Source organism: Micromonospora sp. WMMD737 (assembly GCF_049179055.1).
Classification (GTDB): Bacteria; Actinomycetota; Actinomycetes; order Mycobacteriales; family Micromonosporaceae; genus Micromonospora; species Micromonospora reichwaldensis.
This window is the reverse complement of record NZ_JBMHMH010000001.1, coordinates 5046997-5103499: the sequence shown is the minus strand read 5'-3', so window position 1 is coordinate 5103499 and position 56503 is coordinate 5046997. Positions and strand designations below refer to the sequence as shown.

At 72.3% G+C, this 56503-nt stretch carries 47 protein-coding genes, 2 tRNA genes, 1 pseudogene and 1 riboswitch (1 of these 51 cut by a window edge); of the genes and pseudogenes, 19 read left to right on the top strand and 31 right to left on the bottom strand.

The window, feature by feature from the left end; translation table 11 throughout:
* Positions 1-405: 405 nt before the first annotated feature.
* Positions 406-954, top strand: a complete 549-nt coding sequence (locus ACN27A_RS22460; RefSeq protein ID WP_421456629.1) for a DUF1062 domain-containing protein — start codon at positions 406-408, stop codon at positions 952-954.
* Positions 955-1523: 569 nt separating this feature from the next.
* The gene (locus ACN27A_RS22455; RefSeq protein ID WP_421456627.1) at positions 1524-2252 is read left to right on the top strand and encodes an LPXTG cell wall anchor domain-containing protein; all 729 of its coding nucleotides are present in this window, start codon (positions 1524-1526) and stop codon (positions 2250-2252) included.
* 100 nt (positions 2253-2352) lie between these two features.
* On the opposite strand, the gene ACN27A_RS22450 is transcribed toward ACN27A_RS22455, so the two are convergent.
* Positions 2353-2426, bottom strand: a tRNA-Gly gene (locus ACN27A_RS22450).
* A 359-nt stretch (positions 2427-2785) separates the two neighbouring features.
* Here ACN27A_RS22450 and ACN27A_RS22445 point away from each other — a divergent pair.
* Entirely contained in the window at positions 2786-3772 is a 987-nt protein-coding gene (locus ACN27A_RS22445) for a zinc metalloprotease (protein WP_151454352.1), read from the top strand.
* A gap of 140 nt (positions 3773-3912) precedes the next feature.
* On the opposite strand, the gene ACN27A_RS22440 is transcribed toward ACN27A_RS22445, so the two are convergent.
* Positions 3913-4464, bottom strand: coding sequence for a pyridoxamine 5'-phosphate oxidase family protein (locus ACN27A_RS22440; protein WP_421456624.1), 552 nt, complete (start codon positions 4462-4464; stop codon positions 3913-3915).
* A 78-nt stretch (positions 4465-4542) separates the two neighbouring features.
* Here ACN27A_RS22440 and dcd point away from each other — a divergent pair, with 78 nt between their 5' ends.
* On the top strand, positions 4543-5121 hold the full coding sequence (gene dcd, locus ACN27A_RS22435; RefSeq protein WP_121397319.1) for a dCTP deaminase: 579 nt from the start codon (positions 4543-4545) through the stop codon (positions 5119-5121).
* 83 nt (positions 5122-5204) lie between these two features.
* Here the strand turns inward: dcd and ACN27A_RS22430 are convergent, their stop codons facing one another.
* Complete coding sequence (locus ACN27A_RS22430; protein WP_421456623.1) at positions 5205-6245, bottom strand: NlpC/P60 family protein; 1041 nt, start codon at positions 6243-6245, stop codon at positions 5205-5207.
* Positions 6246-6257: 12 nt separating this feature from the next.
* Positions 6258-6392: riboswitch (cyclic di-AMP (ydaO/yuaA leader) on the bottom strand.
* A gap of 238 nt (positions 6393-6630) precedes the next feature.
* Between ACN27A_RS22430 and ACN27A_RS22425 the strand changes: the two genes are divergently transcribed.
* On the top strand, positions 6631-8655 hold the full coding sequence (locus tag ACN27A_RS22425) for an N-acetylmuramoyl-L-alanine amidase (protein ID WP_421456621.1): 2025 nt from the start codon (positions 6631-6633) through the stop codon (positions 8653-8655).
* Positions 8656-8718: 63 nt separating this feature from the next.
* Here ACN27A_RS22425 and ACN27A_RS22420 read toward each other — a convergent pair whose 3' ends face one another.
* The 3 genes from ACN27A_RS22420 to ACN27A_RS22410 all read right to left on the bottom strand — a co-directional run bounded on the left by ACN27A_RS22420 (position 8719) and on the right by ACN27A_RS22410 (position 12211).
* Entirely contained in the window at positions 8719-9717 is a 999-nt protein-coding gene (locus ACN27A_RS22420) for an NlpC/P60 family protein (protein ID WP_421456619.1), read from the bottom strand.
* 144 nt (positions 9718-9861) lie between these two features.
* The gene (locus ACN27A_RS22415; protein ID WP_421456617.1) at positions 9862-10905 is read right to left on the bottom strand and encodes a hemolysin family protein; all 1044 of its coding nucleotides are present in this window, start codon (positions 10903-10905) and stop codon (positions 9862-9864) included.
* Positions 10898-12211, bottom strand: coding sequence for a hemolysin family protein (locus ACN27A_RS22410; protein ID WP_421458564.1), 1314 nt, complete (start codon positions 12209-12211; stop codon positions 10898-10900). Before ACN27A_RS22410 ends, ACN27A_RS22415 begins: the two co-directional genes overlap by 8 nt.
* A gap of 123 nt (positions 12212-12334) precedes the next feature.
* Between ACN27A_RS22410 and ACN27A_RS22405 the strand changes: the two genes are divergently transcribed.
* A complete protein-coding gene (locus ACN27A_RS22405) occupies positions 12335-13012 on the top strand; it encodes a GOLPH3/VPS74 family protein (RefSeq protein WP_421456616.1) in 678 nt (225 codons plus the stop codon).
* Positions 13013-13074: 62 nt separating this feature from the next.
* Here ACN27A_RS22405 and ACN27A_RS22400 read toward each other — a convergent pair whose 3' ends face one another.
* Together ACN27A_RS22400 and ACN27A_RS22395 are read right to left on the bottom strand one after the other, a co-directional pair.
* Positions 13075-15294, bottom strand: coding sequence for a (Fe-S)-binding protein (locus ACN27A_RS22400; RefSeq protein WP_421458563.1), 2220 nt, complete (start codon positions 15292-15294; stop codon positions 13075-13077).
* Positions 15295-15677: 383 nt separating this feature from the next.
* On the bottom strand, positions 15678-15941 hold the full coding sequence (locus ACN27A_RS22395) for a cell division protein CrgA (protein WP_151454344.1): 264 nt from the start codon (positions 15939-15941) through the stop codon (positions 15678-15680).
* 227 nt (positions 15942-16168) lie between these two features.
* Here ACN27A_RS22395 and ACN27A_RS22390 point away from each other — a divergent pair, with 227 nt between their 5' ends.
* The 4 genes from ACN27A_RS22390 to ACN27A_RS22375 all read left to right on the top strand — a co-directional run bounded on the left by ACN27A_RS22390 (position 16169) and on the right by ACN27A_RS22375 (position 20167).
* Positions 16169-16975 (top strand): DUF881 domain-containing protein, encoded by an 807-nt coding sequence (locus ACN27A_RS22390; protein ID WP_421456614.1) that lies wholly within the window; start codon positions 16169-16171, stop codon positions 16973-16975.
* A gap of 659 nt (positions 16976-17634) precedes the next feature.
* Positions 17635-19218: a class E sortase gene (locus ACN27A_RS22385; RefSeq protein ID WP_421456612.1), complete on the top strand. Its 1584-nt coding sequence runs from the start codon at positions 17635-17637 to the stop codon at positions 19216-19218.
* Positions 19219-19220: 2 nt separating this feature from the next.
* Complete coding sequence (locus tag ACN27A_RS22380; protein ID WP_421456611.1) at positions 19221-19508, top strand: hypothetical protein; 288 nt, start codon at positions 19221-19223, stop codon at positions 19506-19508.
* Positions 19509-19516: 8 nt separating this feature from the next.
* Positions 19517-20167, top strand: coding sequence for an aminodeoxychorismate/anthranilate synthase component II (locus ACN27A_RS22375; protein WP_421456609.1), 651 nt, complete (start codon positions 19517-19519; stop codon positions 20165-20167).
* Between the two features lie 407 nt (positions 20168-20574).
* Here the strand turns inward: ACN27A_RS22375 and ACN27A_RS22370 are convergent, their stop codons facing one another.
* Genes ACN27A_RS22370 through ACN27A_RS22335 form a run of 8 tightly spaced genes read right to left on the bottom strand, consistent with a single transcriptional unit; the run spans position 20575 to position 30385 of the window.
* Positions 20575-21417, bottom strand: coding sequence for a SanA/YdcF family protein (locus tag ACN27A_RS22370; protein WP_421456607.1), 843 nt, complete (start codon positions 21415-21417; stop codon positions 20575-20577).
* A gap of 8 nt (positions 21418-21425) precedes the next feature.
* Positions 21426-23231 carry a Stk1 family PASTA domain-containing Ser/Thr kinase gene (pknB, locus tag ACN27A_RS22365; RefSeq protein WP_421456605.1) on the bottom strand — a complete coding sequence of 602 codons (1806 nt, stop codon included), beginning with the start codon at positions 23229-23231 and terminating at the stop codon, positions 21426-21428.
* Positions 23228-24646, bottom strand: coding sequence for a protein kinase domain-containing protein (locus ACN27A_RS22360; protein ID WP_421456603.1), 1419 nt, complete (start codon positions 24644-24646; stop codon positions 23228-23230). The genes pknB and ACN27A_RS22360 overlap by 4 nt, the downstream gene beginning before the upstream one ends.
* A 1-nt stretch (position 24647) precedes the next feature.
* Positions 24648-26153 (bottom strand): peptidoglycan D,D-transpeptidase FtsI family protein, encoded by a 1506-nt coding sequence (locus ACN27A_RS22355; RefSeq protein ID WP_421456601.1) that lies wholly within the window; start codon positions 26151-26153, stop codon positions 24648-24650.
* On the bottom strand, positions 26150-27640 hold the full coding sequence (locus tag ACN27A_RS22350; RefSeq protein WP_421456599.1) for an FtsW/RodA/SpoVE family cell cycle protein: 1491 nt from the start codon (positions 27638-27640) through the stop codon (positions 26150-26152). The genes ACN27A_RS22355 and ACN27A_RS22350 overlap by 4 nt, the downstream gene beginning before the upstream one ends.
* Positions 27641-27665: 25 nt before the next feature.
* A complete protein-coding gene (locus ACN27A_RS22345) occupies positions 27666-29108 on the bottom strand; it encodes a BofC C-terminal domain-containing protein (protein ID WP_421456597.1) in 1443 nt (480 codons plus the stop codon).
* Positions 29105-29590 carry an FHA domain-containing protein FhaB/FipA gene (locus ACN27A_RS22340; protein ID WP_121397334.1) on the bottom strand — a complete coding sequence of 162 codons (486 nt, stop codon included), beginning with the start codon at positions 29588-29590 and terminating at the stop codon, positions 29105-29107. Before ACN27A_RS22340 ends, ACN27A_RS22345 begins: the two co-directional genes overlap by 4 nt.
* A gap of 6 nt (positions 29591-29596) precedes the next feature.
* Positions 29597-30385, bottom strand: coding sequence for an FhaA domain-containing protein (locus tag ACN27A_RS22335; RefSeq protein WP_088996759.1), 789 nt, complete (start codon positions 30383-30385; stop codon positions 29597-29599).
* A 226-nt stretch (positions 30386-30611) separates the two neighbouring features.
* Between ACN27A_RS22335 and ACN27A_RS22330 the strand changes: the two genes are divergently transcribed.
* The 3 genes from ACN27A_RS22330 to ACN27A_RS22320 all read left to right on the top strand — a co-directional run bounded on the left by ACN27A_RS22330 (position 30612) and on the right by ACN27A_RS22320 (position 32682).
* Positions 30612-30697 (top strand) — tRNA-Leu (locus ACN27A_RS22330).
* Positions 30698-30763: 66 nt separating this feature from the next.
* On the top strand, positions 30764-31879 hold the full coding sequence (locus tag ACN27A_RS22325) for an NAD-dependent epimerase/dehydratase family protein (RefSeq protein ID WP_421456594.1): 1116 nt from the start codon (positions 30764-30766) through the stop codon (positions 31877-31879).
* Positions 31876-32682, top strand: coding sequence for a WecB/TagA/CpsF family glycosyltransferase (locus ACN27A_RS22320; protein WP_311410021.1), 807 nt, complete (start codon positions 31876-31878; stop codon positions 32680-32682). Before ACN27A_RS22325 ends, ACN27A_RS22320 begins: the two co-directional genes overlap by 4 nt.
* A 136-nt stretch (positions 32683-32818) precedes the next feature.
* Here ACN27A_RS22320 and ACN27A_RS22315 read toward each other — a convergent pair whose 3' ends face one another.
* Positions 32819-34417 (bottom strand): peptidase, encoded by a 1599-nt coding sequence (locus ACN27A_RS22315; protein WP_421456592.1) that lies wholly within the window; start codon positions 34415-34417, stop codon positions 32819-32821.
* Positions 34418-34623: 206 nt separating this feature from the next.
* Complete coding sequence (locus tag ACN27A_RS22310) at positions 34624-36483, bottom strand: S8 family peptidase (RefSeq protein ID WP_421456590.1); 1860 nt, start codon at positions 36481-36483, stop codon at positions 34624-34626.
* Positions 36484-36701: 218 nt separating this feature from the next.
* On the opposite strand from ACN27A_RS22310, the gene ACN27A_RS22305 reads away from it, so the two are divergent.
* The gene (locus ACN27A_RS22305) at positions 36702-37301 is read left to right on the top strand and encodes a hypothetical protein (RefSeq protein ID WP_421456588.1); all 600 of its coding nucleotides are present in this window, start codon (positions 36702-36704) and stop codon (positions 37299-37301) included.
* On the opposite strand, the gene ACN27A_RS22300 is transcribed toward ACN27A_RS22305, so the two are convergent.
* From ACN27A_RS22300 to ACN27A_RS22290, 3 genes are all read right to left on the bottom strand, one after another.
* Positions 37269-37676, bottom strand: a complete 408-nt coding sequence (locus tag ACN27A_RS22300; protein ID WP_311410018.1) for a hypothetical protein — start codon at positions 37674-37676, stop codon at positions 37269-37271. The genes ACN27A_RS22305 and ACN27A_RS22300 overlap by 33 nt on opposite strands.
* Positions 37677-37876: 200 nt before the next feature.
* Positions 37877-38098, bottom strand: coding sequence for a DUF397 domain-containing protein (locus tag ACN27A_RS22295; RefSeq protein ID WP_132235357.1), 222 nt, complete (start codon positions 38096-38098; stop codon positions 37877-37879).
* A complete protein-coding gene (locus ACN27A_RS22290) occupies positions 38068-38949 on the bottom strand; it encodes a helix-turn-helix domain-containing protein (protein WP_132235359.1) in 882 nt (293 codons plus the stop codon). Before ACN27A_RS22290 ends, ACN27A_RS22295 begins: the two co-directional genes overlap by 31 nt.
* A gap of 625 nt (positions 38950-39574) precedes the next feature.
* Here ACN27A_RS22290 and ACN27A_RS22285 point away from each other — a divergent pair.
* Both ACN27A_RS22285 and ACN27A_RS22280 read left to right on the top strand, forming a co-directional pair.
* The gene (locus ACN27A_RS22285) at positions 39575-39862 is read left to right on the top strand and encodes a hypothetical protein (protein ID WP_421456585.1); all 288 of its coding nucleotides are present in this window, start codon (positions 39575-39577) and stop codon (positions 39860-39862) included.
* 100 nt (positions 39863-39962) lie between these two features.
* On the top strand, positions 39963-40415 hold the full coding sequence (locus ACN27A_RS22280) for a hypothetical protein (RefSeq protein WP_421456583.1): 453 nt from the start codon (positions 39963-39965) through the stop codon (positions 40413-40415).
* A gap of 22 nt (positions 40416-40437) precedes the next feature.
* Here the strand turns inward: ACN27A_RS22280 and ACN27A_RS22275 are convergent, their stop codons facing one another.
* Positions 40438-41226 carry a PASTA domain-containing protein gene (locus ACN27A_RS22275; RefSeq protein WP_421456581.1) on the bottom strand — a complete coding sequence of 263 codons (789 nt, stop codon included), beginning with the start codon at positions 41224-41226 and terminating at the stop codon, positions 40438-40440.
* Between the two features lie 421 nt (positions 41227-41647).
* Positions 41648-42322 (bottom strand): PASTA domain-containing protein, encoded by a 675-nt coding sequence (locus tag ACN27A_RS22270; protein ID WP_421456579.1) that lies wholly within the window; start codon positions 42320-42322, stop codon positions 41648-41650.
* A gap of 124 nt (positions 42323-42446) precedes the next feature.
* Here ACN27A_RS22270 and ACN27A_RS22265 point away from each other — a divergent pair, with 124 nt between their 5' ends.
* Positions 42447-43895 carry a hypothetical protein gene (locus ACN27A_RS22265; protein ID WP_421456577.1) on the top strand — a complete coding sequence of 483 codons (1449 nt, stop codon included), beginning with the start codon at positions 42447-42449 and terminating at the stop codon, positions 43893-43895.
* 76 nt (positions 43896-43971) lie between these two features.
* Here the strand turns inward: ACN27A_RS22265 and ACN27A_RS22260 are convergent, their stop codons facing one another.
* Positions 43972-45450 (bottom strand): glutamate--cysteine ligase, encoded by a 1479-nt coding sequence (locus ACN27A_RS22260; RefSeq protein WP_311410012.1) that lies wholly within the window; start codon positions 45448-45450, stop codon positions 43972-43974.
* Between the two features lie 306 nt (positions 45451-45756).
* Positions 45757-46338, bottom strand: coding sequence for a YceI family protein (locus ACN27A_RS22255; RefSeq protein ID WP_311410011.1), 582 nt, complete (start codon positions 46336-46338; stop codon positions 45757-45759).
* A gap of 103 nt (positions 46339-46441) precedes the next feature.
* On the opposite strand from ACN27A_RS22255, the gene ACN27A_RS22250 reads away from it, so the two are divergent.
* A complete protein-coding gene (locus ACN27A_RS22250; protein WP_421456575.1) occupies positions 46442-46951 on the top strand; it encodes a MarR family winged helix-turn-helix transcriptional regulator in 510 nt (169 codons plus the stop codon).
* 302 nt (positions 46952-47253) lie between these two features.
* Here ACN27A_RS22250 and ACN27A_RS22245 read toward each other — a convergent pair.
* From ACN27A_RS22245 to ACN27A_RS22235, 3 genes and pseudogenes are all read right to left on the bottom strand, one after another.
* Positions 47254-49848 (bottom strand): annotated as a pseudogene (locus ACN27A_RS22245) (ATP-binding protein); the annotation flags it as partial.
* A gap of 151 nt (positions 49849-49999) precedes the next feature.
* On the bottom strand, positions 50000-51154 hold the full coding sequence (locus ACN27A_RS22240) for an acyl-CoA dehydrogenase family protein (RefSeq protein ID WP_121397345.1): 1155 nt from the start codon (positions 51152-51154) through the stop codon (positions 50000-50002).
* A 106-nt stretch (positions 51155-51260) separates the two neighbouring features.
* The gene (locus tag ACN27A_RS22235; protein WP_421456573.1) at positions 51261-52793 is read right to left on the bottom strand and encodes an acyl-CoA carboxylase subunit beta; all 1533 of its coding nucleotides are present in this window, start codon (positions 52791-52793) and stop codon (positions 51261-51263) included.
* A 207-nt stretch (positions 52794-53000) separates the two neighbouring features.
* On the opposite strand from ACN27A_RS22235, the gene ACN27A_RS22230 reads away from it, so the two are divergent.
* Entirely contained in the window at positions 53001-53561 is a 561-nt protein-coding gene (locus tag ACN27A_RS22230; protein ID WP_421456572.1) for a snapalysin family zinc-dependent metalloprotease, read from the top strand.
* Between the two features lie 53 nt (positions 53562-53614).
* Here the strand turns inward: ACN27A_RS22230 and ACN27A_RS22225 are convergent, their stop codons facing one another.
* The 3 genes from ACN27A_RS22225 to ACN27A_RS22215 form a co-directional block, all read right to left on the bottom strand.
* Entirely contained in the window at positions 53615-54535 is a 921-nt protein-coding gene (locus tag ACN27A_RS22225) for a hydroxymethylglutaryl-CoA lyase (RefSeq protein WP_421456570.1), read from the bottom strand.
* A gap of 162 nt (positions 54536-54697) precedes the next feature.
* The gene (locus ACN27A_RS22220) at positions 54698-56065 is read right to left on the bottom strand and encodes an acetyl-CoA carboxylase biotin carboxylase subunit (RefSeq protein ID WP_421456568.1); all 1368 of its coding nucleotides are present in this window, start codon (positions 56063-56065) and stop codon (positions 54698-54700) included.
* 82 nt (positions 56066-56147) lie between these two features.
* A protein-coding gene (locus ACN27A_RS22215; RefSeq protein ID WP_421456567.1) for a TetR/AcrR family transcriptional regulator crosses the window boundary here: on the bottom strand, positions 56148-56503 show its 3' portion. It continues 268 nt past the right edge of the window; the window shows 356 of its 624 coding nt (coding positions 269-624); its start codon lies off the right edge, out of view; it ends in the stop codon at positions 56148-56150.

Below are 56503 nucleotides of genomic sequence, written 5' to 3'. Positions count from 1 at the left end.
GGACGCTGGCGGGGGGAGCTAGCGGATCTTCTCGCCGGGCAGTCGTGGACCGTCCGATGCCGACCGGAGGTCGCCGGTGCCGGCAATGCCCGGGCTGACGGCGGCGGACCGCTGATAGGACATCTCCCGCAGGCGGATCGCGCTTCGAGCCGGAAAACCGTTTGAGCCCTACTTCCGCGTTCCCGTAGGTTGCCGATGCCCCGTCGCAGCGAGGACAGAGGACAACCGCGTGACCCCGCCCGCTCTTTAGACCTGACGCCTTCTTCCGCGCATCTGCAGGCCGACCCTCTCGTCGGTTCTGTCGGGCTGCCCGCGTGCGCCCGTTCATGCAGCGTTTGAGGCCGCGCGTAATCGGCCTCGTGTCAGGTCTTCAGAGAGATCGTCATGTCTTCACAACCTCATATTGTGCTGCCCTGGATCGTTCGCCGGACCAGGCTTCCTCTGCTGTCGTTGCGGTGCGTGGACTGCCGGTCGGAGTCGGCCACCACCGGCGAGGGCAGGTTCCGCGTCAACGCCAACGGCAAGTTGCTGGACGTGTGGCTGCTGGTCCGTTGCGTGTCCTGCAATCGGACGAGCAAACTCACCGTGCACGAGCGAGCGTCGGTCAGATCCCTCGACCCGGCGTTACTCGACGGCTATCACGCCAACGATCCGGAACTCGTGGCGGCCACGCTGCTGGATCCCCTGCTCGCCCGGCGCAACCGTTACACCCTGGACTGGCAGGGGGCCTGGCAGCTGGACACCCCGCCGGCACAGGTCGACAAGGCGTGGCCCCTGCAGGTGGAGGTCGACTTCCAGGATCCGGTGCCGGTCCGCCCGGAGCGGCTCATCGCGCAAGGGCTCCGCCTCAGCAGAAACGAGGTACTGCGCCGGATCAAATGTGACATTTCCCTGCGTCGTCCGACGAGCACCGGGTTCACTTTTGTCGTGATGATGAGGAACTCTATGAACTGAGTTGCACTCCCAGCGGTGCGAGTCACGGCCGCTACCACGCCACATTCGCGTACAGGGGAATCAGAAGTGGGGACATGGGCCGACTCACCCACGTCCCCACTTCTGGCAGCATCCGTTCGTCGCCGTCCATCGCATCCTGGCGGCCACCGGCAACTTCATCGGTGCTGCTATCGGCTCCGCCGCCGCGACCACGCTCTGGTCCGCAGGCGGCTGGACAGCGGTCACGATCGCGGGAGCGGTGCTCTGCTGCTTCGCGCTCACCGTGTGGGCGCTGGGACGTCGGGGCCCACTCGTGATCGCTCCGTTGCCGGCGGGCACTTCCAGGAACTGACCGCCGTTGACCCTCGGCTCCCGCTCGAACGGGAACGCAACGCACGGCGGGAACTATCTGGCGCTGGTCGTACAGGCGCTCATTGCACAGTCCAGGATGTCAGCCGTCCTCGGGCGTCGAGGCCTCATCCGATCGGAAGCCCTGGGGCACCATCGACGACATCAATCCCTTCTTGCTTTTCCGCCCACTGACGGTAATATCTCCATGTTTTGGCCTGAAGCGGGGGAGGAAGACCCACTTGAAATGGAAGATACCGGCCGGCGCCCTAATGGCGCTGGCCTTTCTGATTCCGGCGGCGCCGGCGGTGGCTCAAACCGAATCGCCCGGTCTGAACGAGGCTTGCCAGACGGTCGAGCGCAAGGTGTACAAGGATATCCGCGAGCTTGTCACCATCGACCTCGATACCGCCACCGATGTAGAGGTGCGGGTCTTGGCCAACCAGATCCTGGCCGCAGCTAACGCCGATTCGTTGCCCGTTCTGCCTCGGGTGATGCAGGAACGGCTGGACGGCACCGCAGATGATCTGCGTGCATTCCTCAAGGCGGACGTGCAGAACGCCTGGTCAACGAGTCTGCGGATCACGGTGGTCCGGACGTTGACGGGCACTGGTGCCAACGTGAGGGCGGCCGCGCAGAAGGTGCTCGACGACGGGTCCGTCGATGCCTACCTGGCTTACCTGAACAACGGCCTGTACGCCGCACGTGCGATTGACTGCGCGCCTCAGCCCACACCGACAGCAACGGCTCAGCCCACACCGGCACCGAGCGCCACGCCCAGTGCCACGACGACCGTTGCACCGACCCCTGCCCCCTCCTCCAGCCTGGGCGCCCCCGGCGGCGAGGGCGGTGGGCTGCCCGTGACCGGTGCCGACACCGCGACCGTGGCCGGCATTGGCGGTGCGCTCCTGCTCCTCGGCGGCGCTGGCTACCTGATCGGCCGCCGACGCCGTTCCCGCTTCGCGGCATAGCTCGCTCGACGCGCCCAGCTCGATGCTTCGTCGGGTTGGGCGCGCAGGAAAACGTCGAAGGCCCTGGTCGGGATCTGCATCCTGACCAGGGCCTTCGTGCTGGAGCGGGTGACGGGAATCGAACCCGCACTGTCAGCTTGGGAAGCTGATGTTCTGCCATTGAACTACACCCGCAGGCGGCACCACTGTACCTGAGTCGTCACGACGCTGCACCCAGGTACCCCTCCGACACCACCCGGTGCCGCGATCTTGGCAGCCAACGGCCCCCACAGGGGCCTGAACTCGCCAAGATCGCGCCGCGCCACCGCCCGCCACGCCGCACCACCAGCCGCACCGCTACCCCAGTCACGCCAGGGCGGCGAGTCGTGTCCCGCGTCGAGCAACGTCGATGCGCGCCCAGCCGCTGCCAGGAAAATTTCCACCGCGGCAACATATGGCCATTCTCAAATCAATCGATGGGTTGTAACGTCTGCCCAACGTTCCAGTCACGGCGTGACATACCCCCTGTCGCGCCGCCAGAAAGAGGTGGGCCCATGGGACTCCGTCCCAACCTGCTGACCCGGCGTACGGCCGGCGTCGCGTCGACGACCCTCGCGCTGCTGCTCAGCACCGCCGCCGTGGGTGTCGTACCGGCCGCTTCGGCCTTCTCCGCCGCCCCGACCGAGGTCTGCGTCGAGCCGGCCGACGTCCACTCGGACGCCCGCGTCAAGCCGGGCAGCGGCGCCAAGCACGAGCCGAACGAGCTGACCCTCGCGGAGACCCGCGAGCGCGAGGCCGACATGGCCGCCGCGCTGCGTGAGCGGGCCCGGTTCCGTACCGGCGCCGGCGCCTCCACGATGGCCGCCGCCGTCACCATCCCGGTGGTGGTGCACGTGATCCAGGAGAACAGCACCCGGGCCGGCGGCAACATCCCCGACTCGATGGTCAACTCGCAGATCAACGTGCTGAACCAGTCGTTCAGCGGGGCGACCGGCGGCGCGTCCACCGCGTTCAGCTTCCAGCTCCAGAAGATCAACCGGGTGACGAACCCGTCCTGGTACCCGATCGTGCAGGGCTCCTCGGCGGAGCGGTCGATGAAGACCTCGCTGCGTACGGGCGGCAAGAACACCCTCAACATCTACCTGGGCGAGCTGAGCAACGGCCTGCTCGGCTGGGCGACCTTCCCGACCCGCAACCTCAACAGCATGGACGGCGTCGTCGTGCTGAGCGAGTCGCTGCCGGGCGGCACCGCCACCAACTACAACCAGGGCGACACGGGCACCCACGAGGTCGGCCACTGGCTGAACCTCTACCACACCTTCCAGGGCGGCTGCTCCGGCTCGGGCGACAGCGTCAGCGACACCGCTGCCGAGGCGTCGCCGGCCTCCGGCTGCCCGACCGGGCGGAACACCTGCACCGCCCCCGGCGTCGACCCGATCACCAACTTCATGGACTACAGCTACGACTCCTGCATGTACCAGTTCACCGCCGGGCAGGCCAGCCGCATGCTGACCGCCTGGAACGCGTACCGCGCGGCGTAGTCACGCCGTACGACTCGACCGGTGCCGGCCTCGCTCGACGGGGCCGGCACCGGCGTCTGTGCGGCCGGGCACGCGGGGGTCGGGCGGTGGTCACGGTGCGGTGCCCCGGAGGGGGACGGCCCGGGGCGCCGCACCGCGTCTCAGGCGGCGGGGCGGGCGGCGTGGTCGCCGACGCGCCCCGACCGGGTTTCGGGCACCAGCGCGGTGCCGGCGGCGGCCGCATGGGGGTCGAGCCACACCTGGACGGCGGGCCGGCCGTGCCACTCGCTGGCGCCGCCCGCGACGCCGGACTCGCGGCGGGCCAGCATCGCCACGTCGACGGTGAACTCGAAGACCCGCCAGTCGACCTGCGGCGCGGCCCGGTGGCTGCGGGCCAGCCGGGCCACCCGCGCCGGGTCGGTCACCGGCCGGGCGTGGCCGGCGACGTAGGCTTCGTCGTCGCTCTCCTCGGGCGGGAACGAATGCAGCGCGTAGCGGCCGTCGCGCTCCAGGTCGCGCCGCTTGGGCGAGTCGACGACGAAGCAGAAGAGCCCCTCGTCGGTGATCACCGGGGAGACCGGGTGCACCCGGGGACCGCCGTCGGCGCGGACGGTGGCCAGGTAGCCGAAGCCCGGCCCGTACTGCTGCATGAGGAGGCGGATCCCGTCGGCGAGGCGGGGCTCGTCGGCGGCGAATTCGGACCAGGAAGCCATGCCGGCATTCTATCGAACAATTGTACGAAGATGCACTCCGACACGCAGGTCACGCGTGTCGGTCGCTAAGGTGTGCGGATGCTGCTCTCCGACCGCGACCTGGCCTCCGAGATCGAGGCGGGAACGCTCGCGCTGGAGCCGTTCGAGCCCGCGCTGGTGCAACCGTCCAGCATCGACGTACGCCTGGACAAGCTCTTCCGGGTCTTCAACAACCACCTCTACACCCACATCGACCCCGCGCAGCAGCAGGACGACCTCACGTCGATGGTCGAGGTGCCGGAGGGCGAGCCGTACGTGCTGCATCCGGGCGAGTTCGTGCTCGCCTCGACGCTGGAGGTGATCACGCTCGGCGACCAGCTCGCCGGCCGGCTGGAGGGGAAGAGCTCACTGGGCCGACTGGGCCTGCTCACCCACTCCACGGCGGGCTTCATCGACCCGGGCTTCTCCGGTCACGTGACCCTCGAACTGTCCAACGTGGCCAACCTGCCGATCACCCTCTGGCCGGGCATGAAGATCGGCCAGCTCTGCATCTTCCGGCTCTCGTCGCCGGCGCAGCACCCGTACGGCTCGGCCGTCTACGGCTCGCGCTACCAGGGACAGCGCGGCCCGACCCCGAGCCGCTCCTGGCAGCACTGGCGCACCTGGCCCACCCGCTGACCCGGCCGCTGACCCGGCCGCTGCGCGTCAGGAAGGGCACCTTCCTCTACCGAAGGCGTTAGGAAGGTGCCCTTCCTGACACCTCAGCCGGGGCGGCCGTAGCTGTGGATCGGGCCGTCGTCGACCTTCTTCATCTTGATCGGCACCCCGGCGCGGGAGGCGTGCACCACCCAGCCCCCGCCGACGTACATGCCGACGTGGTGCAGGTCGCTGTAGTAGAAGACGAGGTCGCCCGGGCGCAGCTCGCCCCGGCTCACGGACGCGGTGGCCCGCCGCTGCTGTGCGGCGTTGTGTGGCAGCGACACCCCCGCCTTCGCCCAGGCGGCGAGCATCAGGCCGGAGCAGTCGTACGAGTTCGGCCCCTCGGCGCCCCAGACGTAGGGCTTGCCGATCTGCGCACAGGCGAACTTCACGGCGGTGCCGGCCGGGCCGCCGGGATAGCCGGCCGGGCAGGGGGCGGGACGCAGCGGCCCGCCGCCGCCGTTGCCGTAGACCCGCAGCCGCAGCTTCTGCAACCGGTCGATCTCGGCGTTGATCTGCTTCTTCTTCGCCGCGAGCTGGGCCTCGGTGCGGCCGAGCTGGACGACCATCTCGTCCAGCGGCGCCTTCTTGGCGGCCAGCCGGTCGCGCAGCTCGGCGACCTGCCGCACGTCCTGCTGCTGGTGCTGGGCGAACTGGTCGAGCAGTTCGAGCTGCCCGATCATCTCGCTCGGTGAACGGCTGCCCAGCAGGGCGTTGACGGCGGAGACGTTTTCGCCCTTGTAGGCGCGGGCCGCCAGCGCGCCGACCTTCTCCATCGCCTGGTCGACCTGCTTCTCCAGCGGCCCGATCTGCGCGGCGAGCGCGTCGGCCTGCTTCCGCCTGGCAGCCAGGTCCTGGCGGGTGGCGTTGTGCCGTTCGATGACCGGTTCGAGCTTGTTCCAGTCCTCGTCGATCTGCCGCTCGATCTCGGCGACCGTCGGTTCGGCGTGGGCCGCCGCGGCGCCGCCGGTCAGGACGACGGCGAACGCGGCCAGGGCGGCGAGGGCGGTGGTGCAGCGGTACCAGCGTGGGCGCGGCGCAGCCGTCACCGGGTCGGCGAGGGCCGACCGGGCCGACGGTGGCCGCGGGGCATGGTGTGCCACCGGGCTCAGTGCTCCTTCTTCCGTACCGCCTACCGGGTTAGCTGACGGGTTCGGGCGGGAAGGGGCGCCCTACCGCAGGGACTGCGGATTCACCCCGGGGAACCTGGGTCCCCGGCTCGCTCGGGAGCGACTCGGCGGTGTCGGACCGTCACCGCCCTGGTTGGACGGAATGTCACCGGCCGACGAAGGACCAGAGTAGAGACGACCGTTATCGATCCGCAACCCTACGGGCGGTGACACTCCGTACCCACCCGGGTCGGGCGGATCCGCAACCCGGGCGACGAAGATTTTCTTCCTTCTGAAGTGTCTGACGGAAAGGTATTGACCAGAGGCGGCGGGCGGGGCGAAGGTGACCCCACCTTTGCCCGTCCGAACTGGGGGTCTGATGCACCTGTCAGCGACATCGAGGAGCAGACGCGTCCTGCTGGCCGCCGCCGTGGCCGCCGCCATGGCGGCGACGCCGCTCACCGCCGCCGGGTCCGCCGCCGCGGCGGCGCCGGTGACCGACCGGCAGCAGCAGTACGCCGCCGCGGCCGCCGAGTACGGCGTACCGGAGAGCGTCCTGCTCGGGGTCTCCTACCTGCAGTCCCGCTGGGACACCAACGCCGGCACGCCGAGCACCAGCGGCGGCTACGGACCGATGCACCTCACCGACGCCGAGCACGTCGCCGCCCTCGCCGGCGGCACGCACCACGACGAGGGCACCGAGGACCCGCGCGGCGACGACTCCCGCCCGTCCCTGGCCGAGGCCCACGAGCCGCCGGCCGCGTCGCCTCCCGCCGAGGCCGCGCTGCGGACCGTCGACGCCGCCGCCGGGCTGACCGGCGCCAGCGAGGAGTCGCTGCGGACGGACGTCACGGCGAACATCCGGGGCGGCGCGGCGCTGCTGGCCGCGTACCAGAAGGAGATCGGCGCCCCGGTCGGCGCCGACACCGACCCGGCGGCCTGGTACGGCGCGGTGGCCCGGTACTCCGGCGCGGACAGCGCCGACGCCGCGGCGGCCTTCGCCAACGAGGTGTACGCCACCATCGCCACGGGCGACAGCCGGGTGACCGACGACGGGCAGCGGGTCACGCTGGCCGGCCGGGCGGTCCAGCCGAACCGCTCCTGGCTGGACCGGCTGCGCCTGCGCAAGCTCGCCCGGCCGGACGGGCTGGAGTGCCCGGACGACATCTCCTGCGAGTGGATCCCGGCGCCGTACGAGAACTACGGCCCCACCCTGGGCGACTACGGCAACCACGACCTGGGCAACCGTCCCACCCAGCAAAAGATCGAGTACATCGTCATCCACGACACCGAGGGCTACTTCGGTCCCAGCGTCAACCTGGTCAAGGACCCGAAGCGGGTGGGTTGGCACTACACCCTGCGCTCGGTGGACGGGCACATCGCCCAGCACATCAAGACCAAGAACGTCGGCTGGCACGCCGGCAACTGGTACGTGAACGCCAAGTCCATCGGCCTCGAACACGAGGGCTTCGCCGGGCACGGCACCTGGTACACCGAGGCGATGTACCGCACCTCCGCCAAGCTGGTCCGCCACCTGGCGCGGGCGTACAACATCCCGCTGGACCGCAACCACATCATCGGGCACGACAACGTCCCCGGCACCGTCGCCGCGAACGTGCGTGGCATGCACTGGGACCCGGGACCGTACTGGAACTGGTCGCACTACTTCGACCTGCTCAAGGCGCCGTTCAAGTCGACCGGCACGCACCGGACCGGGCTGGTCACCATCGACCCGGACTTCGCCACCAACCAGCCGCCGTTCACCGGCTGCAACCGGCAGCCTCCGGGCGTGCCGAACCCGCCCCCGGCGACGGCCCCCTGCCCGCTGCGCGGCTCCTCCGCGCTGTTCCTGCACAACGCGCCGAGCCACGACGCGCCGCTGGTCAACGACATCGCGCTGCGGCCCGACGGCACCCCGAACACCACGTACGTCTCCGACCACGGCGCCCGCGTCTCGGCCGGCCAGACGTACGCGCTGGCCGAGGTGCAGGGCGACTGGACCGCGATCTGGTACCTCGGCCAGAAGGGGTGGTTCCACAACCCTGCCGCCAAGCCGACGGCGAAGTGGACCGTCGGGTTCGTGGTGACCCCGAAGACCGGTAAGGCCACCATCCCGGTGTACGGCCGGGCCTACCCGGAGCAGGCCGCGTACCCGGAGGGCGTGCCGTACCAGGCGATCTCGCCGTTGCAGTACACCCTCTCGGCCGGCCAGCGGTACGCCGTCGGCAACCTGCTCCCCGGCGAGTACTACCGGGCCACCACGTTCGACGGGTCCGCCCCCCACGACCAGACGGTCGTCCGGGGCGACAACAGGTACGTGCAGGTCCAGTTCGGCCACCGGATCATGTACGTCAACCTGGACGACGTGAACCTGGTGCCGTCCCCGCTGGGCGCGCCGCGCTGACCGCACCCGCACGAAGAAGGCCCCCGGTCCGACCGGGGGCCTTCTCTCGTTGCGCGAAGCTGATCAGCCGGGCCTGCGGAACCCTGCCACCGGCATCGTGTTGATGCTGGAGACGTTGACCGGCTTGCCGGCCCGGGGCGCGTGCACCATCTTGTCGTTGCCGAGGTAGAGGCCGACGTGACTCAGGTCGGCCTTGAAGAAGACCAGGTCACCCGGGCGCGCCTCGGAGCGCGGGATGGCCTTGCCCTCGTTCCACTGCGCACCCGTGAAGTGCGTCAGGTGGATCCCCGCCGCCTTGTAGGCGTACTGGGTGAGGCCGGAGCAGTCGAACGAGTTCGGGCCGGTGGCACCCCAGACGTACGGGTCGCCGACCTGCGCGCAGGCGGTGCGGATCGCGGTGCGGGCCGCCTCGCTGACCACGCCGTTGATGGTCGGGCACTTCTCCGTCTTGACGGTCGTCACCGGCATCGACGCCTCGAGCTTCTTGATGTCGGCGTCGATCTGCTTCTTCTTCGCCGCCAGGTCGTTCTGCTGCTTGGTCTGCGACACGATCAGCGTGTCGAGCTTCTGCTTCTCCGTGTCGTACTTCTGGCGGACCCGGGTCACACCCTCGAGCTGCTTGCGCTCCTGGGCGGCCAGCCGGTCCAGCAGCGTCAGCTGCTCGGTCAGCGTGTCGGGCTTGGCGCTGACCAGCAGCGCGCCGATGTCGTGGGACGGGCCGGAGATGTAGTAACGGGAGGCGAGGTCGCCGACCCGGTCCATCGCCAGCTCGCTCTCCAGCGCCAACGGCTGGATCTTCTTCTGCAGGTCCTCCGACTTCTTGCGGTTGACCTTCAGCTGCGCCCGCACCTTGTTGTACTGCTCGATGGTGGGCTCGAGCTGCTCCCACTTCTGGTCGATCGCGGCCTCGATCTCGTCGACCGAGGGCTCGGCGTGGGCGGGCGCGGCCAGCATGCCGGCGCCGACCGCTGCCGCGGCGACCAGGGTGAGCAGACGGTGGGCGACCCTGCGCAGGCCACCCGGACGAGCAGACCGTCCCGGTGCGTGACGATGAGGGGGCATGGTTGCCACCGGCACCGACTCCTTTTGCAACCCGGCCGCTTGGCGCCTCGCGCGAGGGAAGAGGGGCGAGACAGACGACCCACAGCGGCCGGTGCCCAACATTAGGGAAGGCCGGCAGCGGAATCAAGGCGATCGAGGGCCACTTCACGCCTGCGCAACCGCTTGCGTACCAAGGGTGTCGGCCCGCCTGCCGACGATGGCGGTCAATACGTCGTCGAGCGTGACCACCCCGAGGGGGCGGCGACCGTCGCTGACCAGCACCATGTGCCGCCGCTCCCGGCGCATCGACAGCAACAGGTCGGCGAGCGTACGGTCCGGCGGCACCACCGCCAACGGCCGGTAGACGTCCGCCGGCACAGGGGCCCGCCGGCTCGCGCCCGCGTACCCGAGCACGTCCTTGACGTGCACGAAGCCGAGCACCCGGCGGGTGTGCCGCTGCACCACCGGGAAGCGGGACCGCCCCGTCAGGGTGGCCAGCACCTCCAGCGAGGCGGGCGAGACGTCCTCGGCCACCGTGGTCACCGTGGACCACGGTTGCAGGGCGTCGGCGGCCGTCCGGCTGTGCAGGGCGAGCGCGCCCGTGATCCGGGCGTGCTCCTCCGCGTCCAGCAGCCCCTCCGTACGCGCCTGCGACACCAGCCCGGCCAGCTCCTCGGCGGTGAAGACCGTCTTCACGGCCTCGGCCGCCTCGACCCGCCACAGTCCCAGCACCCGGCGCGACGCCCACTTCATCGCCACCAGCAGCGGCTTGGTGGCCAGGCAGAACGCCAGCATCGCCGGCCCCAGCCAGAGCGCCGACGGCTCCGGCCCGGCCAGGGTGATGTTCTTCGGCACCATCTCGCCGACCACGGTGTGCAGGAAGACCACCACCCCGAGGGCGAGCACGAAGGCCACCGGGTGGACCACCCCCTCCGGCAGCCGCGCCGCGTGGAACGCCGGCTCCAGCAGGTGCGCGAGGGCGGGCTCGGCGATCGCGCCCAGCCCCAGCGAGCAGATGGTGATGCCGAGCTGCGCCCCGGCGATCATCAGCGGGATCTGGTTCATCGCCGACAACGCCCAGCGGGCCCGCTTCGAGCCGCCCGCCAACGGCTCGACCACCGTGCGCCGGGACGCGATCAGCGCGAACTCGCTGCCCACGAAGAACGCGTTGCCGAGCAGCAGCGCGACGGTGACCAGCAGCTCAGGCATCGCCGTCCGGCTCCTCCGGACGGAGCACCCGGACCTGCTCGATCCGGTGCCGCTCGACCTCCACGACGGTGAACTCGAAGCCCGACTCGTCGACCGTCTCGCCCGCGAGCGGGATGTGCCCCAGCCGGGCCATCAGGAACCCGGCGAGCGTCTCGTACGGCCCCTCGGGCAGCCGGAAGCCGGTCTGCTCCGCCAGCTCGTCGGAGCGCAGCACCCCGTCGACGAGGACCGTCCGCTCCCCGCCCGGCACCCTCAGCCCGACCGCGCCGACGTCGTCCACCGCGGCCGGGTCGAACTCGTCGGCGATCTCCCCGACCAGCTCCTCCACGAGGTCCTCCGTGGTGACCACGCCGTCGGTGCCGCCGTACTCGTCGACGACGATGGCGAGGTCGGCACCCGCGCTGCCGAGCGCGGCCAGTACCCCGTCGAGGTCCAGACTCTCCGGCACGTACACCGGCTCGCGGGCCACCGACCCGACCGTGGTCGAGCCGCGCAGGGCCAGCGGCACGCCCAGCGCGTCCGGCACCCCGGCGACGCCGGTCACCAGGTCGAGGGTCTCCTCGTACACCGGGAACCGGGTCCGCCCGGTCCGGCGGGACAGCGCCAGCAGCTCCGCCACGGTGGCGGTGGCCCGCAGCGCGACCACGTCGACCCGCGGGGTCATCGCCTCGGCGGCCCGCTTGTCGCCGAACCGGATGGTCCGGCGCAGCAGCATGGCGGTGTCGGGCGGCAGCGCCCCGGCCCGCGCCGAGATGGCCGCCAGCAGCCCCAGCTCCTCCGGCGAACGGGCGCTGGCCAGCTCCTCCTGCGGCTCCACGCCCAGCAGCCGGACCAGGCGGTTCGCCGAGTCGTTCAGCGCCCGGATCAGCCAGCCGAAGGCGCGGGAGAAGGCGCGCATCGGGCCGGCGGTCGCGAGGGCGGTGGGCATCGGCCGGGCCAGCGCGAGGTTCTTCGGCACCAGTTCGCCGAAGAGCATGGAGAGCAGGGTGGCCAGGGCCAGGGCGAGGAACGGGGTGAACCGGCCGGCGGCGTCCCCGGCGACCGGCCGCAGCAGCGGGGTGAAGAGGCGGGCCAGGGCGGGCTCGGCCAGGTAGCCCGTGAGCAGCGCCGTGAGGGTGATGCCGAGCTGCGCCCCGGAGAGTTGGAAGGAGAGCTCGCGCAGCGCCCGGCGTACGGTCGCGGCCCGGCCGTCGCCCGCGGTCGCCCGCCGCTCGATCTCGGGGCGGTCCACCGTGACCAGGGCGAACTCGGCCGCGACGAAGAACGCGTTGCCGCCGGTCAGCAGCACGAAGCCGACCAGGGGCAGCAGCGTGGTCAGCAGCAGGCCATCGATGGTCGTCTCACCTCGGCGAGATTCTCGCACGGGCGGCGGCCCCGGTCACGGGCGGAAGATCTGCCGGGCTCGCCGGCCCCGGCTACCGTCGGGTGCATGGCCCCGTTCACGCTCGCCCACGAACTCGCCCTGCTCGGCTACGACGACGCGGGCGTCAACCAGCTCGGCCGCCCCACGCTCGACTACGGCCTGGCCGGCGCCCTGCTGCTGGAGCTGACGCTCGCCGGTCGGGTCGAGATCGCCGACGACCGGCTCGTGGTGACCGACCCGACCCCCGTCGGGCAGCGGCAGCTCGACGACGCGCTGACCCGGATCGCCGCCGACGACAAGCGGCGCAAGCCGAAGGACTGGATCAGCCGGCTCGCCAAGGACCTGCCCGAGCAGGTGCTGGACGGGCTGGTCACCGCCGGCGTGCTGCGCCGCGACTCGGACAAGGTGCTGTGGGTCTTTCCGCGTACCCGCTATCCGTCCACCACCGGCGCGGAGCCGGCGGTGGAGACGCAGGCCCGGCAGCGGATGGTCGCCGCAGTGGCCGCGGACGGCCCGGTGGACGGGCGGACGGCCGCCCTCATCGGCCTCGCCCGGGCCGTCGGCCTGGACCGCAAGCTCTTCGCGGAGCTGCCGAAGGAGCACGTCAAGCGCCGGCTGACCGAGATCGCCGCCGGTGACTGGGCGTCCGCCGCCACGAGGAAGGCCATCGAGGAGATCCAGGCGGTCATCCTGATCGCGACCACCACGGCCGTCACCACCACCGTCATCACCTCGGGCTCCTGAGCGACGACGGCGGCGGCCCCCGGGAGGGGTGCCGCCGCCGTCAGGCGTCGCAGGGGTACGCGTCAGCCGGCCACCGGCGCCCGCTCGGTGTCGCCCGGCGCCTGCTCGGGCTTGACGGAGCGGAGCAGCACGCTGGCCACGTCGACGACCTCGACCTGCTCGCCGGCGCCCTTGCCGTTCACCCCGTCGTTGAGCATCGTCGAGCAGAACGGGCAGCCGACCGCGACCGTCTTCGCCCCGGTGGACATGGCCTCCTCGACCCGGTCCACGTTGATCCGCTTGCCGATCTTCTCCTCCATCCACATCCGGGCGCCGCCGGCGCCGCAGCAGAAGGAGCGCTCGCTGTTGCGGGGCATCTCGATGAGGCCGCCGTCGCCGCTCGCGCCGTCCCCGCCGGCGATGGCGCTGCCGAGCACCTCACGCGGCGGGGCGAAGACCCGGTTGTGCCGGCCCAGGTAGCAGGGGTCGTGGTAGGTCACGCCGCCGTCGACCGGCTGCACCGGGGTGAGCTTGCCGGTGGCGACCAGGTGCGCCAGGAGCTGGGTGTGGTGGACCACCTCGAACTCGCCGCCGAGCTGGCCGTACTCGTTGCCGAGGGTGTTGAAGCAGTGCGGGCAGGTCGCGACGATCTTCCGCTTGCTCTTCTCCCGGCCCTCGAACGCCTCGTTGAGGGTCTCGACGTTCTGCTGGGCGAGCATCTGGAAGACGAACTCGTTGCCGATGCGGCGGGCCGGGTCGCCGGAGCAGGTCTCGCCCTCGCCGAGGATCGCGAACTTCACGCCCGCCTCGTTGAGCAGCGTGGCGACCGCCCGGGTGGTCTTCTTGGCCCGGTCCTCGAACGCTCCGGCGCAGCCGACCCAGAAGAGGTACTCGAAGTCGTCGACCTCGCCGACCCGCGGCACCTCGAAGTCCAGGCCCTTGGTCCAGTCCTCGCGGGTGTTCTGCGGGGCGCCCCACGGGTTGCCCTTGTTCTCCAGGTTGCGCAGCATCACGCCGGCCTCCGACGGGAAGCTCGACTCGATGAGCACCTGGTAGCGGCGCATGTCGACGATGTGGTCGACGTGCTCGATGTCGACCGGGCACTGCTCGACGCAGGCGCCGCAGGTGGTGCAGGACCAGAGCACGTCCGGGTCGATGATGCCGCCTTCCTCGGCGGTGCCGATCAGCGGCTTCTCGGCCTCGGCCAGGGCCAGCACGTCCATGTGGGCGAGCTGGGCGGCGGTGGCCTTCTCCTCGCCGGTCAGGTCCTTGCCGCCGCCGGCCAGCAGGTACGGCGCCTTCGCGTACGCGTGGTCGCGCAGGCTCAGCACCAGCAGCTTCGGCGACAGCGGCTTGCCGGTGTTCCAGGCCGGGCACTGCGACTGGCAGCGGCCGCACTCGGTGCAGGTGCTGAAGTCCAGCAGGCCCTTCCAGGTGAACTGCTCGACCTGGGCGACGCCGAACTGGTCCTTCTCGGGGTCGGCCTCCTCGAAGTCCAGCGGCTTGCCCTGGCTGGTCATGGGGCGCAGCGCGCCGAGGCCGGAGACGTTGGCGCCCGGGTCGCGCTTGAAGAAGATGTTGAAGAAGGCCAGGAAGCGGTGCCAGGCGACGCCCATGGTGACGTTCAGCGAGATCACGATGAGCCAGGTCATCGAGATGACGATCTTGATCAGTGCGGCGACGCTGACGCCGGCCGCCCAGTTCGGCAGCACCCCGCCGACGGCGTGGCTGAGCGGGGCGGCCCAGACCGGGTACTCGAAGTGGTCGGTGGCGACCTTGAAGCCCCGGATGACGAAGCCCATGATCAGTACGGCGAGGATGATGCCTTCGACGAAGTAGCCCTGCCACATGGTCGAGCCGGTGAACCGGGACTTCCCGCCCGGCCGGGTGGGCCGGTTGCGGAGCCGGATCGCGATCAGCACCAGGATGCTGACGATGCCCAGGATCGCGAGCCACTCGGTGACCAGCCCGTAGATCGCCCAGTTGCCCACCAGCGGCAGCCCGCCGGTCGGGGAGACGACCTCGAAGTACGCCTCCAGCACCAGCAGCGACAGCACGATGAAGCCGACCATCACGAACCAGTGCGCCGCGCCCACCACGCTCCAGCGGAGCATGCGGGTGTGGCCGGCGGTCTCGGCCAGCATGGTCTTCGCGCGGGTGCCCGTGTCGCCGAAGCGGGTCGGGTCCGGCTGACCCAGCCGGATGACGGCCACCATCTTCATGACCGCGCGTACCGCAAGCCACACCGCCACGGCGGTGATGGCGAACGCGAGGATCGTGGTGACGATCTGGACGCTGCCCATCGAGTTGGCCTCCCCGGTCTGCTGCCTGTCGAGCGGCTCGGCGACCGGGGCCCGGGTCAGGGCACGACCGGCGAGCAACAGCTGCCGCACCCTCGACCGGACCGGTCGATGACCTCGCTCCGCTCGGTCATGCAGTGCAGCCTACGCGCAAGGTTACCCAGGAGTAACGTGAGTCATCTCGCACCGGGCCGCGCCGCCCTGCGCACACCTTAGGGCGAAGACACCCCCACCGCCGGGTAGGGGCTCCACCGAGTGACATGGATTGCCACGCCACCGGCCCGGAACCGGACGGCGCCGACAGCAGGGCCGACCGCGCCCGGACGACCCCGCCGCCGGACCGGCGGCGGGGTGCGGCGCTCAGCGCCGGCGGCAGAGCAGGACGCTCAGCGCCAGCGGGAGAGCAGGATCAGGGAGGCGACCATCGCGCCGAAGCCCACCGCGAGGTTCCAGTAACCCCACGACATGACCGGGTACTCCTGCTCGGAGAGGTAGTAGATCACCAGCCAGCCGATGCCGAAGACGATCAGGGCGACCGCCGAGACCGGGAGCCACACCGGGCTAGGCTTGCGCGTCGCCGCCGTCGCCGTCGGACGGACGTCCGTCGGCGGGGTGTACACCTTCTTCTTGCGAACCTGAGACTTGGGCACGACGCTCTCCAGAGGGGTTACGACCTCGTCCGGCCTGACAACCGGGCGCGGGGGCGACGGTCCATGGCCAATAATGTTCGACAGCTAGCGTAGTCCCGAAGGCCCGTCCAATCCACGAATGGGGCGAGGCCAGTGCACGGAGTGACCGAAAAAGGCGGGACTGTTCGGGTCGCCGCGGCGGCTCGCGCCTCCGCGGGCTGAACCAGACGACGGGGAAGGAACGCTCGGTGGAGTACACATCCGGCGCGGCCTCCTGGCAGAAGGTGCTCCGGCGGGCGGTCGCCGGGCTGCTGCCTCGACGCCCACGGCAGCGACGGCCGGGCTGGTCGATCGGGGTGCCGCTGATCGCCGCCGCGGCCGGGCTGCTCTTCACCACCACGGCGACCACCGCGGGCGGCACCGCCCTGCGCGAGGACCGCCGGCCCCAGCTCAACCAGTTGATCGAGGACCGGCGCGCGGAAGTGGCGGCCAGCGAGCGGCGGGCGTCCGACCTGCGCGCCGAGGTCGAGGGCCGCACCAACGCCCTGGCCAGTTCCGACGGGCCGATCAGGGAACAGCAGGACCGGGCCGCTGCCAGCCGGGCGGACGCCGGTTTCACCGCGCTCGCCGGCTCCGGGGTGACGGTGGAACTCGACGACGCGCCCCGGCGCAACGACGGCACGCTGCCCGCCGGAGCCACCAACGACGACCTGGTCGTCCACCAGGGAGACGTGCAGGCGGTGGTGAACGCCCTCTGGGCGGGTGGCGCCGAGGCCATGTCCATCATGAACGTCCGCGTGCTGTCGACCAGCGCGGTACGCTGCGTGGGTAACACCCTGCTGCTGCACGGCCGGGTGTACTCCCCACCATTCAAGATCGTAGCAATCGGCGATCCCGCTGCCCTGCAGCAGGCCCTCGCCGACTCACAGGGAGTCCGGTTGTTCAGGGACCTGGTCGACGACTACAAGCTCGGTTACAAGGAGACCGTCTCCTCGGTGACCGTGCCGGCGTTCGAGGACTCGACCACGCTGCGCTCGGCGACGGTGCCCAGGTGAACCGCGTACCGGACGACCGGCCCGAGGACCGCGACGCCCGTCACTGCGACCAGGACGACGGGCCGACCGCCTTCCTGCCCAAGGTCGACCGGCCCGGGCCCGCACCAGCCCGCCCGGCCCCGGCCGGCGCCTGGCCGGAGCCCACGCTCCCGCCCCGCTCCCCGGCTCCCCGTCCGCCCCACGGGCCCGACCCGGCCGCCGGTGACGCTCGCGCGCCTGCCGGCCCCTCCGCCGGATGGTCGCGCGCCGCGCCCGACCCGACCCGCCCGGCACCGGAACCCGGTCGTCCCGCGAACCTCGGCCACTTCCCACCGAGCGCCGAGCAGAGCCGCTCCGCCGGCAGCCCCGCTCGGCCCACCGAGCCCGGCCGTCCCGGTCCGGCGGACCACGGCCGCCCCTGGCCCGCCAACTTCGGGCGGCCCGGCCCCGCCGACGCCGACCGGCGCGCCCCTGCCGACCCCGGTCGCCCCGGCCCTGTCGAGCCCGGTCGCTCCGGTCCTGCCGGCCCTGGCCGCCCCGGTCCTGCCGGCCCTGGCCGCCCCGGTCCTGCCGACTTCAGCCGCGAGGAGACCAGGGACTTCGGCCGCCCTGGGCCCGCCGAATTTGACCGGCACGGGTCCGGCTTCGACCGGCGCGGGTCCGGCGATCTCGGCCGCCCGGTGCCTTCGCGCTACGACCGGCTCGCTGACCTCGACCGCTCCCGGCCCGTCGATGCCGATCGTTCCCGGCCCGCCGACTTCGACCGGCGTGGAGGCGGCGACTTCGACCGACCCGGCCCTGCCGGCTTCGGTCGGCCGGAGCCCGCCGGAGCCGATCGCTATCGGCCGGCCGACCTCGACCGCTCCCGGCCCGCCGACCTCGACCGCTCCCGGCCCGCCGACCTCGACCGCTCCCGGCCCGCCGACTTCGACCGGCGCGGTGGCGGCGACTTCGACCAACCCGGCCCTGCCGGCTTCGGTCGGCCGGGGCCCGCCGACCGTCGGCCGGAGCCCGCCGACCTCCACCATGCCAGCCCGACCGATCCCGGCCCGTCCGCCCGGGCCGGTGCCGGCGGGTCGCCGCCGTGGCCCGGTCCCGGCCCGGTCCGGCCGGCCGCCCCGCCGCACCCCGCGTCGCCGTCCGACGATCTCCGGCTGCCGGGCGCCACCGGGGCCTCCGGTCCCGGCGGCGAGCGCTCCGTCCGCCCGCCGGTCGATCGGGCCGCCGCCAGGGAAGGCCGGCCGGCCGGCGACGCGCCGACCGCCTTCATCCCGAAGGTGGGCGCGTCGGCCAACGGCCCGTCGACCCCGGTCTCCCCGGCCGGCCCCGGTCCCGACGTCGATCCCGGGGCCACCGCCCTGATCCCGGCCGTCTCCGGGCGTACGCCGACCGCCCCGGCCGCGCTCGTCGAGTCGACCGCACTGATGGGCGCGGTGCCGCGTCCTCCGAAGACGGACGAGCCGGAGGGCTCCGACACTCCCGCCGAGCAGCCTCGGCCACGCCGGGGCGAGCGGGTGGTCCAGCTCCGCCCGGAGCAGACCGGTGAGGGCTACAAGAGCGTCTACTCGGAGCTCACCCGGCCGTCGCTGGGCTCCCGGCTGCGTACCGGCATCCGGGTCAGCGGCGAACTGCTGATCACCTTCGGCCTGGTTGTGCTGCTCTTCGCCGGCTACGAGGTGTGGGGCAAGTCGGCGATCGTCGACGCCCACCAGAACGACCTCAGCCAGCAACTGGCGCAGGCCTGGGGCCCCGAGGGCGACCCGACGGTGGCGCCGTCGGCCAGCGCGTCCGCCAAGCCGAAGCCGCCCGTGCAGGGCAAGCCCATCGCGGGGCTCTACATCCCCAAGCTCGACAAGAACTGGGTCGTCGTCGAGGGCGTCACCCAGAAGGACATCCGGTACGCGCCGGGCCACTACCCCTCCAGCGCCCTGCCGGGCCAGGTCGGCAACTTCTCCGTCGCCGGGCACCGCAACCGGGCCACCTTCTGGCGGCTCGACGAGCTGAACGACGGGGACGCCATCGTGGTGGAGGGCAAGACCGACTGGCACGTCTACAAGGTGACCCAGAGCCGGATCGTCAAGCCCACCCAGGTCGAGGTCGTGGCGCCCGTACCGGGCAAGCCCGGGCAGAAGCCGACCAGGTCGATGCTCACCCTGACCACCTGCAACCCGAAGTTCGACAACTACCAACGCCTGATCATCCACGCCGAGCTGGCGCGCAGCCAGCCGAAGTCGGCGGGGCGCCCGGCGGAACTGGGGGCCTGACGGTGTACGGCTGGATCTGGCGCAAGCTGCCCTTCGGGCTGCCCGGCAAGCTCGTCGGCAGCCTGCTGATCACCAGCGCGATGGTGGCCCTGCTCTGGTACGTGGTGTTCCCGTGGGCCGAGCCCCTGCTGCCCTTCGACGACGTGCAGGTCACCCAGGACGCCGGCGATCCCGGCGGCGACTCGGTGCCGGGCGGCGGGGAGAGCGACGACGCCCCGCCCGGCGACGAACACGACCTGCCGTACGACACCGACCAGAACAACACCCCTCCCGCCTCCCCGGACGAGTGAGCCCCTTGATGCGTGTCCTGGTGATCGACAACTACGACTCGTTCGTCTTCAACATCGTGCAGTACCTGGGCCAGCTCGGCGTGGACTGCGACGTCCGGCGCAACGACGAGATCGAGGTCGCCGAGGTGGGCAGGGTCGGCGCGGCCGGCGTCCTGCTCTCGCCCGGCCCCGGCAGCCCCGACCGCGCCGGCATCTGCCTCGACGTCATCCGCGCGTACGCGGGCGAGCTGCCGATCTTCGGCGTCTGCCTGGGTCACCAGGCGATCGGTGAGGCCTTCGGCGCCACAGTGACCCGCGCCCCCGAGCTGCTGCACGGCAAGACCTCCGAGGTGCGCCACCACGGCGTCGGGGTGCTCGCCGGCCTGCCGGACCCGTTCACCGCCACCCGCTACCACTCGCTCGCCGTGCTGCCGGAGACGCTGCCCGAGGAGCTGGAGGTCACCGGCTGGACGGGTTCCGGGGTGGTGATGGCGATGCGCCACCGTACGCTGCCGATCGAGGGCGTCCAGTTCCACCCGGAGTCGGTGCTGACCGAGGGCGGTCACCTGATGCTGGCGAACTGGCTCGCCGCCTGTGGTCACCCGGAGGCGCTGGAGCGGGCCCCGGCGCTGGCCGCCGAGGTGGACGCGCGCCGCCGCGCCGCCTTCGCCACCGCCTGACCAGCAGTTCCTCTTACGCGGACCGAAGGCTGCATCCCGTCAGAACACAAAGAACCCCGCGACGTACGGCGCGAGGAGTGCAGCGACGCACGCTGGCCAGTACCGGGATCCCGGACCACCTGTCCTGCGGCGCATCTACCGGTTGAGCAGCCCCCAGCCCGCTGTGGAGGCCGATCAACTTCCTGCCCGTACTGCTGCGCTGCGTCGCTGGTGCCGCTGAGCCTGGCTGGTGGCGAACGACGGGCGGGGGGGGATCCCGAGCCGATGCGCATCGTAGATGCTCAGGTAGGCGGCCGTCGAAATGAGGTAGTGGCGATCTTGGAGGGGGTCTCACACCAACGCTTGTCGCTGTTGTTCATGGACACGCCGTCGACGATGCCCGGTTGGATGCAGTGGTTGCGCCAGGATCAGCCGCGTAGCGCGTCCTGGACCGCCGGGTCGGCGGGCGAGCGGACGGCCGGCGGCCTGCCCCGGACCGCGTCCCAGGCCGCCTTGCCGCTGGCGAAGTAGTCGCGGACGGCCTTGCCGACGAGCAGGACGGGTCCGCAGCCGGCACAGCGGGCGGTCACCCCGTCGACGTCGAGGCCGAGGTGCCGGCACAGCGTCACCGCGCGGGACAGGTGGTAGGACTGGGTCACGATCAGGGCCCGCTCGACGCCGTACACGTCGCGGGCCCGGGCGCAGGTGTCGTAGGTGTCCAGGCCGAACGGGTCGGCCACGACGCGACGAGGATCGACGCCGAGCCGCTCGGTCAGGTGGGCGGTCATCGCCGCCGGCTCGTCGCCGGACGTGCCGCCGCCGTCGCCCGACACGAGGACCACCCGGGCCCGCCCGCTCTTCACGAGCGCGGCGGCGGTCTCCAGGCGGCCGGCGAGGCGGTCACCCGGCTGACGGCGGTCCGCCGCCACCGCCGTACCCAGGACGATCACGACGTCGGCGGCGGGTGCGTCGGCCTCGTCGTACAGGTGGCCGCGGGCGGCGGTCGTCGTCCAGAGCCAGGGAATGCTGGCCAGGAGCAGCGCCGCCAGGCCCAGGATCGCCGCGCGGATCAGGCGTCGCCGCCACCGGCTCGCCCGGTCCGCCGCGCCGGTCGCCGGCCGCCCGTCGTCGTCGGCCGGCGGAGGCTGCTGCCCGGCGGCATCGGAAGACCGCTGCCCGGCGGCGTCGACAGGGCCCTGACCGACGGCATCAGAAGGCCGCTGACCGGCGGCGTCCGCAGGGCGCCGCCCAGCAGGGTCCCCCGCGCTCACGAGCGGGGTCAGCGCTCGGGCAGGCGGATCGGCGGGGTGGTCGGCAGCGGGAAGCCCCCGCCGCCGCCGTCACCGGGGGTGGTCGGCGTGGCGCTGGGCGTCGGGCTCGCCGAATCGGTGGGCGTCGGCTCGGCCTGCGGCACGGTGACCACGATCGTCACGGTCTTGCCCCTGGCGAGGTTGCTCCCGGCCGGCGGGGTCTGCGACGTCACCTGGCCGGCCTCCTCCGGCGGCACCTCGCGGCCCCGCTTGACGTCGACCCGGTAGCCCGCCTCGTCCAACTCCTCCTCGGCGTCGTCCTCGCTGGAGCCGACCACGTTGGGCACCTTGCCGACGTTGCCCCTGGAGACGGTGAGGGTGACCGTGCTCTTCGCGGCGACCTGCTTGCCCTCATCGGGCGACACCGCGAGGACGATGCCCGCCTTCTCGGCGTCGTCCTTCTCCTTCTTGTCCACCTTGAAGCCGGCCGCCTCCAGCCGGTTCTTCGCGCCCTCGAAGGTGGAGCCGACGAGGTCCGTCGGGATGGCCTTCATCTCCACGCCGCCGCAGACCCGGACGACGACATCGCGGTTCGCCTCCAGGAGTGAGTTGGCAGGCGGGTCCTGGTTGACGACCTGGCCCTTCTGGCAGGTGCCGAAGACCTGGTCGCCCTCCTTGGGCACCAGGTTGGCCTGCTCGATCCGGGCGAACGCCTCCTGCTGGGTCAGGCCGGTCACCGTGGGGACCGTGGCCCGGTCGTCGCCGTCGCGCTGGCTCAGCAGGGCGGCGGCGAGGGCGATCACCGCGAGGACGCCCACCGCCGCGAACGTCGCGATCAGCCAGGAGGACGCCTTGCGCCGGCGCGGGTCGCCGACCCGGGCCGGCATCTGCCGGGTCTGCGGGGCGCCGGGGGCGCCCGCGTAGCCGGCGGCGGCCGGGGCGAGCTGCGTCGTCTCCTCCTGCGGCAGCACCGGGGTCGCCATCACCGGGCGGCCGGCGGCCGCGCGGAGCAGGTCGGCCCGCATCTCGCCGGCGCTCTGGTAGCGGTTGAGGGGGTTCTTCGACAGTGCCTTGAGCACGATCGCGTCGACCGCGGGGTTCACGTCCGGGTTGATGTCGCTCGGCGTCGGGGGCGTCTCCCGCACGTGCTGGTACGCCACGCTGACCGGGCTGTCGCCGACGAACGGGGGATGCCCGCAGACCAGCTCGAAGAGCACGCAGCCGGCGGCGTAGACGTCGGAGCGGGCGTCGACCGCCTCGCCCCGCGCCTGCTCGGGCGAGAGGTACTGCGCCGTACCGATGACCGCGCTCGTCTGGGTCATGGTGGTGGCGCCGCTGGCCAGCGCCCGCGCGATGCCGAAGTCCATCACCTTGACCTGGCCGGTCTGGGTGAGCATCACGTTGCCGGGCTTGATGTCGCGGTGGATGATGCCGTGCCGGTGGCTGAACTCCAGGGCCGCGCACATGTCGGCGCAGATCTCCAGCGCCCGGCGCGGCTGGAGCCGCCCCTCGACGCCCAGCACCTCCTTGAGGGTCCGCCCGTTGACGAACTCCATCACGATGAACGGCAGCGTCTCGCCGGTCGGCGCGGTCTCCTCGCCGGTGTCGTAGACGGCGACGATCGCCGGGTGGTTGAGGGACGCCGCGTTCTGCGCCTCCCGGCGGAACCGCATCTGGAAGGTGGCGTCCCGGGCGAGGTCGGTCCGGAGCATCTTGATCGCGACGTCCCGACCGAGCCGGAGATCGCGACCGCGGTGCACCTCGGCCATGCCGCCGTAGCCGAGCAGCTCGCCGACCTGGTACCTGCCACCGAGCAGGCGGGCCTGCGCTGTCATCGCGTCTGTCGTCCTTCGCTCGTCGTCTCGTCGCTGCCCGACCGGGGCAGTTCCTGTCGACGGTACGACGTTCCGGTCGGATCGTCGCGTCCGTCGGGCCACAGCGCGCCGGACGTCACCGTCGGCGGAGTGCCCGCGCTCGACTTCGTGTTTTCCCGCAGGCTGTAGGAAATCACGCCGGAGCAGACGAGGACCAGCACGGCCACGAGGATGGCGAGGAACACCATCCCGGGCCGGGACCGCTGCCCACCCGGCTGGTGCGCCGGCGGGACGGCGTGTCCCGCGTACGACATCGGTCGGGCCTGCGGCACTGGCGCCGCGCCGCGCGGGTAGCCCGTCGGCGCCATCTGCGGGTGCTGGACGGGCGCGGCGGGCGCGACCGAGGTGGGGCGGTGCGGCGCGGCGGGCGGCCGGGTGTTCGCCACGGGGGGCCGGTGCGCCGCCATGGGCGGACGCGGCGGCTGCGCGGCGACGTTCGGCGGCCGGTGCGGCGGCGACACCGGCGGGCGCGGCGGCGGCACCTGGGCGCGGCCGGGCGGGCCGGCCGGCGACGCCGGGGCGGCGGAGATGGGCTGACCTGCCGCCCGGGCCTGCTGGGAGAGCTGGGCCTTGAGCTGACGGGCGACCCCGGCCAGCGTGGCGGCGCTCGGCCAGCGTGCCGCCGGGTCCTTCGCCAGGGCCCGCTCGACCACCGCCCGGACCTGCGGCGGAATGTCCGCCGGCAGCGGACGGGGCGTCTCCCGCACGTGCCGCATGGCGATGTCGAGGGGATTGTCACCCTCGAAGGGGCGTCGGCCGGCGAGGCACTGGTAGGCCACCACACCGAGCGCGTAGACGTCGGACGCGGGCGTGGCGACCCCGCCGGTGGCCTGCTCCGGGGAGATGTACGAGGCGGTGCCGAGCACCGAACCGGCTGCGGTGAGCTGGGCGACCAGCTCCGACCGGGCGATGCCGAAGTCGGTGAGCACCAGGGTGCCGTTGGGCCGGACCAGCAGGTTTCCGGGCTTCACGTCCCGGTGCACGATGCCCTTCACGTGCGCCGCGTGCAGCGCGTCGGCGGCCTGGGCGACGAGCGCCATCGTGCGGGCCGGGGTGAGCCGGCCGACCCGGGCCAGGGTGGCGGACAGGGCGTCGCCCTCGACGTACTCCATGACCAGGAAGGCGATCTGCTGGTCGTTGCCGAAGTCGTAGACGTCGACCACGCCCGGGTGGTTGATCGTGGCCATGGTGCGGGCCTCGCCCCGGAAGCGCTCGGCGAAGTCGGGATCGTCGAGCAGCGCGGGGAGCAGGCTCTTGACCGCGACCGTACGGCCGAGCACCTGGTCGGTGCCGCGCCAGACGTCACCCATGCCACCGCTGGCGATCCGCTCGTCCAGGCGGTAACGGTTGCCGAGCTGCACCCCGGGGCTCAGCATGTCAGCGGCCCCCCGGGTCGGCGATGGCGGCGCGCATGATCTGCCCGGCGATCCGGGCCGCCTCGGCGCTGCCGCCCGGGCCGGCCTGCTCCAGCATCACGCAGACCGCCGAGACCGGCGTGCCGTTCTTGTCCAGGGCGAAGCCGATGAACCAGCCGTGGTCGGGCCGATCGGGCGCCGACTGGGCGGTGCCGGTCTTGCCGCCGACCGTGTAGCCCCTGAGCTGCGCGTTCGTGCCGGAGCCGTTCTCGACCACGCTGACCATCATGTCCCGCAGGTCCTTGGCGACCTGACCGCTGACCGGCTGCCGCAGCTCCCTGGGCTTCGCGGTGTAGTAGCTGGTGGTGCGGTCCGGGGCGAGCAGCTGGCGGACCAGGTACGGCCGCATCTGGCTGCCGCCGTTGGCGACGGACGCGGCGATCAGGGCGCCCTGGAGGGGGGTCATCCGCACGTTGTTCTGGCCGATCGAGGACTGCGCCAGCGCGGCCGGGTCGGTGCTGCCGTCCGGGTTCTGCATGTCGCCCGTCCGGCTCGCCGCCACCGGGTGGCCGGCCTCGTTGAGCTGGCCGACGGTGAGGTCCTCCTGCTCGAAGCCGAACTGCCGGGCCTTCTCCTTGATCTTGTCGGCGCCGAGCCGGACGCCCATCTGCGCGAAGCCCGTGTTGCACGACTCGGTCACCGCGTTGATCAGGGTGACCTCGTCCTCGGGGCAGATCGACGGGGCCGCGTTGCGGATCGGCGTGCCCGAGGTCGGCGGGGTCCAGCTGGCCCCGGCCGGGATCCTCGTCTGCTGACCGACGCCGCTCTCCAGCGCCGCGGCGGCCACCACGATCTTGAAGGTGGAGCCCGGGGGCAGCACCTCGCCGAGGGCCCGGTTCTTCAGCGGGCCCGCCGGGTCCTGCTCCAGCTTGTTGTACGCGGCCGTGGCCTCGTTGGTGCTGTGGCTGACCAGCGGGTTGGGGTCGAAGCTGGGCATCGAGACCAGCGCCTGCACCGCCCCCGTACGCGGGTCGACGGCGATCGCCGCGCCCTTGGCGGCGTCGACCCGGTTGTTCCGCAACTGCTCGAACGCGGTGTTCTGGGCGCCCTTGGAGACCGTCAGCAGGACGTTGCCGCCGCCGGACTGGTCACCGGTGAACATGTCCTTGACCCGGTTGGCGATCAGCGCGTCGCTGGTGCCGGCCAGGAAGTCGTTCTCGAACTTCTCGATGCCGGTCTCGGCGAGGTTGACCGGCTTGTAGCCGAGGATGTGGGCGTACCTCGCCCCGCCCGGGTAGGCGCGCTGGAACTTCAGCTCGCCGTCGGTCTCCTTGCTGAGCGCGAAGGCGGTGCCGCCGGCCTCGATGTTGCCGCGCCGGCGCTCGTACTCGGCGACCTGGACCCGACCGTTGTAGTCGCTGGTGCGGTACTCGTCGGCCTTGTATGCCTGGATCCAGTTCAGGTTCGCGAAGAGCAGGCCGAAGAGGACCATGACGACGACGCCGACGCGGCGCAGGGGTGCGTTCACGGCCTGATCACCTCCGTGGGGGCACCGTGCAGCTGCTCCGGCGGACCGCCGGACGGTCGGGCCGCCTTGCCGCCGGCGCCGGTGACGGGCCGGCGGGCGCCGTCGGAGATCCGGAGCAGGGCCGCGATGAGCAGCCAGTTCGCCATCAGCGAGGAACCGCCGGCGGAGAGGAACGGGGTGGTCTGACCGGTCAGCGGGATGAGCTTGCTGATCCCGCCGACGATCACGAAGACCTGGAGGCCGAGGGTGAAGGCCAGGCCGCCGGCCAGCAGCTTGCCGAACGAGTCCCGCACCGCAAGCGCCGCGCGCAGCCCCCGCTCGACGATCAGCAGGTAGACCACGAGCAGGGCGGAGAGGCCGAAGAGGCCGATCTCCTCGCCGATGCCCGCGAAGATGAAGTCGTTCTGCACCTCGGGCAGCAGGCCGGGCTGGCCGCCACCGGGACCCGCGCCGAACAGGCCGCCCGTGCCGAGCGCGAGCAGGCCCTGCACGAGCTGGTAGCCGTCGTTGTAGGGGTCGGCGAACGGGTCCAGCCAGATCTGCGCGCGCAGGTAGAAGTTGGCGAACGGCCCGCCGACCACGTCGCCGAGCACGTACGCCAGGTAGACGCCGCCGAAGAAGAGCACCAGACCGATGAGCAGCCAACTGACCCGCTCCGTGGCGATGTAGAGCGTCACCACGAACATGCCGAAGTAGAGCAGCGAGGTGCCCAGGTCCTTCTCGAAGACGAGGACCAGGACGCTGACCAGCCAGACCGCGACCACCGGGCCCAGGTCCCGCCCGCGGGGGAAGTCGATGCCGAGGAACCGGCGGCTCGCCAGCGACAGCACCTCGCGCTTGCGCACCAGGTAGTAGGCGAAGAAGACCAGCAGGGCCAGCTTGGCGAACTCGCCGGGCTGGATGGAGAAGCCCCCGACCCGGACCCACAGCTTCGCGCCGTTGATCTCGGAGAACCGGCTGGGCAGCACGGCCGGGATCATGACCAGCACGATGCCGGCCAGCCCCAGCGTGTACGCGTAGCGGGACACCGAGCGGTGATCGCGCATGAGCGCGAGCAGGCCGGCGGCGAGGACGACCGAGGCGAGCGTCCAGGCGAGCTGCCGGCCGCCCGTGCCGGCGAAGATGGCCAGGTCCTCCCGCTCGGCGGGTGCCGCGCCGCCCAGGTCGAGGCGGCGCAGGAAGCCCACCCCGAGCCCGTTGAGCAGGGCGACCGCCGGCAGCAGGGCCGGGTCGGCGAAGGGTGCCAGGAACCGGATCACCAGGTGCAGGCCGAGGAACACGGCGGTGAGCGCCGCGGCCGGCATCCAGAAGTCGGCCGTGACCGTGTCGAGCACCTTCGCCTCGACCATCGCCCCGTACGCGGCCACCAGCACCATGGCGACCAGCAGCAACGACAGCTCGGCGTTGCGCCGGGACCGGGCCAGGCGTACGCCGGGCTGCTCGCCCGTGGTGGCGGGCGAGGATGCCGGAATGGCCGCTGCGGTCACGGAACGTCCTCGGATCGAGCCGCGCCTACTCCGGCGACCGGCACGCGGCGGGGTCGAGCGCCGGCGAGTCGGTGTCGGAGGGCGGGGCGTCGGGCGTGGTGGTCGGCGCGGCCGGCGTGCTCGGCCGGCCGCTGACCGGGGCGCTCGCACTCGCGCTGACGGTCGGAGCGGGCGACACCGGGACGGAGGTCGGCGTCGGGACGGTGGTGACGGCCGCGGCGCTCGGACTCGGGCTCGGCGGGCAGATGGGCTTCAGGTTCGGGTTCATCGGGTCGTCGCTGGTCAGCTCGGCCAGTCGACGCTCGGCGTCGGGCTCGCTCTTGGCCGGGATGCCCTGCTTGACCTGCTCCTGGGCGGCCAGCGTCAGGTCCTCCAGGTCCGCCGGGCTCTTGGAGTGCACGGTCGACAGGTTCATCCCGGCGATCTCGCCCTGGATGCCCCGGAAGACCGCGACCTGGCCGTTCTCGGTCGCGCCGACGTAGTACTGCCGCTGGGTGTAGCTCCAGCCGCCGAAGACCGCGCCGCCGACGAGGACCAGCAACGCCACCGAGATCGCGGCGGCCCGCACCGGCCGACGCCTCGGGCGCTCCGACTCGTCGTCGGCGCCGGCCATCGGTTCCTCCGGAACGGGCGGGCGCGGCGCGGAGAGGGCGGAGGCGCGGGCGGCCGGCGTGGACACGTCGGCGGAGGTCGCCATGCCCCGGTCCCGGGCGGCGGCGCCGCCGACGATCGGGCTCGCCTCGACGATGTCCTGGTCGGTGGCGTCGGCGATGATCACCGTGATGTTGTCCGGTCCGCCGCCGCGCAGGGCGAGCTGCACCAGCCGCTCCACGCACTGCTGCGGGTCGGTGTACTCGCGCATCGTCTCGCCGATGGTGTCGGCGCTGACCACACCCGAGAGGCCGTCGCTGCAGATCAGGTAGCGGTCGCCGGGGAGCACCTGACGGACGCTGTATTCCGGGTCGATGTCGCGGCCGTCGAGCGCCCGGGTGAGCAGCGAACGCTGGGGGTGGCTGCTCGCCTCCTCGGCGCTGATCCGGCCCTCGTCGACGAGCATCTGGACGTACGTGTCGTCCTTGGTGATCTGCGCGAACTCACCGTTGCGCAGGAGATAGGCCCGCGAGTCACCGATGTGGACCATGCCCAGCTTGCTGCCGGAGAAGAGGGTCGCGGTGAGCGTGGTGCCCATCCCCTCCAGCTGGGGGTTGGCGTCCACGGTGTCGCGGAGCTGCTGGTTGGCGGTGCCCACGGCCGAACGCAACGCATCGACGAGGGCGTCACCTGGGACGTCCTCGTCGAGCGGCGCCATGGCACCGATGACGATGTTGCTGGCGACGTCACCGGCGGCCATGCCGCCCATGCCGTCGGCGACGGCGAGAAGCCGCGGCCCGGCGTAGACGGAATCCTGGTTACCGTCTCGGATCAGACCGCGGTCGCTGTGGGCCGCATAGCGCAGGGTCAGAGTCATGGCCGTAATTCGAGAGAAGTGCGGCCGATCCGGATCGGCACGCCGAGGGGGACGGGGGTTGGTCCGGTGACCTTAGCGCGATCCAGGTACGTGCCGTTAGTCGAGCCGAGGTCCTCGACGAACCACTGGCCGTCGCGCGGCACCAGACGGGCGTGCCGCGCCGAGGCGTAGTCGTCGGTGATGACGAGGGTCGAATCCTCCGCCCGGCCGATGGTGATCTGCGCTTCGCCGAGGGTGATCCGGGTCCCGGCAAGTTGACCGGCGGTTACCACGAGCTGGTGGGCCGCCCTGCCCCGCTTCGCCTTCGTCGGTTTCGCCGCCTGCCCGAGCGAGGCGCCGACGGCCCGGGGGGCGGCCACCAGCCGGCCCGACCGGGCGCCCGCGAACAGGTCCCGGCGGATCACGCCGACCACCGTGAACACGAAGATCCACAGCAGGATGAGAAACCCGAACCGGGCGACGGTGATGACGAGCTCCGGCAAGGCGGGTCAGCCGTCCACGCGGAAGGTCAGCGTCGTGGTGCCGAGCTGGATCATGTCGCCGGGATTGAGCGCGACGGCGGAGACCCGCTGGCCGTTGACCATGGTGCCGTTGGTCGACCCCAGGTCGGTCAGCACGACCTGACCACCGTCGAAGTCCAGCCGGGCGTGTCGTCGCGAGATCCCGACGTCGGGCAGGCGCAGGTTGGCCTGGTCGCCGCGGCCGATCACGGTCGAGCCCATCTGGAGGGGGTAGGTGCGCCCGTCGCCGGAGACCAGCCGCACGTTGCGGCCGCCGCCGTGGCCGGGCGGAGGACCGTAGCCGCCGCCCTGGTCGTAGGCCGGGTAGGCGGGCGGGCCCGCGTCGTAGCCGGGCGCCGAGACCGGGGCGACCTCGCCGCCGGTGTAGACCTCGGCGGTGACCCGGAACATCCCGGTGTCCAGCCCCTCGCCGCGTTCGATCTCGACGATCACGTCGCCGTAGACCGTCCAGGCCTGCTCGCCGATGAACTCCGCCTGCGACTGGGCCAGCTCCTGGGCCAGCGCGGCGGCGTACGGCGCCAGACGACTGTGGTCGTAGGGCGAGAGATCGATCACGTAGCGGTTGGGCACCAACGTGCGCCCACCGGCCAGGATCGCCTTGTGCGCCTCGGCCTCCCGCTGCATGGCGTTGAGGATCTCCACGGGGTGGACCACCCCTTTGAAGACCTTGGCGAAGGCCCCCTCGACCAGGCCTTCCAGACGCTTCTCGAAGCGTTGCAGCACGCTCACCGGCTCCTCCTCGGGTCCCGAGGACATGATGGTATCCGGCCGGCGCGCGCGCAGCTCACACGCCGCTCGGCCGTCTGACGGCGGCCCGTTCGGACGGGCCGATAATGCCGTGCTACTCTTTCGTCCGCCACGAACGGTAACCGCTCCTCGGACGGTAACCGATCGTCGCAACGACCACGGACCGGCTAGGATGTCCGGGGCCCGCTGGAGACAGCAGGTCCGGCACAGACTACAGTGTTCGAGGTCAAGCCACGGGGAAGTGGCGGAATGGCAGACGCGCACGGTTCAGGTCCGTGTGCCCGAAAGGGCGTGGGGGTTCAACTCCCCCCTTCCCCACCAATACGCGAGGGCTCCGCAGCGATGCGGGGCCCTCGCGCCGTATCGGGGCGTGCCGTACGTCACGCTATGCTCCGATGGTTTCTGCCTCCGATGGACCAGGAGTGGCGTGTGAGTGTCGCGTTCGTGACCGGGTCGGGCGGTCTGATCGGCTCCGAGGCGGTCCGGCACTTCGCCGGCCTCGGTCTCGAGGTCGTCGGCATCGACAACGACATGCGGCAGGAGTTCTTCGGCGCGGAGGCGTCCACCGCGTGGAACGTCCGCCGGCTGACCGACGAGCTGGGGTCCGCGTACTCGCACCACAGCATCGACATCCGCGACCGGGCCGCGCTGGCCAAGCTGTTCAAGCGGTACGGCACCGACGTCGCCGTGGTGATCCACACCGCCGCCCAGCCGTCGCACGACTGGGCGGTGCGCGACCCGTTCACCGACTTCGACGTGAACGCCGCCGGCACGCTCAACGTCCTGCAGAACGTGCGCGAGCACTGCGTCGAGGCGCCGCTCATCCACTGCTCCACCAACAAGGTCTACGGGGACCGGCCGAACAGCCTGCCCCTGGTCGAGCTGGAGACCCGCTGGGAGATCGAGCCGGGGCACGCGTACGAGCAGGGCATCCGCGAGGACATGTCCATCGACGCCTGCCTGCACTCGATCTTCGGCGCCTCCAAGGTGGCGGCCGACGTCATGGTGCAGGAGTACGGCCGCTACTTCGACATGCGGACCGCCTGCTTCCGGGGCGGGACGCTGACCGGCCCGGCGCACTCCGCGACGGAGCTGCACGGCTTCCTCGGCTACGTGATGCGCGCCAACATGGAGCGCCGCACCTACAAGATCTTCGGCTACCAGGGCAAGCAGGTCCGCGACGCCATCCACAGCTCGGACGTGGTCAGCGCGTTCGAGGCGTTCTTCCGCAACCCGCGCTCGGCGGCCGTCTACAACCTCGGCGGCGGCCGGCACTCGAACACCTCCAACCGCGAGGCGTTCGCGCTCGCCGAGCAGATCACCGGCCAGGAGATGGTCACCGAGTACGTCGAGGCCAACCGGATCGGCGACCACAAGTGGTGGATCGGCTCGAACGAGGCCTTCCAGGCCGACTACCCCGAGTGGAAGCAGGTCTACGACGTGCCCATGATCATGCGCGAGATCTACGAGGCCAACGTGGACAAGTGGGTGCCGGGCGCATGACCGGCAGGGGCAAGCGGAACGTCCTCGGGGTCCTGGTCGACGCCACCGACTACGCCGAGGCGACCGAGCAGGTGGTGGCGGCGGCGCAGGAGCGCCGACCGCTGGCGCTGACGGCGCTGGCCGTGCACGGCGTGATGACCGGGGTGCTCGACCCGGCGCACAACGCCCGGCTGAACTCCTTCGACGTGGTCACCCCCGACGGCCAGCCGGTGCGCTGGGCGCTCAACCTGCTGCACGGCGCGGGGCTGACCGACCGGGTCTACGGCCCGAACCTGACCCTGCACGTGCTCGCCCGCTTCGCCGACGAAGGGCTGCCGGTCTACCTCTACGGGTCGACCGAGGAGACCCTGGCCCGGCTGATCCCGGCGCTGGAGCGGATGTTCCCGGCGCTGAAGATCGCCGGGGTGGAGCCGTCCAAGTTCCGGGCGGTGCAGCCGGGCGAGGACGTGGAGATCGCCGACCGGATCCGGTCCAGTGGGGCCCGGCTCGTGCTGGTCGGGCTGGGCTGCCCGCGCCAGGAGGTCTTCACGTACGCCATGCGACCGCTGCTGGACATGCCGCTGATGGCGGTCGGGGCGGCCTTCGACTACCACGCCGGCCTGCTGCGCCAGCCCCCGCCGTGGATGCAGCGGGCGGGCCTGGAGTGGTTCTGGCGCCTCGGCCTGGAGCCCAAGCGGCTCTGGAAGCGCTACGTGATCCTCAACCCGGCCTACCTGACCCGGCTCGCCGGCCAGAAGACGGGGCTGTGGAAGGCGAAGCCGCCCGCCCCGGCCACGGAGCGCCCGGCCAGCTTCTCGGTCTGAGAACGCGGTGGCCGTGGAAGCAAGATCCGATCCGGCTCCGCCTGTCCCTTCGCGCGGGCGTAGCTGAACACGCACCACCAGGCAGGTGGTGGGCTTGAGCTTGAGGCCCACCACCTGCCCTTGTGCGGATGCGGGGTCAGTCCCGCGGCAGCTGCAACACCAGTCGGCGACGACGGAACAGCACGATCAGCACCGCCCCGAGCGCGAGCACCGCAGCACCCGCACCCGCGAGAAGCCCGGCCGGTGCGCCGGTGACCGGCAGGCCGCCACCGGAACCGCCGCTGTCCGTGGTGATGACGATCCGGGCGGTGTTGTTCGGCGGATAGGACTCGTTGGACCCGACGACGACACTGCGGGCGTGGATCGTGCCGTCGGTGCCCGGCTCTGACTTGATCTTCAGTTGAACGGTTGCCGTGATCCTGCCGTAGCCGGAGGCGACAGCCGGGAACTCGCTCTCGAAGTTGCAGCGCAGCTTCGCCGACTCCGGCAGCGACTCGTGTTCGGTGCCGTCGGTGTAGCACCACTCGGCCGGCAGCAGCACGGTCCCGGTCGGCGCGGTGATGACCACTGACGGGCCGCCACCATCGGACGGGCCGTTGTTGACGACCTCGTACGTGAGGTCGACGGTCTGCCCGACGGCGCCCTTGACGGCCGGGGCCGTGACCGCGAGGTCAAGGGTGTTTCCCTTGCTCCAGAACGCGAAGTCCGCAGTGTTGTCCGATTCGTCGAGTTCCCGTCGCGTGCCGACGTCGCCCTTCGCGGCCTTCGCCTGCTGCTTGCGCACGGCCTCCGCGAACGACGGGCCGGTTCCTTCGGTACGGGCGGCCTTCTTCGCCCCTCGCGCCTCTTCGGCAAGGGCCACCTCGACGAGACCGTGGTGCTCCAGCGGCCCCGGCAGGTTTCGGCCGAAGGTGATGTTGAACAGCGACTTTCCTGTCGCGTAGTCGAACAGCAGCAGGTCGTGCCCGGGTTCCAGGGTCAGTGGCACGGCGCAGCTGACCTCGCCCGGCCCGTAGACGTAGGGCTGCCCGGTGTCCTTCGGATAGAAGTCCGTGTAGGTGCAGTCGCTGTACCGCTCGACGAACGTGGCCCCGGTGGGGACGATGACCCTGAGCGTGAAGTCGCTCGCGGCCGTGTCGCCCTCGTTCGCGACGCGTCCGTGCAGCGGGACGACATCGCCGGGGCCGACCGGATTGTCCCTGCCGTTCAGATTCCGCGCGGCGGCGACCAGGTCGGGACCGGACGGGCTCACCGTGACCGGGAACGACGTGGTGTTGTCGCCCGGGGACATGTCGTCCTCTGCGCCGGCGATGGTGACGGTGACCGATCCCGCGTCGCCGGGGGAGGCACCTTGGCGGCTGGCCAGCGACAGCGGGCTCAGGTGCGTGACCTGGCCGGCCTGAAGAACCCCGATGGCACAAGTCACCTTGGCATCGGCGAGCTTGCAGGAGTCGGTCCAGTCCGGCACCGAGACGGTGACCGAGTCCGCGACCTTGCTCAGGTCCAGCGTCACGGTCACCGCGGTGGCGGTCGCACCGCCGTAGTTGTAGACGTACATGCCGACGTAGGTGCCGCTGTTGTCGATCTCGGCAACCGGGTCACGGTCGAACGAGACAGACAGGTCAGGCAGCGGATCTGCGGCATGGGCGGCGGTCGGGGCACCAATTGTCGCGACGGTTGCCAGTACGGCCGCACCTGCCGCGACGCGAGACCAGACCCCGGGCTTATGTGTCATTTTCTCTCCGGTCAATTGACATCGGTGCCGCACTCTAGCCTGCGATCCCGTGCGGAAACCTTGGCCGATCGTGCAGAGATCATGACGAGTGGGTACCGCGCGCCAGCGCGGGCCCCGGCCGAACGTCGGCTGGGGCCCGCGAGTACAAGGAAGGGCCCCTTCCTATCGCATACGCAATCGGAAGGGGCCCTTCCTTACACCTCAAATCAGAGGGTGAGGGTCCAGGTGTTCAGGTAGCCGGTGTCGCCCGAGTAGACGTCGCGCACCCGCAGCTGCCAGGTGCCGTTCGCCGCCTCGCTCGACAGGTTCGCCGTGTAGGTGGCGTTGATGTTGTCCGCGCCGTCGAAGAAGCTGCTGTTCTTCAGCCGGTAGGCCGAGCCGTCCGGCGCGACCAGGTCGATGACGACGTCACCGCGGTAGGTGTGCACGATGTTCACCGCGACGGTGGAGGCCGACGAGGCGTTGCGGGCGCAGCCGGCGATCACGATCGAGCTGCTCACCGCGACGTTCGTGTCCGGGATCGCGAGGTCGGTGCCGTTGGTGCCGGAGCAGCCGCCGCCGGTGCCGGTGACCGTCAGCGAGTAGGTGGCGGTCCTGCTGCCCGAGGCCGCGGTGCCCGTCACGGTCACGGAGTAGGTGCCGGCCGGCGTGCTCGCCGAGGTGCTGATGGTCAGCGCCGACGAACCACCCGAGGTGACGGTGGCCGGGCTGAACGAGGCGGTCGCCCCGGACGGCAGCCCGCTCGCCGAGAGGCTCACCGACTGGGCGGAGCCGTTGGTGGTGGCGGTGGCGACCGTGGCGGTCACCGAGCCACCCGGCGCGGTCGAGCCGGACGTCGGCGAGACCGAGACGGAGAAGTCGTTGGTCGGCGGCGGGGTGTCGCCGTTGACGACGTAGAGCAGCTTGTTCGGCGAGCCGGTGCCCGGGTTGGTCACCACGTTGCTGGTGGCGTTGTTCACCAGGTAGTCGCGGACCTGCTGCGGCGTCCAGGCCGGGTTGGCGCTGGCCACCAGGGCCGCCGCGCCGACGACGTGCGGCGTCGCCATCGAGGTGCCGCTGATCGTGTTGGTCGCGGTGTCGCCGGTGTGCCACGCCGAGGTGATCGACGAGCCGGGCGCGAAGATGTCCAGGCAGGTGCCGATGTTGGAGAACGACGACCGGGCGTCGGTGTTGGTCGTCGAGCCGACGGTGATGCCCTCGGCGGTCCGGGCGGGCGAGGTGTTGCAGGCGTTGCCGCCGGAGTCGTTGCCCGCCGCCAGGCCGTAGCTCACGCCGGAGTTGATGGAGTTGCGCACGGCGGTGTCGAGCGAGGCGTTCGCGCCGCCGCCGAGGCTCATGTTGGCCACGGCCGGCTTGACCGCGTTGGCGGTCACCCAGTCGACGCCGCCGATGACGCCGGCGTTCGTGCCGCTGCCCTGGCAGTTCAGCACGCGTACGCCGACCAACTGGACGCCCTTGGCCACGCCGTACGCCGAACCGCCGACGGTGCCGGCGACGTGCGTGCCGTGCCCGTTGCAGTCGTCGGCCGAGCCGCCGTCGACGGCGTCGTAGCCGGAGACCGCCCGGCCGCCGAAGTCGCTGTGGCTGAACCGGATGCCGGTGTCGATGATGTAGGCGTGCACGTTGCTCGCCGTGTTCGGGTACGTGTAGGAGCTGTCCAGCGGCAGTGCGCGCTGGTCGATCCGGTCCAGGCCCCACGTCGGGTTGGTCTGGGTGCCGGCGATGGAGACCGTGTGGTTCTGCTCGACGTACGCCACGGCGGGGTCCGCGGCGATGCGGGCGGCGGCCCTGGCGTCGACCCGGACCTCGAAGCCGCGCAGGGCGGCGCCGTAGGTGCGGGCGACCGCGCCGCCGTGCCGGCCGACCAGCCGCTGCGCGGTGTCACCGACGCTGCTGCGGGCGACCGAGCTGTCCTTGAAGACGACGATGTAGCTGTCGGCCACGGCGGTGGCGCCGCCAGCGGCGCGGATCGTGCCCACCGGTTCGGCGGCCATGGCGGGCGTGGCGGTGGCCACCATGGCCAGCGCGGCCACCCCGACGAGTACGGACCTGCGTGGAAGACCCATCTTCTACTCCCTCCGACCGGCACCGACCGTCCAACTGTTCGAGACGAGTGAATCGATGAATGCCGATCAAGCTGAGGGTAGGGGGGCGCAAACAGGAATTCAAACATGTCGACTTCCCCATACCACCGGAGGGATGACCCCCTAGGGGCGGCGGCTGCGGGACGAACCGGGGACCTGCCCGGATTCACGGTCGTCGAAAACGGGCAAGGCTGTCGGTCATGGAGATTCACCTGACCGTGCTGCTGTCGCTGGCCGCCGTCTGGCTCGTCGCCGGCTGGCTCGCGGACGGGCTGCCCCGGCTGGACCACGCCCGGGCCCTGCGCCGGCGTACCGGATGGGTGCTCGCCCTGACGCTGACCGGCCTGGGCCTGACGGCCGCCGTGCTCGGCGCGGGGCTCTCCAGCGCCGGCGCGACCCCCGCGGACCGGGCGGCCGCCGGCCTCACCCTCGCCGCCGCCCCCGCGCTCGTGGTCGCGGCCTGCACGGTGCGCCGGGTACGCCGGCTGCGGGCGGGCGCGGGCGCGCTCTCGTCGGCCCCGGGCACCCCGGCGCCGCACGGCCTGCGGGCCTCCGCCGCGCACCCACTGATCGGGCTCCCGGTGCAGGTCACCGGGCTGGCGATCCTGCCTGCGGTGGCGGTGGCGAGCGCCCCGGACCTGCTCTCCGGACCCGGTGTGGCCGGGCCGGCGGTCACCCTGGGCGTGCTGGGCGTCGCCGCCATCGGCGTACGCCACGCCCTGCGGCACAGCCGGCTCGTCGAGCGGGCCGTGCCGGTACGGCCCGCGTCACCGCGAGCGGCCGGGGCCCTGCACGTATAGCAGTTCCAGGATCGCCCGGGTCGCCTCGAACCAGCGGTCGAGCCAGCCGGGCGGCGGGACGCTGCCCTTCGGCGGCAGCTCCATCAGCAGCCCGCGCAGCAGCGGATGGTCGACAAGCGACTCGGGCGGCTCCACCGACCAGTTGCCGGGCGGGAACGACGGCTCGGTCAGCGGGTTGGGGTCCAGCGAGGGCAGGGAGAGCGGCGGACCGGGCTGCTCCGGCGGCGCGGCCGGGCTCTCCCGGCCACCCATCTCGGTGTCGGTCGACACCACCTCGGTGAGGACGGTGTCCCGCCGCGCCCCCCGGTACTTGCCCCCGAACCGTTCCGGCTTGCCCGGCCCGTTGGTGAGGTTGTCCGAACCGATCGTCGTCATCCGTCTCGCCTGCCTCGCTCGGTTGCCGATCCCGGCGGCGGCTCGTCGACCACCGCCGTGCCGAGGGGTACAACGACACGGGACCCGATGTGGCGACGCCGACGGCGGGACGACTTCGAGGCCGGTCCGGACGCGGGCACGACGATGCCCCCGCCCGGCTGCACTGCCGGGCGGGGGCATCGCGTCACGTTCCGGTCCCGTCAGCCCTTGTCGAACACACCGCCCCTGGCGCCGGCGACGAAGGCGTGCCAGCCACCCGGGGAGAAGACCAGGGCCGGGCCCGTCTTGTCCTTCGAGTCCCGCACGCCGACCGCCCCCGTCACGTACGCCACCTCCACGCAGTTGTCGCAGTTCGGCCCGCTCTTCGAGCTCTTGAACCACGTCGCCTGCGTCAGGTCCACGGGGAACCCGTTGGTCGCCATTTCCACATCGGCTCCTCTGCCAGTTTCGCGATGTGTGCGATGGACTCCTCAGGACGTATGGCCGCCGCTCGGATGTGATCGAAGATGAAGCTGTACTTCTGCAGTTCGTCACTCTTCTCCAGGAAGAGCCCACCCGTGGCATTCTCCGCGTACACGACATCCGGATCACCGGGCTCAGGGAAGCTGAGGATCGTGAAGGTGCCGTCCATGCCGGCGTGCGCCCCCACCGTGAAAGGCAGGATCTGGAGCGTCACGTTCGGCAGTTCCGCCACCTCGACCAGGTGTTTGAGCTGGTCACGCATTACCTCGTCCCCGCCCACCGGACGGCTCACCACCGCTTCATCGAGCACCACCCACAGATCGACCGGATCATCCTGCGTCAACAACGACTGACGGCCCAGACGGACACGCACCCGTTGCCGCACCTGTTCGGGAGTGAAGTCGGGCCGGGCGGCCCGGATCATCGCGCCCGCGTAGTCCTCGGTTTCCAGCAGCCCGGGCACCACCTGCTGCTCGTACGCCCGGATCGAACCGGCCGCCGCCTCCAGCCCGACGTACGCGCCGACCAGCACCGTGCTGTAGGGGTGCCACCAGCCCTTCTGCCGCGCCTCGCGGGCGATCTGCACCAGCTCGTCGCTCTCGGCACCCACCACGCCGTAGATCCGCAGCATGTCCCGCACGTCGCGGGGCGTCGCCGTGGTGTGGCCGGTCTCGATCCGCGAGACCTTCGACGCCGAGCACTCCAACTGCTCGGCGACCGCCTCGATGGTGATGCCGGCCGTCTCCCGCTGCCGGCGCAGTTCGGCGCCGAGGCGACGCCGCCGGATGGTGGGGCTGCGCCGCTCGCTCACGACACGACCCCGCCCGCTGGTCGGAACCACCGCCTGTCAGGCCTCACCCGGTCCACCTCCGCCTCGCCGTGCGCCACTGTCGTCACCCGCCAGGGGCGCGACCGTCGTACGGCGGGCGTCGTTCGCGGCGTGGGGTGGTGCCGGTCATCGGCCGGCCGCGACGGGCGAAACCGCTCCCAGTGTGCCGGGCATACGTGAATGGCTTCAAGCGCTGCTTTGCACGAGCCGCTCACGTATCGGCAAAAGTCGACGTGCAACTTGCATGAAGCACTTCGCTGATGCACTCTGTCCGTATGGCACGGGTTACTCACCGTCTTCGTCCGCTTCCTCGCCGTGGTGACCCCACGGACCGCGGGACGCGCGTCGGTGGGAGCGCCCGTAAGTCGACAACCAGACCTGCCCCGGGTTGATGACCTCGCCGCTGCACGCCAGTTGGCTGCGGCGGCGGGAGCGGTACCCGGAGTAGCCGAGTGTTGGTCGGGTGGCGGTTCGCCACCAGCGGATACGGCCCGACCACCACCGCCCGCAGCACAGGTCCACGAGGCACGACCCCGCCCGGGCCATCGACGTCCCCCGACCCCCCACCGCCGGCCCGCCGGCCGGCCTACCCTTCCCAGGAGCCCATGTGCTTCCCCGCTCCGGTGACGTACTGCACGTGACTCGCGCGGCGAGTGTCCAGTTCCTCAGACCCATCATGTTCCGGGTCATCCGGGTGCTGGACTGGCCGACCTACGACGGCTGGATCTGGCTCGAAGGCTACGAGTTGAACGCATCGGGGGACGCGATCAGCCGGCGGTCGATCTTCGTCCAGCGGGAGGGGCTGCGCCACCTGCGCTCGGCTCCCGAGCCGCGTCCGCACACCGTGCGCGCGCCGCGCCGGCCCACCGCCCGCACCCCGGTCCGGGTGAGCTGACCTGCGCGATCGGCAGCCGAGGGGCGTGCCGTCGCCATAGGATGAGGTACGCCCACCCCGGCACGTTTCCACCCCGCGCGTCCAGGACCCCGAACCTGGGATGGCCATGGTCAATCAGCCCGCCGCGCGGCGGCACCACCGCTCCCGTATCGCCTACGCCTTCGGACTACTGGCACTGATCGGCGCCGCCACCACACTGGTGGTCGTGGTCCGCGATCCCGCCCTCTCGTCCACCACGCGGCTGACCACCCCGGTCCCGGCACCGGAGATCACCGTGGTGGACGAGGACCCGTCCTACGACGACGTGCCGGACGCCCTCGACCCCCCGTACGCCCTGACCGGGCCGGACGAGGCGGACGCGCTCGGCGCCGCCGGCGACTCCGGACCCACCGCCGGGGCCGGGGTTCCCACGGGCTCCCCGGACGGTGCGGCACACGCCGCCCGCCCCGCGCCCGACGACGTCCGCCGTTCCCTCTTCTGGTCCGGCATCTTCGGACTGGCCATCTCACTGGCCGGGCTCGGCATGGTCGGAACGAGACGACGCATGTGGTGACGCGGCGGCGCTGGCCGGCGGCTCACCGGGTGGCGGTCGGTTCGACCGACGGCGTGACCTCGCCGGTCGGCGAGGCGGCCTCGCGAGCCACCACCAGCGTGACCTCCTCGTCCGCCGGCACCAGCTCCCCCGCCGCCGGTTCGGTGCGGATCACCGTGCCGGCCGGACGGTCCGACGTCTCGTACTCGACCCGGTGGTCCAGCCCGACGTCGTCCAGGATGGCCTGCGCCGTCTCCAGCGGCAGGTTCACCACCGGCGGCATCGGCAGTTCGGCCGGCTCCGAGGGCGTCGGGGACGCCGAGGGCGACGAGCTGGTGGGGGCCGCCGAGGTCGGCGCGGCGGTGGTCGGCGACGCCCGGGTCACCGACGGCGAGGGCGACGGCTCCGGCCCGCTCGGATCGTCGTCCGCCGACTGGAGGGCCAGCCACAGCCCGGCGCCGAGCAGGCCGAGCAGCAGCAGCACGATCACACCCCAAAGGATCGGCAGCCACCAGCGCCGCGAGTCCTGCTCCTCGGCGTACCACTCGGCCTCCGGCTGGTCGGCCGGACCGCCGGGCCGCACCTCCGCCCGGCCGGACCACGCCGCCGGCCCGGACCGCTCCGGCGGCACGGCGGCCGTACGGTCCAGCGGCGCGGTGTCGCCGGGCACCGGTCGGGTGGCGTCGCCGGCGTCCGGGGCGCTCCGGTCGGGGCGGGGCAGCGGCTGCGTACGATCGGGTTCCGGCCCGGCCGAGGGATCGCCCGACGGAGGCAGCGGGCGGGTCCGGTCGTCGTCTTCCCCGGCGGAGGGCTCTCGGCGGTCGTCGCTCATGCCGGCACTCCGCTTCGCTGCGTGCCGACATGAGGCACCACCGCACCGTGCCGATGACTCGCTCGCTGACGCTCACTCATGCCCGGCACTCCGCTTCGCTGCGTGCCGACATGAGGCACCACCGCACCGTGCCGATGACTCGCTCGCTGACGCTCACTCATGCCCGGCACTCCGCTCCGCTGCGTGCCGACATGAGGCACCACCGCACCGTGTCGATGACTCGCTCGCTGACGCTCACTCATGCCGGCACTCCGCTCCGCTGCGTGCCGACATGAGGCACCACCGCACAATGTCGATGACTCGCTCGCTGACGCTCACTCATGGCGCGTCCTCTCCCGGCCCGGGCGGGCGTCGCGGGCCCTGACCGCCAACCTAGCGGTCCCGGAGGCCATCGGCCGGGATCAGCGTGCCGGACGCTCCGTCAGGGTGTCGGGGAGGGCGAACCGCCGTCCTCCGGCGCGTCGCCGCACCAGATCGACACCTGGTCGTTCCACCGGCCCGCACCGTCGCCGGGCGGATCCTGGCGGCTGACCTTGCCGGTCCGGCCCGTCCGGTACTGCGGGTAGAAGCCCTCGTCGACGAGCTCGTCCGCCGCGTCGTCGCAGTCGTCGCCCACCACGTCCGGCACGGTGGCGGCCGGTGCCGGACCGCTCACGTAGAGCGTCACGGTGCGCCCGGGCTGCACCTCGGCGCCCACCTCCGGGGAGGTGCGCTCCACGGTCGTCCCGGTGCCACGGCCGAAGACGAGCCGCCAGCCCAGCCGCTTCTCGCGGAGCTCCTCGCGGGCGTCCGTGAAATCCTCGCCGACGACCGGCGGAACCGTCAGCCCGGCGGAGCGGCTCGGTGCGGTCGTCCGGGGAGCCGCCGCCGGCGCGGACCGGCCCGGGGTCGCTCGGGTCGTAGCGGGCGTGCTGGTCGCGGGCGGACCCTCCGCCGCCGCCGTCGGCGGGGCCGACGGATCGTCCTCGCCGGCCAGGAGCCAGCCGCCGGTCGCGCCGACGGCAGCGAGCAGCACGACGGCCAGCCCGCCCCTGAGCAGCAACGCCGACCGGTCCGGCCCGGCGCCGTCCCGCGCGCCCGTGTCCCCGTCCGTCATACGCCCACCCCGCCTCGATCACCGGCGACCGTACCCGCTCCCGTCAACGCCGGCGTCGTCGCGGTTGCCCCGGCCGGACCGCTACGACTCGCCGCGCCGACCACGGGACGTTACGCTCCCCGGCATGGCCAGACGGGGCTGGGGAGGATCGATCGCGATCGCGGTCGGCGTCGCTGCCGGCGCGGGCGCGGCCCAACTGGGCTTCGGCTACGGGCTGGGCATCATCAACTGGGCGCCGGCGGACGCGACCGCCGGCGCGACCGCCTGGGTGGCGGGCCTGATCTGGGCCACCTGGATCGCGGCCACCTCGACGGTCTTCGGCGCGGTCTGCGCGCAGCGGCTGCGCGACCGCGCCCCGGAACCGGACACCGGTCCCGCCGACGCGACTCCGGCCGGACCGGGTGGCGGCCTCCTCGGCTCCGCCGCGCTCGCCGTGGCCGCCGGGGTGGGCGCGCTGATCACCGTGCTGCTGGTGGCCGTACCGGCCCGGCAGGCGGTGGCGGTGGCCGACACCGGTTCGCCCCGGAACGTCGCGGCCGCCTACGCGGCGGTCGGCGTGCTGGTCGGTGTGCTGACGGCGGCCTGGGCGCTGCGCTCGCGGGCCGCCGCGAACAACGTGCTCGCCACCGTCGGCTGGCTCTGGCTGCTCGCCGTGATCGCCGTCGTGGACGGCGTGCTGGCCGGGCGCGGCCTGACCAGCGCCCAGCTCGGCATCTGGCAGCTCGGCCCCGACGACGGGCGGTACTGGATCCGCGACTACTTCTACTGGCCTGGCGCGCTGCTGTCCCTCGGTTCCGCGCTGGTGATCGGTGCCCTCGCGGCCCGCCGGGACGCCCGGGACCCCGACCACCGGGTCGGGGCGGCCGCCTCGGGTGCGGCCGGGCCGCTGCTCGTCGCGACCGCGTACTTCCTGGCGGTGCCGAGGCTGACCGCGATCAGCCCGGAGCAGGTGTCGGCGCACCTGATCGCGCCGTACGCGGTGATCGTCGGGGTCGGCGGCGCCGTCCTGGTCACCGTCCTCGCCCAGCGGGCCGCCCGACGGGCCGCGGCCCGGGGACCGGTGCGGGTCCCCCGCCAACGCACCGGCGAGCCCGCCGACCACCCGGGGGAACCGGCCCCGGGGCGGCACACCGCTCCGGTCGACGGCACCGACGGCGACGCCCAGGCGGCGCCCGACCGCAGCGACACCCGCACGACGCCGGGCGGCAGCGACGCCTCCACCGGGTCGGTCGGCAGTGACGCCTCCACCATGTCGGGCGGCAGCGGCACCTACACCGTGCCGGGCGGCAGTGACGCCTTCACCGGGCCAGGCGGCAGCACGCCGAGTGGGGAGCCCGTCGTGGCGGGCGGAGGGGCGTTCCGCGCCGACCGCGAACCGACGCCGGTCTCCGCCGCCGCGCGGCCCGCAGCGGCGTCCGGCACGCCGGGCGGAGAACCGGCCGCTTCGGCCCCCGGGGACGGCACGCTGGCGTCGGCGACGACCGGGGAGCCGGCCGTGCCGGAGGCCGGCGACGATCCGGCGGAACCGCAGGCCACCGGCCGCCGATCCCGCTCCGGCCGCGGACCCCGCTGACCGGCGGCCGGGCGGCGTTGGCCACTCCCACCCCGGCCCGCTGAGGGGCGTCACCGCCGCGGAGCGCCCTGCCGGGTCAGTCGACGGGCCAGGTGTGCACGGGCTCGTTGCTGCGTTGCAGCTCGGCGTAGCGCTGCACCATGTGGTGCAGGGCGGCGCCCCGGTCCATGCCGCGGTGCCGCTCGGCCGCCCAGACCGCCTCGGTCTGCCAGACCGCGCCGTTGCGGCCCGTACGGCAGCGCTGCTCGATGATGCCGAGCAGCCGGTCGCGTTCGGCCGGGGACACCCCGAACCGGTCGAGCCCAGCGGCCGCCTTGGGCAGCAGGACGTCCAGGACCAGCTTGGTCACCGGTACCTCGCCGAGGCGGGGCCAGTGCAGGACGGCGTCCATGCCGCGCCGGGCGGCGGCGTGGAAGTTCTCCTCGGCGGAGCTGAAGGTGAGCTGGCTCCAGATGGGCCGGTCGGACTCCGCCAGCCCGCGCGCCAGCCCGAAGTAGAAGGCGGCGTTGGCCAGCATGTCGACCACGGTCGGGCCGGCCGGCAGCACCCGGTTCTCCACCCGCAGGTGCGGGCGGCCGTTCATGATGTCGTAGACCGGCCGGTTCCAGCGGTAGACGGTGCCGTTGTGCAGGCGCAGCTCGCCCAGCTCCGGTACGCCGCCGCCGTGCAGGACCTCGACCGGGTCCTCGTCCTCGCAGATCGGCAGCAGCGGCGGGAAGTAGCGGACGTTCTCCTCGAAGAGGTCGAAGATCGAGGTGATCCAGCGTTCGCCGAACCAGACCCGGGGTCGTACGCCCTGCGCCTTCAGCTCGTCCGGCCGGGTGTCGGTGGCCTGTTCGAACAGGGCGATGCGGGTCTCCGCCCAGAGCTGGCGCCCGTAGAGGAAGGGCGAGTTGGCCCCGACGGCCACCTGCACACCGGCGATGGCCTGGGAGGCGTTCCAGTAGTCGGCGAAGCTGTCCGGGGCGACCTGGAGGTGGAACTGGAGGCTGGTGCAGGCGGCCTCGGGGGCGATCGAGTCGGTGTGGGTCTGGAGGCGCTCGACGCCTCGGATGTCGAGCTCGATGTCCTCGCCCCGGGCGCCGACGATCTGGTCGTTGAGCACCCGGTACCGCTCGTTGGTGGAGAGATTGTCCTCGACGAGGTGACGCTCGGTGAGGGTGGGCAGGATGCCGACCAGGACGATCTTCGCGTCCGACTTGGCGGCCCGCTCGTCGGCGCGGGAGAGGCTGCCGCGCAGGTCCTGCTCGTAGTCGGCGAAGCCGTCGCCCTCGATGAGCCGGGGCGGCGCGTTCAGCTCCAGGTTGAACTGGCCCAGCTCGGTCTGGAAGAGCGGGTCGGCGATGTCGGCGAGGATCTGGTCGTTGCGCATCGCCGGCTCGGCCGCCGAGTCGACCAGGTTCAGCTCGATCTCCAGCCCGGTCATCGGCCGGTCGGCGTCGAAGCCGAAGTCGTCAAGCATCAGGGCGAAGACGTCCAGGCACCGCCGGACCTTCTGTCGGTAACGGACCCGGTCCTCCCGGGAGAAGGCGCCCTGCTCGACGTCCCTGCCCATGTTTCCTCCCGGCGCGAGGCGCAGTCGGACCGTGCCGGCCCGGTAAGCGCGTGGTTAACCCCTCCACGTTAGGAGTGTCGGCATCGCCGGGACCAGAGGAGGTAGCGGCGGTCCCACGGCCGGGACGACCGTACTCCGGTCGGCGGACGCGCTCCCGGCGGCATCTCTACCCAGCGGCGCCGCCCGGCACCCGATCGGACCGCGAATGAGTCGTGACAAATCGCACCCGGCCGGCGGCGCTCACCCTGCGTACACGCGTCGGGCCCGCGCCGTGACGCGGCGCGGGCCCGGAAGCGGTACGGCGGATCAGGCCTGGCGGACGGCCTCGCCCTCGATCTCGATCTTGATCTTCTTGCCGACCAGCACGCCCCCGGTCTCCAGGGCGACGTTCCAGGTCAGGCCGAAGTCCTCGCGGTCGATCTCGGTGGAGGCGGAGAAGCCGAAGATGTCCTGCCCGAACGGGCTGCGGCCGACGCCCTCGAACTCGACCTCCAGGTCGACCGGGCGGGTGACGCCCTTGATGGTCAGCTCGCCGGAGAGGACGAACTCGTTGCCGTCGCGGGACTTCACGGCCGTGCTGCGGAACTCCAGGGTCGGGAAGGCCTCGGCGTCGAGGAACTCGGGGCTGCGCAGGTGCGCGTCCCGGTCGGCCTGGTTGGTGTTGATGGTGGCCGCCTGGATGGTGGCGCTGACCGAGGACTGCATCGGGTCCTCGGCGACGGTGATGGTGGCGCTGGCGTCGGCGAACTCACCGCGTACCTTGCTGACCATCATGTGCCGGGCGACGAAGCCCACGCGCTTGTGCGCGGCGTCCAGCAGGTAGGTGCCGGCGGTCGGGATCGTGAGGCCGTCCCAGTCGCGGGTAACCGGTGCGGTGCTGCTGGTCATGAAGCTGCCCTCCGTGGGGAAAGTTGTTTAGTAGCCCAACGACTGTCGCAGCAACTATAGGCACAGCAATATTCCTCGTGTCAAGTATTGCTACGATGGGCGCGTGGACCAGAACGTGTTCGACGACCCCCGGATCACCGCTGTCGGCCTGCTCGTCGAGGCGCACGCCGGGCTCTCGGCCCGGTTCGCCGCCCAGTTCGAGGAGCACGGCCTCTCACCGGTCGAGTTCGAGGTGCTGACCAGACTCGCCCGCTCACCCGGCAACCAGTTGCGGATGACCGACCTCGCCGCCCAGACCTCGCTCTCGACGAGCGGCGTCACGCGCGTGGTGGACCGGATGGAACGCGACGGGCTGCTCACCCGCCGCGCCTGCCCCTCCGACCGGCGCAGCTCGTTCGCCGTGGTCACCGCCACCGGCCTGCAACGCCTCGACGAGACCCTGCCCGGGCACCTACGGATCATCGAGCAGTGGTTCACCGGCCAGCTCGACCCGGCGGCCCTGGACGCCCTACTCGACGGGCTGCGCCGGGTCCGGGACGCGGTGCACCCCGGCGCCACCGCCGGAAGCACCGGGTCCGCCGCCGACTGCGACGAGACGGTCACGTCCTCGTGACCCGTTCCCGGGGCCCGCTCGGCACCGGCAGAAAGAGCGGCAGAACTGCCGCGCCCACGGGACGATAGACGTTCAAACCGGACGGGACCGCGTGCGGGCGGTGGCTAGTCTTCGGGCAGTGGGGACGCACCGGGGGGTGATGGCGCGGGCGACGAGCGAGGGGTAGCAAGAGGGGCTTCGTCGCCCGCGTCACCCCCGGTCGCTCTGCGCAACGCCCTCCACTCGCTCTGCGCAACGCCCTCCAGGTGACGACCGACGCCGTCGCCGACGGGCCACCCGCTCCGGCCCGCCCGCCACGGGCGCAGTTGCTCCTCCTCCTGCGGCAGCAGCCGGACGCCGCTCTGCCGGCAGGCCCGGTCGAGACGGTCCAGCACGCCGGGGTCGCCCGAGCTGGCGGCCAGCCCCACCAGCGCCTCCACCACGTCACGCCGGTCCTGGCCGTCGACACCCGCTTCCGCCGCGGCGGCGAACCACTCCGCCGCCAGCTCACGGTCGCCCCGGCACAGGGCCAGGTTCCCCTCGATCAGCGCGCAGATCCCGTCCTCCGGGCGCGCCCCGGGCGTCGGCGCACCCGGCGGGTGCCCGGGCGACCAGACCTCCTCGGCGCGGGGCACCGGGGGTGGGCGCAGCTCGGCCAGCACCTCGGCCGCCTCGGCGGACCGGCCGTCGCGGGCCAGCGCCAGTCCCACCGTGCCGAGCACCCGGCGCCGGTGGCCCGGATCGCCGAGGTCCGCCAGCGCCGCCACCACCCGCCGGCCCTGGTCGACGGCGTCGGCGTAGCGGCCCTCCAGGCGGGACACCTCGGCGAGGTTGGCCCGCGCGAGCACCCGCAGCCGCTGCTCCCCGCCCTGCGCGGCGAGCCGGTCGACCGTGGCCAGCCGGCGCCGGGCGGCCGCCAGGTCACCGACCCGGATGTCGTGCCAGGCGAGGTTGTTCTGCGCCACCGTCACGTCGCGGGCCCGCCCGTGCCGGACGGCCAGCGCGAGCACCGCCTCGGCCTGCGTACGCGCCTCGTCGTGCTCGCCGAGGGCGATCAGCAGCGCGCAGAGCACCGAGCGCGCCTCCAACTCCCCGGTGACGTCGCCCGCGTCCCGGAACGCGGCCAACGCCCGCCGCGCGGCCGGCAGCTCCTCTGCCCCGGCGCCGTGCTCGGCGGCGAGTCGGGCCACCCCGAGGAACGCCCACGCCCTCAGCACCGGATCGACATCGGCGGTACGCGGATCCGCCAGCAGGCGCCGGAGCCACTGCCTGCCGGGGACGTCGCGCCCCCGGAACCGCCACCACCGCGACAGCGCCGCCGCCAACCGCAGCGCGGTCAACGGGTCGTCGACGGCGGCGTGTGCCAGGGCGGAGCTGATGTCGCCGGACACCTCGTCCAGGCGGTGCACCGCCGCCGGCAGGTTGGCCCCGACCAGCTCCGGTGCGGTCCGCGCCACCAGCCGGGCGACGACCTGTGCGTGCCGCCGCCGGATCGCGGTCAGCTCGCCCGCGCCGGTCGCCTGCTCCGCGGCGAAGTCCCGTACGGCGTCGAGCAGGCGGAAGCGGAAGGGCCCGGCGCCCCGCACGCTGAGCAGACCGAGTTCGACGAGCCGGTCGAGCAGCGGCACCGGGTCCACGACCACCGTCCCGTCCCGGTCGGCGGGGTCGGCGAGCATCTCCTCGGCCAGTTCGACCGACCAGCGGTTGCCGAACGCGGCGAGCCGGCGCAACGCGGCCCGCTCGTCGGGGGCGAGGAGGCGGTAACTGACGGCCACCGCGTCGCGCAGGGTCTCCGCCACCGCCGCCCGTGGGCGCTCCGGACGGCCCCGCTCCGTGCTGTCCCAGCCCGGCCGCCCGGCCGCCCCCGACGAGGTGGTCAGGTCGAGGACGCGGTCGCCGTACCGGTCGAGCAGCTCGTTGAGGTCGAGGATCCGGCCCCGGGCCGCCATCAGCTCGATGGCGAGCGGGAGCCCGCCCAGTCGGCGTACCAGGGCGGCGAGGGCGGGCAGCTCGGCGGGGCCGGGCGGCTCCCGGCGGACCTGGGCGAGCCGGGCGGTGAAGAGAGCCACGGCGGGATAGTCGGCAAGCGCCGCCGGGCCCTCCCGCTCGCTACCCGGCGGCGGCACGTCGAGCGGGGCGACCGGCCACACCCGCTCCCCGGGCAGGCCGACCGGGTGCCGTCCGGTGACCAGCACCCGCAGCGACGGCACCGCCCCGGCGAGCCGGTGCACCGTCTCGGCGACCGCGTCGGGGGCCCGCTCGGCCGCGTCCACGAGCAGCAGCGCCGGCCGGCCGGCGAGGCGGGCGGTCAGCTCGGGCAGCCGGGCGACGCCGAAGACGGCGACCGAGGCGGCGAGCACGTCGGCGGCGTCCGAGCCCTCGCCGATGAGCACTCCGGCCGCCCCGCCGGGATGGTCGTCGGCGACCGCGTGGACCACCGAGAGGGCCAGGGCGGTCTTGCCCACGCCGGCCAGCCCGACCAGGCTGGCCAGCCGGGGGCCGCGCCCGTCGGTGAACAACCCGACCAGCTCGGTCAGGTCACGGTCCCGGCCGACCAGCACGACCGGGGGCGGGAGCGCGGCCGGCGTACCGGCGTGGTGGTCGAGGCCGACGCGGGCCGGCGGGGCGCCGCGGGGGCTGGCCGGCGCGGCGGCCGGGACCGGCCCCCGGGCGGCGGCCAGGAACGCCGACCGGACGGCTCCGGCCAGCTCCAGCGCGCCGGCGAGCAGCTCGACAGTGGTGCGCTGCGGCCGGGAGGAGCGGCCCCGCTCCAGGTCGCGGACGGTCCGGATGCCCACGCCGGCCCGGCCCGCCAGCTCGGCCTGGGTCAGGCCGGCGGCGAGCCGGTGCCCACGCAACAGCTCCGGCAGCCCGGTACGACCGCCCGGATGCGGCGAACGATCATGAACCGGCGTCATGGGCAGGAAGGGTACGGACGGGGTACGACCGACGGCAGCCGAGCGTCGCCCTGCCGACGCCCCGGCGCGGATATCCGACAGCGGGCCGGTCACACCGGGCGGGCCCGGTGGCGCGGAGGCGGCTGCCTCGACGCCACCGGACCCGTCGCCGTCACATGCCCAGATCGCGCGCGATGATCATGCGCTGCACCTCGGACGTGCCCTCGCCGATCTCCAGGATCTTGGAGTCGCGCCAGAAGCGGGCCACCGGGTACTCGTTCATGAAGCCGTAGCCACCGTGGATCTGGGTGGCCTCGCGGGCGTTGTCCACGGCGATGGTGCTGGCGTGCAGCTTGGCGATGGCGGCCTGCCGCTTGAACGGCTCGCCGGCGAGCATCCGCGCGGCGGCGTCGTAGTAGGCCAGCCGGGCGGTGTGCGCCTTCATCTCCATGTCGGCGATCTTGAACTGGATCGCCTGGTAGTTGCCGATCGGCTGGCCGAACGCCTGGCGCTCCTTCGCGTACCGGATCGACTCGTCGACGCAGCCCTGGGCGAGGCCGACGGCCAGGGCGGCGATGGCGATCCGCCCCTCGTCGAGGATGCGCAGGAACTGGGCGAAGCCCCGACCGCGCTCGCCGAGCAGGTTCGCCGCCGGCACCCGGCAGTCGTCGAAGGTCAGCTCGTGCGTGTCCGAGGCGTTCCAGCCGACCTTCGAGTAGCCCGGCGCGACGGTGAAACCCGGCGTACCCGAGGGGACGATGATCGTGGACAGCTCCTTGGCACCGTCCGGGCGGGTGCCGGTGACCGCGGTGACGGTGACCAGCGCCGTGATGTCGGTGCCCGAGTTGGTGATGAACGCCTTGGAGCCGTTGATCACCCATTCGTCCGTCGACTCGTCGAGCACCGCGCGGGTCTGGGTGCCGCCGGCGTCCGATCCGGTGCCCGGCTCGGTCAGCCCGAAGCCGGCCAGCGCCTCGCCGCTGAGCAGCTTCGGCAGCCACGTCGCCTTCTGCTCGTCGGTGCCGAAGCGGTAGATCGGCATCGCGCCCAGCGAGACCGCCGCCTCCAGGGTGATGGCGACGCTGGAGTCGACGCGGGCCAGCTCCTCCAGCGCGAGGCAGAGCGCGAAGTAGTCGCCGCCCATGCCGCCGTGCTCCTCGGCGAAGGGCAGGCCGAACAGGCCCATCTTGCCCATCTGCCGGATCACCTCGTACGGGAAGGTGTGCTTCTCGTAGTGCTCCGCGATGACCGGGGCGACCACCTCGCGCGCGAATTCCCGCACGCTCTCCCGCAGCGCCTCTTGCTCCTCGGTGAGCCGGAAGTCCATGGAATCCTCCTGTGTGGATGGGCCGCCGGGCGCTCGTGACGCCGGGAACGGTCGGGTCGCAGGTGCGGTGCGGGCCCGCGCCGGCCGGGTGGGGCCGGCGGCGGGATCAGACCGGGGTGACGCCGTGCCGGCGCCGGGAGAAGTGCCGCTCCTTGGTGCGGGCGGCGGCGAACCGGCGGACCAGCTCGGCGCGCAGCTCGTGCGGCTCGACGATCGCGTCGACGACCAGCTCGCTGGCGAGCCGGACCACGTCGATGTCGCGCTCGTACTCCTCGCGCTTCGCGGCGACGAACGCGGCCCGTTCCGCCTCGTCCTCGATCGCCGCGATCTTGTTGGCGTAGACCGCGTTGACCGCCGCCTCCGCGCCCATCACGGCGATCTTGGCGGTGGGCAGCGCGATCGTGGCGTCCGGCTCGAAGCCGGGGCCGGCCATCGCGTAGAGGCCTGCGCCGTACGCCTTGCGGACCACCACGCAGATCTTGGGTACGGTCGCCTCCGAGATCGCGGTGATCATCTTGGCGCCGTGCCGGATGATGCCCTGCTTCTCCACCGCGCTGCCGACCATGAACCCGGGCACGTCGGAGAGGAAGAGCAGCGGCACGTTGAACGCGTCGCAGAGCTGCACGAAGCGGGTCGCCTTGTCGGCCGAGTCGACGAAGAGCACGCCGCCCTTGAACATCGAGTTGTTGCCGACCACGCCGACGACCTCGCCGTTCAGCCGGCCGAAGCCGATGGTCAACTCCTTGGCCCAGAGCGCCTGGATCTCGAAGAAGGAGCCGTCGTCGAGCAGGCCCTTGACGTACCGCCGCATGTCGAACGCCTGCCGCTCGCTCGCCGGCACCAGCGCGGCCAGGTCGGCCTTCTCCGGCGCCGCGACGGCGGGCGCGGCCGGCGGGGCCTGCGTCCAGTTCCCCGGCAGGTAGGACAGGTAGCGCCGCACCACGTCGAGGGCGTCGGCCTCGGTCTTGCAGAGGAAGTGCCCGACGCCGGACTCGGCGCAGTGCACCTTGGCGCCGCCCATGGCCTCCAGCGTGGTCTTCTCGCCGGTGACCATCTCGACCATCCGGTCGGAGCCGAGGTACATGCTGGCGTTGCCGTCGACCATGGCGACCACGTCGCAGAACGCCGGGATGTACGCCCCGCCGGCCGCGCTCGGCCCGAACAGCGCGCAGACCTGCGGGATGGAGCCGGAGGCGCGGACCTGGTTCCAGAAGATCTTGCCGGCGCCGCGGCGGCCGGGGAAGAGGTCGACCTGGTCGGTGATCCGGGCGCCGGCCGAGTCGACCAGGTAGACCATCGGCACGCTCGTCGAGTAGGCCCGCTCGATGATCCGGATGATCTTCTCGACGGTGCGGGCGCCCCAGCTGCCGGCCTTGACCGTGGAGTCGTTCGCCATCAGGCAGACCGGGCGGCCGTCGATGGTGGCGGTGCCGGTCACCACGCCGTCGGCGGGGAGGCCCTCCGCCATCGCGTTGGCGTAGAGGCCGTCCTCGACGAAGGAGCCCTCGTCGACCAGGAGCGCGACCCGCTCCCGGGCGAAGAGCTTGCCCTTGGCGGCGTTCGCCGCGTGGTACTTGTCCGCACCGCCGGCCCGGGCCCGCTTGCGCAGCTGCTCCAGTGCCTCACCGTCGAGCGTCACGCCGACTCCCTCGCCACCTGAGCCGGTCACCTCACGGGCGGACCGACTGACCTGAACGATCGTTAGGCTAGCGCATCCCCCCGCCCCCCGGCGAGCCACGGCCGACGGGGGAGACGCCACCCGACCCCACCCGGTCGAGAAGCATTGAAAATCATGAATTTACGGGGCTACGCTCCTGACACCCCTCCTCCCGGATTGGAGTCAGCGATGACCTCACGGCTCAACCGGCTCGCGGTCGCGTTCGTCGCGACGGCACTGGCCACCCTCGGCGTCACGGTCGCCAGCCCGTCACCCGCCAGCGCCGCCATGACCATCTGCTACAACACCAGCCAGGCGGGGAGCTTCGCCGGCACCGCCAACCAGGCCGCCTCGATCTGGAACAACGCCACGTCGAACCTGACGCTCACGGCGAACTGCGGCTCCAACCTGCGGATCTACCAGATCACCGGCGGCGGCTCGTACGCCGTCCGGACCAGCCTCGGCAACGGGCGGGTCTACATCGACACGCAGCAGGCCCAGCAGTACAGCCCGCTGCGGATCATGACCCACGAGATCGGGCACATCCTCGGCCTGCCCGACAACTACAACGGCAACTGCGCGCTGCTGATGTCCGGCGGCAGCGCCGGCACCAGCTGCACGAACCCGTACCCGAGCACCACCGAGGCGAACCGGGTGACCAGCCTCTTCGCCGGCACCCTCAGCACCAACCGCGCCGGGTCGCAGATCTTCCAGGACAGCTGGCCGGCCGCGCCCGCCACGGTGGGCTGACCGACCGCGCACGACGGAGGGGCCGGCGTCGTGCCGGCCCCTCCCGCGTGTGGTCAGCCCGGCAGCGGCGTCAGCCGGGTACGCGGGCCCGCGCGGAGCACCCCCGACGGGAGCCGCTTGCCGACCAGCTCCTCGGCCAGCTCGGCCACCTCGACCAGGGCGTCCAGGTCGATGCCGGTCTCCATGCCCATGTCGTGCAGCATGTGCACCGCCTCCTCGGTGGCGAGGTTGCCGCTGGCCCCCGGCGCGTACGGGCAGCCGCCGAGGCCGCCGACGCTGGCGTCGAACTCGGTCACGCCCAGCTCCAGCGCGGTGAGCATGTTGGCCAGCGCGGTGCCCCGGGTGTTGTGGAAGTGCAGCAGCACGGGGACGTGCGCGTTACGGTCGCGTACCGCCGTCAGCAGCTCGCGGACGCGTCGGGGCGTACCCATGCCGGTGGTGTCGCCGAAGGCCACCCGGTCGGCGCCGTCGCGGACCACCCGGTCCACGATGGCCGCCACCCGGGCCGGGTCGGTGTCCCCCTCGTACGGGCAGCCGAAGCTGGTCGCCACGATCACCTCGGCCTGCGCGCCGGCGCCGTGCAGCAGGTCGATCAGCTCGGCGATGTCGTCCAGCGACTCGTCGGTGGAGCGGTTGACGTTGCGCCGGTTGTGCGTGTCGCTGGCCGAGACCACCACCTCGATCTCGGTGAAGCCGGCGGCCAGGGCCCGCTGCGCGCCCCGGGTGTTCGGCACCAGCGCCGAGTAGCGCACGCCGTCGGCCTTCGCGGCCCGCTGCCACACCTCGTCGGCGTCGGCCATCTGCGGGATCGCCTTCGGGTGCACGAACGAGACGGCCTCGATCCGCTGCACGCCGGTGCCGGAGAGGGCGTCGAGCAGCCGCACCTTGGCCTCGGTCGGGATCGGCTCCTCGTTCTGGAGCCCGTCGCGCGGCCCGACCTCCCGGATCGACACGGAGTTCGGCATTTCCGCCATAAGGGGTCACCTCACTGTGACGCAGAGCTTGTGCTGGGTCCCCCCAGCCTCCCACCCACCCGGCCCGTTCCGCACCCAGCGGCGTCGATCATGAGGTTGACCGCGACGACAGCGGCGAACCGCACGGCCAACCTCATGATCGACGCGGCGGACCCGCAGGGGTCAGCGCATTCGGGTGACGATGGCGGTGTCGTAGTCGCCGGAGAGGAATTCCTCGTTCTCCAGGAGTTCGGCGAAGAAGGGGAGGTTGTTCTTCGGGCCGGCCAGGTCGAAGGCGGCGACCGCCGCCCGGGCCCGCTCGATCGCCTCGGCGCGGGTGGCGCCGTTGACGATGAGCTTGGCCATCAGGCTGTCGTAGAACGGGGTGACGGTGTTGCCCTCGACGTAGCCCGAGTCCACCCGGACGCCCTCGCCGGTCGGCTCCACCCAGGTCCTGATCACGCCGGGGCCGGGCAGGAAGCGCTTCGGGTCCTCGGCGTTGATCCGCAGCTCGATGGCGTGCCCGCGCGGGGCGAGCGCGTCCGGGTCGAAGGTCGGCGCCAGGCCGGCGGCCACCCGCAGCTGCTCCTCGACCAGGTCGACGCCGTAGACCAGCTCGGTGACCGGGTGCTCCACCTGGAGCCGCGTGTTCATCTCCAGGAAGAAGAACTCTTCGGAGTCGGGGCCGTCACCCTCGGCGTCCCGCTGACGCGGGACCAGCAGGCACTCCACGGTGCCCGCGTTGCGGTAGCCCACCGCCTCGCCGGCGCGCACGGCGGCGGCCAGGATGCGCTCGCGCAGCTCCGGGGAGACCGCCGGCGACGGCGACTCCTCGACCAGCTTCTGGTTGCGCCGCTGCACCGAGCACTCCCGCTCGCCGAGGGCGACCACCCGGCCGTCGGCCAGGCCGAGGATCTGCACCTCGACGTGGCGCACCCGGGGGAAGTACCGCTCGATCAGCACCGAGCCGTCGCCGAACATCCGCTCGGCGAAGGAGCGAACCTTGTCGTACTCGGTGCGCAGCGCGGCCTCGTCGGTCGCCACGCCCATGCCCATGCCGCCGCCACCGGCCGCGGCCTTGACCATCACCGGGTAGCCGATCTCCGCCGCCGCGACGACCGCCGCGTCGAGGTCGGCCGCCGGGTCGGTGGTGCCGGGCGCGACCGGCACGCCGGCCGCCGCCATCAGGTTCCGGGCGTTGATCTTGTCGCCCATCGCGGTGATCGCGTCCGCGCCGGGCCCGACCCAGATCAGCCCGCTCGCCTCGACGGTACGGGCGAAGTCGGCGTTCTCCGACAGGAAGCCGTAGCCGGGGTGGATGGCCTGCGCGCCTGTCGACTTGGCGGCGGCGAGGATGGCCTCGACGTTGCGGTAGCTCTGGGCCGGGTTGGCCGGACCCACGCACACCGCCTCGTCGGCCTCCGTCACGAACGGCAGGTCGGCGTCGGCCTCGGAGTGCACCGCGATCGCGCGGATGCCGAGCCGCCTGGCGGTCCGGATGATCCGGCGGGCGATCTCGCCCCGGTTGGCGACCAGCAGCGACTCGATCATGTTTCCCTCCAGCGTCCAGGGGTGGGGACGGGTGCTAGGGAACCACGGCCGGAAGGTTACTGACGAGTTGCCCCACCCCGGTTCAGGAACCGGGGTGGGCCAGCAGGGCGGCCAGGGTGGCGGCGCGGAGCAGCTCCGCCCGGCGGCGCCGGTCCACCTCGCCACCCAGGAACGGCGTCGAGTTCATCAGGCCGAACGCGGCGTGGGCCAGCACCCGCGCCTCACCGTCGGGCATGCCCGGGTGCAGCGCGGTCAGCACCGTCACCCACTGTTCGACGTAGAGCCGCTGGAGCCGGCGGATCCGGCGGCGCGGCTCGTCGGGGAGGCGGTCCAGCTCGTGCAGGTGCAGGGCGATCACCGCCGGGTTGGCCAGCGCGAAGTCGACGTGGAAGTCGATCAGCGACTCCAGCGCGCCGCGCGGGTCGTCGGGGTGGCCTG

Excerpts from the sequence above, each read along its gene's own strand:
- ACN27A_RS22445 (WP_151454352.1), top strand. The coding sequence starts at position 2,786 with ATGGGACTCCGTCCCAACCTGCTGACCCGGCGTACGGCCGGCGTCGCG.
- ACN27A_RS22440 (WP_421456624.1), bottom strand. The coding sequence starts at position 4,464 with ATGGCTTCCTGGTCCGAATTCGCCGCCGACGAGCCCCGCCTCGCCGAC.
- dcd (WP_121397319.1), top strand. The coding sequence starts at position 4,543 with ATGCTGCTCTCCGACCGCGACCTGGCCTCCGAGATCGAGGCGGGAACG.
- ACN27A_RS22425 (WP_421456621.1), top strand. The coding sequence starts at position 6,631 with ATGCACCTGTCAGCGACATCGAGGAGCAGACGCGTCCTGCTGGCCGCC.
- ACN27A_RS22420 (WP_421456619.1), bottom strand. The coding sequence starts at position 9,717 with ATGCCCCCTCATCGTCACGCACCGGGACGGTCTGCTCGTCCGGGTGGC.
- ACN27A_RS22415 (WP_421456617.1), bottom strand. The coding sequence starts at position 10,905 with ATGCCTGAGCTGCTGGTCACCGTCGCGCTGCTGCTCGGCAACGCGTTC.
- ACN27A_RS22405 (WP_421456616.1), top strand. The coding sequence starts at position 12,335 with ATGGCCCCGTTCACGCTCGCCCACGAACTCGCCCTGCTCGGCTACGAC.
- ACN27A_RS22400 (WP_421458563.1), bottom strand. The coding sequence starts at position 15,294 with ATGGGCAGCGTCCAGATCGTCACCACGATCCTCGCGTTCGCCATCACC.
- ACN27A_RS22375 (WP_421456609.1), top strand. The coding sequence starts at position 19,517 with ATGCGTGTCCTGGTGATCGACAACTACGACTCGTTCGTCTTCAACATC.
- pknB (WP_421456605.1), bottom strand. The coding sequence starts at position 23,231 with ATGACAGCGCAGGCCCGCCTGCTCGGTGGCAGGTACCAGGTCGGCGAG.
- ACN27A_RS22360 (WP_421456603.1), bottom strand. The coding sequence starts at position 24,646 with ATGCTGAGCCCCGGGGTGCAGCTCGGCAACCGTTACCGCCTGGACGAG.
- ACN27A_RS22345 (WP_421456597.1), bottom strand. The coding sequence starts at position 29,108 with ATGACTCTGACCCTGCGCTATGCGGCCCACAGCGACCGCGGTCTGATC.
- ACN27A_RS22335 (WP_088996759.1), bottom strand. The coding sequence starts at position 30,385 with ATGTCCTCGGGACCCGAGGAGGAGCCGGTGAGCGTGCTGCAACGCTTC.
- ACN27A_RS22325 (WP_421456594.1), top strand. The coding sequence starts at position 30,764 with ATGCTCCGATGGTTTCTGCCTCCGATGGACCAGGAGTGGCGTGTGAGT.
- ACN27A_RS22320 (WP_311410021.1), top strand. The coding sequence starts at position 31,876 with ATGACCGGCAGGGGCAAGCGGAACGTCCTCGGGGTCCTGGTCGACGCC.
- ACN27A_RS22315 (WP_421456592.1), bottom strand. The coding sequence starts at position 34,417 with ATGACACATAAGCCCGGGGTCTGGTCTCGCGTCGCGGCAGGTGCGGCC.
- ACN27A_RS22310 (WP_421456590.1), bottom strand. The coding sequence starts at position 36,483 with ATGGGTCTTCCACGCAGGTCCGTACTCGTCGGGGTGGCCGCGCTGGCC.
- ACN27A_RS22305 (WP_421456588.1), top strand. The coding sequence starts at position 36,702 with ATGGAGATTCACCTGACCGTGCTGCTGTCGCTGGCCGCCGTCTGGCTC.
- ACN27A_RS22300 (WP_311410018.1), bottom strand. The coding sequence starts at position 37,676 with ATGACGACGATCGGTTCGGACAACCTCACCAACGGGCCGGGCAAGCCG.
- ACN27A_RS22295 (WP_132235357.1), bottom strand. The coding sequence starts at position 38,098 with ATGGCGACCAACGGGTTCCCCGTGGACCTGACGCAGGCGACGTGGTTC.
- ACN27A_RS22280 (WP_421456583.1), top strand. The coding sequence starts at position 39,963 with ATGGCCATGGTCAATCAGCCCGCCGCGCGGCGGCACCACCGCTCCCGT.
- ACN27A_RS22275 (WP_421456581.1), bottom strand. The coding sequence starts at position 41,226 with ATGAGCGACGACCGCCGAGAGCCCTCCGCCGGGGAAGACGACGACCGG.
- ACN27A_RS22270 (WP_421456579.1), bottom strand. The coding sequence starts at position 42,322 with ATGACGGACGGGGACACGGGCGCGCGGGACGGCGCCGGGCCGGACCGG.
- ACN27A_RS22265 (WP_421456577.1), top strand. The coding sequence starts at position 42,447 with ATGGCCAGACGGGGCTGGGGAGGATCGATCGCGATCGCGGTCGGCGTC.
- ACN27A_RS22260 (WP_311410012.1), bottom strand. The coding sequence starts at position 45,450 with ATGGGCAGGGACGTCGAGCAGGGCGCCTTCTCCCGGGAGGACCGGGTC.
- ACN27A_RS22255 (WP_311410011.1), bottom strand. The coding sequence starts at position 46,338 with ATGACCAGCAGCACCGCACCGGTTACCCGCGACTGGGACGGCCTCACG.
- ACN27A_RS22240 (WP_121397345.1), bottom strand. The coding sequence starts at position 51,154 with ATGGACTTCCGGCTCACCGAGGAGCAAGAGGCGCTGCGGGAGAGCGTG.
- ACN27A_RS22230 (WP_421456572.1), top strand. The coding sequence starts at position 53,001 with ATGACCTCACGGCTCAACCGGCTCGCGGTCGCGTTCGTCGCGACGGCA.
- ACN27A_RS22225 (WP_421456570.1), bottom strand. The coding sequence starts at position 54,535 with ATGGCGGAAATGCCGAACTCCGTGTCGATCCGGGAGGTCGGGCCGCGC.
- ACN27A_RS22220 (WP_421456568.1), bottom strand. The coding sequence starts at position 56,065 with ATGATCGAGTCGCTGCTGGTCGCCAACCGGGGCGAGATCGCCCGCCGG.